Genomic DNA, 57,671 nt, shown 5'->3' with positions numbered 1-57,671 from the left:
CCGGAACGGCCACCAGTGGTGTGGATTACCAGGTCTTTGGAACCCAAACTGTGACATTCGCAATTGGTACCACAAATGGCAACACCCAAATCACCACTTTAACGCCGTTGGATGATCCGACCAACAAAGGCGATGAAACCGTCGATCTGATGGTGCAAAACCTGGCAGGTCCACCTGCCGCTTCACTGGGCGCTCAGACCACCCACATCGTGACCATCACCGATGACGAGGCTTCTGTGGCATTCCAAAGTGCCAACAGCGCAACCACCGATGAAGGAACCGCTCTGAATGTGGCCGTGGTCTTAACCACCCCCATTCCCTTAACCGCACCCTTGTCAGTGGACGTGGTTGATGCCACTGGAGGCACTGCTACCAGCGGTGCTGATTACACTGCCGTAGGCACCCAAACCCTGACCTTCCCCCTGGGCTCTACCAATGGCACGGTACAGAATGCCGTATTGACACCCGTGAATGACAACAATGTCGAAAACGATGAATCCGTCAATCTGGCCTTGCAGAATCTGGTGGGTACCGGTTCCATCGGTGCACAGGCTTCTCATGCAGTAACCATCACTGAAGATGACACCGCCACAGTGGCTTTTCAGGCGGCCAGCAGTGCCTCGGTGAATGAGTCAACCGCATTGACCGTCAATGTCTTGCTCACCATTCCATCTGGCGGCCAGCTGGATGTGGCGGTGACAGCTGATGCCGTTGATGCAGGTGGCGGATCAGCCACCAGTGGTGTGGACTACACCGCTTTTGGTACACAACTGATCTCCTTCCCGATTGGCACCACCAGCGGCACCATCCAGGGCACCACCCTGACGCCACTGGATGATCCCAACTCAGAAGGTGATGAAACCGTTAATCTGGCCCTGCAAAACCTTTCCGGACCGGCAGCCGTTTCACTGGCGGCACCAACCACACACACCGCCACCATCACTGATGATGAGGCTTCCGTGGTGTTCCAGGCAGCCGCCTCTGCCACTACTGAAGCGACTCCATTGAATGTGGCTGTGGTCTTATCCACCCCCATTCCTCTGACCGCACCTTTGTCGGTAGATGTGGTTGATGCAGGTGGTGGTTCAGCCACCAACGCGACTGACTATGCGGCCATAGGCACCCAAACCCTGACCTTTCCGATGGGTTCAACCAATGGCGCCACCCAAAATGCCGTATTGACGCCAGTGGATGACAACAATGTGGAAAACAATGAAACCGTGAATCTGGCGCTACAAAATGTGGTTGGTACCGGCTCGATTGGTGCACAATCTACCCACACCACCACCATCAATGAAAATGACACTGCCACAGTCGAATTTCAATTGGCCGCCAGTGCCAGCGCTGATGAAAGTACAGCCCTTGGCATCAACGTACTTCTGAATATTCCCAGCGGCGGTCAACTGGATGTGGCAATCACTGCAGATGCAGTCGATGCCGGTGGCGGAACGGCCACTTCTGCCACTGATTACACGGCCTTTGGCACCCAAATGGTGACTTTTGCCGTGGGATCGGTCAATGGCAATACACAAAGTACCACACTGACCCCATTGGACGATGTGGCTACCGAAGGTGATGAAACCGTTAATCTGCAGTTACAGAATCTGGCCGGTCCGGTATTGGCATCACTGGGTGCACAAACCACCCACACAGCGACCATCACTGATGACGACAACACCGCACCAACTGGTGTAGCCGACAGTTATGAAACCATTGGCAACACGGGCTTGCACGCCACAGCCGGTGTCGCCACAACGCCCATCAGACACCCCAACAATGTACTGGCCAACGACACCGATCCGGAATTGGATCCATTGGTGGTCTCAGAGGCCTTTGGTGACCTCACAGCACCGTTCAACGGCACGTCAACCCTGGGCGGTGACGTGGTGATGCAAACCAATGGTGATTTCACCTATTACCCACCTGTTGGCATGACCAGCATGGTTGATACGTTTAATTACACCCTGTCAGATGGCAGCCTGACATCAACAGCAACCGTGTCCATCACCATCACCGCAGATCTGGTGTATTACGTGGACAGCAATGCTGTCGCAGGCGGTTCAGGGCGTGATAACTCACGATTTGACGCTTTGTCCGATGTACCCTCTACTGCCGGGTCGACGATTTATGTCTTCACTGGCACCGGTAGCACCACCGGTGACATCACCCTGGCCAACAATCAGGTCTTGCTGGGTAACGGTGTGAACCTCGAGTTCAATGTCAACAACACCCTGCCCAACCCCGACGTGCTGTTTACCAGCACGACACGACCCACCCTGACCGGCACCACCACCCTGGGTACCGGCAACACCATCAGAGGACTGAACATTGGTAATACTGGCGCCAATACCGGCATCGTGGGCAATATGTTTGGGACAGCCACCATTAACACCGTGGCCATTTCAGGTACCGGCAAAGCCGTTGATCTGGACACCGGCACTGCAGCCATGACCTTTGATTCCATTGCCTCTGCCAACAGCGCCTCTGAAGCCATTGATCTGGCCAACGTTTCGGGTAATTTCACAGTAACCGGCCTGACCAATATCGACAATGCCTCTGGCATCGGTTTGTTCATTCAAAATTCCAACCTGACCTATACCTTTGCCGATGTCACCGTCAACAACCGCAACAGTTCGGGTGTCTTCATCAATGCCATCACTGGTGGTGTTCAGACTGGTACCTTTGGCAATGTCACCATCAACAACCAGAACGGCTCAGGCACCACAGCTTTCGGTATCGACAACACCGTCACAGCAGGCAGCACCATCACCGTCACCAGCGTTGCCATCAACAACAATGGCAGCAACAGCTCAGCCATTGCCCTGTCCAATAACGATGGTGCAGTGATTAACATCAACGGTGGTAATGTACAAAACGCCGCAGGCGCTGCAGTCAGCATATCCAACAGTAGCGGATTGGCAACCTATGCCGGCACCATCTCCAACACAAGTGGACGTTCTCTGCAGGTATTGACCAATGGAGGCGGTGGTACCACCACCCTCTCAGGCAACATCACAGACACAGGTACCGGTATTTTCCTTAACAACAACACCGGAGCGGCAATCAACTTTTCAGGAATCCTGAACCTGAACACGGGTGGTAATGCTGCATTTACAGCCACAGGCGGTGGTACCGTTTCTGCTGTTAATGGTGGCAGCACCATCACCACAACCACAGGTACTGCCCTGGATGTACAAAACACCACCATTGGTGCAGGAAACCTGGTCTACCGCAGGATTTCAGCTGGTACCGGTGCAGGTTCGCCCGGCGTGGGTATCAACCTGATTAACACCGGGAATTCAGGGGGCTTGGTTGTTACTGGTACAGCCTCTCTCGCAGGATCTGGTGGCGTCATTCAAAACAAGACTGGTGCTGATGCAGCATCGCCCACCGCTGGTGTGGGTTTGTTGATGAATAATACCCGCGGTGTGCAACTGAGTAACATGCAGTTCAATGATTTTAGCAACTATGCCATCTTTGGTCAGACAGTGACCAATTTCACCCTGACTGATTCCATCATCAATGGCATCAACGGCACCAACGGAGGCTTTGATGAAGGCGCGGTAAGGTTCATCAATCTGCTGGGCACATCGGTGTTTACCGGCAACAACATCTCAGGTGGCCTTGAAGACCAGGTGAAAATCATGAACAACACCGGCACAGGGACCATCACCTTCAATGACAGCGCCAATGACGCGGCATTGATTGGCCTGGATGCCAACCCGGGAGGCAGCTTAGGCAATGACGGCATTCAGGTAGAGTCTCAGAATGCAGCCATCATCAACCTCACCGTAGATGGGGTGGCTTTCCTCGGCGCCCGTGGCGACATGATCCAGACCAATGTATTGAATACATCCAACTTCACTGCGCTGATGCAAAACAACACCTTCAACAACAGCCACCCCAACATCGTATCAGGCGGTGGTGGCATCACCTTGTCAGGAGGCAATGGAGGTGGCAACATCACTCAGGGCTATGACGTGCTGTCCAGTTTACACACCAATGCAGAGGGTAACGCCATCACCGTTAACTATGTGTCAGGCGCTGGGACCATCAGTGGCGAAGTCACCGGCACCACAGTGGGCACCAACGGGGTAGCCTCTTCTGGTTCAACGACTGCCAATGGGATTGCCGTGGGTGCTTCACAAAACATCCAGCATAACACCACAATTGACAATAACGTGGTCAGAGGTGTTGATGGGCAGGCAGGTATTGAGACCATTGCCAATACCGATGTTGATTTCAATGCCACCATCATCAATAACCGCGTGGACCAAATGGGTGGAACCTTTTCGCTCTCCGCGATGTACAACCTGGTAGGTGGTGCTGGGACAGAGACTGGAACCGCTTGCCTGGATGTCAGAAACAACATCTTTGATGCCAGTGGTGGAGCCTTCTCATCCAATGCAGTTTACAAAGACCAGATCAGTACACTGGCCAACTTTAATTTACCGGGCTACTCAGGTTCAGCCAATGGTGAATTCGCACTTTGTGGAGCAGGAACTGCAAGTGTAGATAAAAACACCCACCATGTCGGTAACGGCAACGTGATGACCAACGGGCCGTTCCCATTCTTTGCTGGAGGTGTTGACGCCAGCACGGTCTGTGGCGTCACCGGAACGGGCACCTCATGTCCGCAATAACCACAACATCAATATGAATTATGTTAATTTTTTGTTGTATAATAATGTAAACAATTAATAGAGGGGATTTAATATGTCAGAACCATTCTTGGCCGAAATCAGGATGATGGGCTTTAATTTTGCACCCAGGGGTTGGGCGTTCTGTGATGGGCAAATTCTGCCGATCAATCAGAATCAATCACTGTACTCACTGTTGGGCACCACCTATGGCGGTGATGGTCGCACCTCATTTGCTTTACCGGAAATGCGTGGCCGTACACCGATCCATGTCGGTCAGGGTGATGGCAGCACATACACCGAGGGACAAAAAAGTGGTGAGGAAACCCACACCCTGGCAGCCAATGAAATGCCACAACACAACCATGGTGTCAACGCATCCAACAAGGACGGAGACGCTCCGATTCCAAATGACAACACATTGGCCGGATTCAACAACGGTTATAACAGTGGGGGAAACCTGATCGGGTTGACCACAGAAGTGACCAACGCCGGGGGTGGACAAGCGCATAACAACATGCAGCCTACCCTGGCAGTCAATTTTTGTATCGCCCTTCGCGGCTTGTTCCCATCACGTAACTAGGAGTCCATTATGTCAGAACCATTTGTAGGCGAAATCAGAATGTTCGCCGGAAATTTTGCCCCAAGGGGCTGGGCGTTTTGTGATGGTCAGTTGTTGGCAGTGTCACAGAATGATGCGTTGTTCTCCCTGTTGGGAACCATTTATGGAGGAGACGGAAGAACCACGTTCGGTTTGCCCGATATGAGAGGAAGAATACCTAATCATGCAGGTAGCGGCCCTGGATTGTCACCTCGCAGACTGGGAGCTAAACTGGGTACAGAAAATGAAACCCTGACCACCAATCAATTGCCATCACACAGTCATGTGTTTCAGGCATCAACCGCAGCAGGTACTCAAAGCAGTAACAATGGCCAATACCTGGCTTCATCTGCCAATGTAAGGGTGTTCAGACCAGCTGGAGCCAACAGCACATTGTTAAACACATCAGTGAATAACACCGGTGGTAGCCGGTCACACAGCAACCTGATGCCCTTTTTGTGTGTCAACTTCATCATTGCATTGTTTGGTATTTATCCAAGCCGTAACTAACAGGAGCTCACCATGTCAGAACCATTTATCGCAGAAATACGCATATTCGCTGGTAACTTTGCTCCCCGCAGTTGGGCTTTTTGTAATGGCCAATTGTTACCCATTTCACAAAACACCGCCTTGTTTTCATTGATCGGCACGACTTATGGTGGTGATGGTCGTTCCACAACTGCTTTACCCAACCTGCAAGGGCGTGCACCCATGCACCCGGGTCGTGGACCCGGCCTGACTTCGCGTCGATTGGGTCAAAGGGGCGGTGTTGAAGAGGTCACTTTGACTGAAGCACAAATGCCCAGTCACAATCACTCAATACAGTCATCGACTTCACCTGGAACGATTTTCAGTCCTGCGGCCACATCTGTGTTATCCCGCAGCGCAGGTGGAGCAGCTTATGACAGCACCGATAATTTAAGCAACACGTTGAATGATGGCACATTGCCTAACACCGGTGGCAGCCAGCCGCATAACAACATGCAGCCATTCCTGGCCATTAATTTCATCATTGCCCTGCAGGGCTTGTATCCATCGAGAGGTTGATCATGAACAGAAGATTATTTGCAAAATCAATCCTGGGAGGCCTGGGTTTTTCACTGGTCGCTGGACCGACTGCACACGCAGCCAGTATTCAGCCTCCTGTCAAGCAATTTGAAGCCGGACATCAAATGAAAACGGCAGACGGTATGAAGATGACCTTATCTGGTCACAGTATGCCAACCGCCAATCAGGATCGGCAACAGTTTATCCTGACTTTTGATGTTCACAATGGCAGTGAACGACTGGCTGAGAAAATCTATCAACTGACCGATCACAATGGTCAGCGGCATGAGATTTTTATGACACCTGTGTCTCAAAACCAGTTACAAGCTGTATACAACTGGAGAACCCATGCCTGAAGCCTGGCTGGCATTTCGTGATAAACCGAAAAAGCTGCCTTCAGACATTCACTTTAAAGCCATGTCAGATGATGACATGGCTTTTTTGTCTGAGTTGTACCGAACCACAAGGTGGGAAGAAGTACAGCAAGCTCCATGGAATGATGAACAAAGAACTGCATTTTTGCATCAGCAGTTCACCGCTCAACATGAGCATTACCTGACCCACTATCCACATGCCGAAAAGTTACTGATTCTGAGACATGATGAATGTATTGGACGTATCTACATTGATCGTGACGAGGTATCTATTTGTCTGATTGATGTGGCTTTACTCCCTGATTATAAGCACCGTGGCATAGGCACAGCCCTGCTTTTGGAATTACTGGCTGAAGCCCGTGAGCAAGCAAAGAAAGTCGTTATTCATGTGGAGAATTTCAATCCCGCATATGCCTGGTATGTTAAGCATGGCTTCCAGCAAGTCGAAGACAAAGGAGTCTATCAATACATGGAATGGTATCCGGAATCTGAGGATCAGGTGAAAACTGCCTCATAGTGTACTTCAGAGTCATCTCCGTATATTGGCACCAGAAACAAATCGAAGTCACCCAGTTCGGGATGACTGACCGGATACACGCCTTGTTCATACACCTTAGGATCTGCTGATGAAAACACCACTGAAAACTGTTGCTCACCCTGAGCATTGACCGGTGCATTGGCTATGGTGATTTCTTTTACCAGACACTGACCAGGTTCTGCGTCATTAAAATGGATTGAAAAGGCTTCTTTTTGATGGGTTTCAAATTGCGGTAATTTGGGAATACTCATTGATCTGAATCAGTTGTCTAAAACCATGATTATACATGGTATCACAGACAATTCGTACCCCGGCAACTCAACTCAAAATGGATTCAGCGAGTAACCTTCTTGCTGCAATAAAGCATGGGCTGTCATGGCCGATAAGGACATGTTGATGCCTCGCAGAAGGTCAGTGGACCGGACCTGATAATAGGCAGCGCTTTGACCACAAACGTAGAATCGAACGCCATGTCTGACCAATTGCTGTATCATTGTCGACTGTAACGTCGGTGACTGTCCCTCACCGGGTTTAACCAGGTCTTGCACTGCCTGACCATGCACAACCACGGCCAATTCAATGTTTTTGACATCAACGCCAGCAGCCACCTGCATGTTGATGAATCTGGCTGCGCTTTCCATAGATCGGTTGCGCTGACTCTCAGGGGCTTTCTTGGCCACATCAAATGCGATTTTGAAGCGGCTGTCTTTGCTGAGCGGAGCCGTTTGTTGAACAGGTGCATGAGCACCAAAATCATCAAACACCGGACCGGTATTAAACGAAGGGTTTTGAGCCAATAGCTGGTTGTTGAAAATCAGTAAAGTAAGGCTTATCAATATTCGCTTCATAATTATTCTCCCACCGATGGTGGCGGTGGTGCGAGCACCTCCCTGGCGCCATTGTGCGCAGGCGCTGAGACCACGCCGTTGTCTTGCAATTGTTCAACAATCGTGGCCGCCCGGTTATATCCCACCCGCAGACGGCGTTGCACGTAGGAAATTGAAGCCTTGCGGCTTTCGGTCACCACGAATACCGCTTTATCATACAGTTCGTCGACATCTGATTCTGCTTTTTCAGGCAACCCGGTTTCACTGAGCATTTGTCCATCATCTGTCAGTTGTACATTATCCAGAATACCTTCCTGGTACTCAGCTTCATAATGATTGGTCAGGTAATTAACCACCGAATGTACTTCATGATCATCTACGAATGCGCCATGTACTCGATCTGGTTGTGCCCTGCCAGGTGGCAAATACAGCATGTCACCATGGCCCAACAGTTGTTCTGCCCCACCCTGATCGAGGATGGTTCTGGAATCAATCCGCGATGAAACCTGGAAGGCCATGCGGGTGGGAATATTGGCTTTGATCAGGCCGGTAATGACATCCACCGAAGGTCTTTGCGTGGCCAAGACAAGGTGAACTCCGGCAGCCCGGGCTTTCTGTGCCAGCCGGGCGATCAGTTCTTCTACCTTTTTGCCGACAATCATCATCATGTCTGCAAATTCATCAATGATGACCACAATGTATGGGAACGGTTTCAGGGCTTCCTGAGCAGCTCCTGGAGGCGCTGTGGCCTCATCCCAGAAAGGGTCCATCACCGGTTCACCAGCCTCGTTGGCGGCTTTGACTTTTTTGTTGTAACCAGCCAGGTTTCTGACACCCAAGGCAGCCATTAACTTATAACGTCGTTCCATTTCAGCCACACACCAACGCAGTGCATTGGCCGCCTCTTTCATATCTGTTACCACTGGTGCCAACAAGTGCGGAATGCCCTCATAAATAGACAACTCCAGCATCTTCGGATCCACCATGATCATCTTGACTTCTTCAGGACTGGCTTTGTACAACAATGAAATGATCATCGAGTTGACCGCCACAGACTTACCTGAACCAGTCGTACCTGCCACCAGCAAATGAGGCATTTTGGCAATGTCAGCGATCACCGGATTGCCACCAATGCTTTTGCCCAGTGCCAAAGTCAGGGGCGAACGTGACTGATCAAACTTCACTGAACGAAGGATTTCACTGAGAAAAACAATTTCGCGGCTGGCATTGGGAATTTCGATGCCGATATACGGTTTGCCTGGAATCACATCAACGATCCGTACACTGGTGATCGATAAGCCGCGTGCCAGATCTTTGGCCAAACCCATTATTTTGCTGGCTTTGATACCAGCTGATGGGTTCACCTCAAAACGGGTAATGACAGGACCTGGATAAACCCCAACCACTTCGGCTTTGACTTTGTAATCAGCCAGTTTCAGTTCGAGTTGTTTAGACAACACCTCCAGTTCTTCATTTGAATAACCATACTGCTGTTCTTTGGGTGAGTCCAGCAAAGACAGCGGTGGCAATTTTCCAGCTGGTAAGGAGTGAAATAAATTCATTTGTTTTTCACTGCTGGAACGTTTGCTTTCTTTGACTTTAGGTTCGAACTGTTCGATGACAATCGGCTCACGTTTTTCCTGATGCTCGGCATCAATCTTGCGCACCACCTCTCGTTCAGTTCTGGCTTTTTTACCTGCCCGCCAGTCAGCAAATTGTTCCCATTTCTGGCCCAGCCAATGCCCCAGTTGAATAGCGAGCTGACCAGTCCGGTCAGCCAGTTTAATCCAGGACAGTCCGGTAAACAACGTAACCCCGGCCAGAAAGGTCGCCGACAGGATCAATGTGGCACCGATGCCACCAAACCCTGACAACACAGAACTACCTACCACATCACCGACAATACCTCCACCTGAAAAAGGCAGACCACCGGTATCAGCATGCAGGTGTGACAGGCCACAGCCAGTCAGCAACGTGGCCACAAACCCCATGACTTTGATGCTGGTATCAAGCCAGCTGTCCTCGGTTTCCGATTTGTCCTGAAATAAACGCCAGGCAATGTACAACAGTCCCAAAGGGATAAAGTAGGCAAAATAGCCCAGAAAATGCAGCAGAAAATCAGCCAGATATGCCCCGGTTACGCCACCCAGATTATTGATTTTCTGGACATCAGAGGTGGCAAATGAACCCGGATCCTGGGGATGATAGGTAAGCAGAGAAAGGAGAAAGTAGGCCGCAACAGGAACCAGAATAAAGACCAGACTTTCCTTCACCCGATTCCGGATTTGTTTTGATATTTGACTCAAATAACGCCCTCTAGTAATTCCAGCAATGAAGCATTAAGGATAAGCCTTAATGCTTCATTAATCAATGATCAATCCAACAAGGCTGAATGAACTATCTGACCACCCTGAACATTGATGCCTTTATGCAGTGAAGGCACAGATGCCCAATCAGCCTGTGCCAGGCGTTGAACATAAGGCAGGATTGCCGCTGAAATGGCGTGGGTCGAAGTTCGGGGCACCGCACCTGGCATATTGGTGACCGAAAAGTGCACCACGCCGTGTTCAACAAAAGTCGGATCAGCCCAGGTGGTGGGTCTTGTGGTTGCAATACAACCGCCCTGATCCACTGAAATGTCTGCAATCACTGATCCTGGCTCCATTCCCTTAACCATTTCTTCTGAAATGACATGCGGGGCCTTGGCACCGGTTACCAGAACCGCACCAATCACCAGATCGGCATTGGAAATTTCTTCAGCAACCAACTCCTGATAAGGGTATAAGGCGGTGACATTGGAACCCATGGCCATCATTTGTGCCAAACGGTCCTGACGTTTATCAAAAACCACCACGTTGGCACCACTGGCAGCAGCCAGGGCTGCTGAGTTACCACCAGCTGCACCGCCACCAAGAACGACCACTTTGCCGCGCTCAGTTGAGGGCAGACCGCCCAGCAAGAGGCCCTTACCACCCAGCGGATGGTGTAAAGTATGGGTGCCTACCTGAGTGGCAATTTTGCCCGCAATGATACTCATGGGAGCCAGCAAAGGCAATGAGCCATCAGCCTCTTCTACGGTTTCAAATGCCACGCCAGTCAGGCCTATATCCAGCAACGACTGAGTCAAAGCAGGTTCAGCTGCAAGATGCAAATAACAAAACAGTAAATGATCTTCCCTGAGGTATTTAAGGTCTCCGGCAATTGGCTCTTTGACCTTTACAATCATTTCAGAAACCCCATACAGGCTTTCTGCATCCGGCTCGATGTTCACCCCAGCGCGAATGTAGTCTTCATCTGAGAAGCCACTCATTAAACCCGCACCTGACTGAATATAAACATCGTTGTCAGCCCGCACCAGATCAGCGGCCGCTGCTGGTACCAAAGCCACCCGGCCTTCGAGTGTTTTGGTTTCTTTTGGTATACCTATTTTCATCGTTCTGCGTCCCCACAAAAGGTCTTAAAAGATGCCTGGTTTTCGGCATGAAAAACCAAACAAAATCAGCACCCAAACCATCTCCGGGGCACTGGCTCATATGGTCGCACATTTTAGCTCAATCAAAGCGGAGACAACAAACGATTTATCCAATGTTGTTGCGGTCTGAGGGCCACCCCACATTCATCGATAAAACCAATTATGATGAATGATTTAATCTAATTTACAATCATCTGGCTTCGGTATAAGATTTCAGCATTTTAAAATTGAGAATAAAGGATGAAACAAGAACACCATAAACTCATCATTGTGGGTTCAGGACCAGCAGGCTATTCAGCAGCGGTCTACGCGGCCCGGGCCAACCTGAATCCGGTGATCATCACAGGACTGGAACAAGGCGGTCAACTGATGACCACCACAGAAGTAGAAAACTGGCCGGGTGATCCTGGTGATTTGCAAGGCCCGGAGCTGATGGCTCGTATGTTGCAACACGCAGAGAAGTTTGATACCCAGGTGGTTTTCGACTTCATCAATGAAGTGGATCTGGAAAACAGGCCATTCACCCTCAAAGGGGACCAGGCGACCTATACCTGCGATTCACTGATTATTGCCACCGGCGCCAGTGCCAAATACCTTGGTTTAGCATCAGAAGAAGCCTTCAAGGGCAAAGGGGTTTCTGCCTGTGCCACTTGTGATGGATTTTTCTACCGCGATCAGCCAGTGGCTGTCGTTGGTGGTGGCAACACCGCTGTCGAAGAGGCGTTATACCTTTCCAACATCGCCTCCAAAGTGTACCTGGTTCATCGCCGTGATTCACTGCGCTCTGAAAAAATTCTGCAAGACCGTTTATTCGAAAAAGCCAAAAATGGAAATGTTGAACTGGTTTGGGACCATGTGGTTGATGAAGTGGTTGGAGATGACAGGGGCGTCAAAGGTTTACGGGTGAAAAGCGTCAAAGATGACAGCACCCTCACCCTTGATGTACAAGGCGTGTTCATCGCCATCGGGCATTCACCCAATACCCAGATTTTTGCCGGGCAACTGGACATGCAACATGGTTATATCACCGTAGAATCCGGTCAACAAGGTAATGCCACCCAAACATCTGTGGAAGGGGTGTTTGCAGCGGGTGATGTCATGGATCACATCTATCGCCAGGCCATTACCTCAGCCGGTTCAGGGTGTATGGCTGCTCTGGATGCAGAGCGCTACCTGGATGCCCAGGAATAAGCCCTCCCCTGACATTCTGTTCAGGCGCCTGCCACCTGGCAGGCGCTGCTTTCAGCTGTTGTTCTCATGATCCTGCCTTGTGTCGATGGGTGCACAGAATTTCCGGACGCCAAACAAGCCTTGCAAGACCCGGATGGCTTACTTTGCTTTGGTGGAGACCTGTCCGTTGAGCGACTGAAAAACGCTTATGCTCATGGTATTTTTCCCTGGTATTCGGTCGGAGAACCCATACTTTGGTGGAGTCCTTCTGAGCGAATGGTGTTACCACCAGCTGAGTTACGCATCAACCGCAGCTTCAAAAAAACCCTGAACCGCCTGCAACCGGTTTACCACCTTAACCGCCATTTCGACCGGGTTATCGAATGTTGTGCACGGATTCCCAGAAAAGATCAAGGCACCTGGATTCATCCGGAAATGATCAAGGCGTATCAGGACATGTTTGCTGCCGGTCATGCTTTTTGTCTGGAGGTTGAAGTTGATGGTCAACTGGCAGGTGGTATCTATGGTGTTAAAACACCAAGGGTCTGGTGCGGTGAATCGATGTTTTCACTGCAATCTGACGGTTCTAAACTGGCCATGCATGGTCTTTGCCAGCACCTACTGGCAGCTGGCATTGAGTTATTAGACTGTCAACTACACAATCCACACCTGGAATCCATGGGCGCCAGACTCATCAGTCGAACTGAGTTCATGACATTCCTGAAATGATTCACTCAGGTTTGATGCGAACCGGAACAGGGACACCACAGGCGTCCATATAATCATGTTGGTGAACAAACCAGGAGCCCGTGCGGTTTTTTCTGGTGTTCAATAATTCAGCAAAAGACTCACTGGCAGAATCCAGCACCTGTATCTCAAGCTTATCGTGATCAGGCAGATCCGCAGCCACCACCACCTTTCGAATGGTGTTCGCCGATTCCAGTTCAACTGACCCTGATAAATCTGCAGTACGCTTTAAACCCTGAATATGAGCCATGCCATCAACCACCCGACCAAACACTGTGGTGTTACGGTCCAGATAGCGTTGCGCCGGACCATTAACCACATACAACGCCACACCACCACTGTTAAGGTCATCAGTCCGCCCCATCCCCAGTGCTCCATAACAATGTAACAACCAGCTTTCACCTGTATTTAGGTCTCGTCCAATCGCGGCACTGTCAAGAAAGCCAGTTTCACTGGCGTAGCCATCTGACTGGTCAAAAGCCAAATACCTGTCCGGCAAAGGCTGCCGGCGGGTCAATTCAGCTTCAATCTGGTAACTTCCCTGTTGAAGTTCAGGCACTTCATCCTCTGACTCATACAACAAACCACCCTGGGCAACAAAACCATCCAGTACCCGGTAAAACTGAGTGTCATCAAAAACCCCTGCCCTGATCAGGTGTCTGGTATTGATCACATGACCCGGGGCCATTTCAGGAAACAGTTCAATGATAACCTGACCAGAATCCAACGTCAGTACCACCATATTTTCCGGATCCAGGGAGCGCCAATCATCGGCAGTTGCTGCAGCCATGACATCTGCAGGGGTGAGCGATGAGGCAGGCTTGTTGTCAAAATCAGGCTTACCGGGCCCAGGTTGACAGGCAGACAACAGTAACAGCGCGATGAGAAATAAAACAATATTCATACAGATTCCGGTGATTGAATCCCTACACTATAAACCACTGAACTGTGCTGAATCAATCTCTGTACTTAGCTGTTTCATGACGCATTTCATCACGCATTTTTCTGATCCAGCGCGCTGTACTCAAAGTGACTGATTTTCACTCCCTGAAAACTCAGGTAACGAAATAAGGTGGGTTTATAATGGGTGTATTTCCGGTGTTTGCGGTGCACTTTCTTTAAGCACACCCGCTGTTGATTCACTAAACAGGCATACAAGGCATATTTATACCCAATCAATTGATGCAACTCAATTTTTTCTCGCCGACTCACTTGATGGAATCCAGCTTTGAACAGCTGTGCCATGTGCCGGAATCTGGCATTGTGGCCCTGCTCAAGTCCCACACACAGATGGGCCAATTCATGCCTGATGGTAGCTTCAAGAAGCTGTTCAGCTGAAGAGCCCACAAAAGCCTGATTGATGTGTACCCGACCATGTACATCTGCCATACCGTATTTGGTTTTGTGCCGGGTAGGAATCACCTCCTGAGGTTGGACGACCCATTGCGGCAAGGCAATCAGTTGAGTGGTTTCGGTCAGGCAGGCGGCATGGCGCTGCTGTATGTAATTCCAATCGATCATGTTCTTAAAAAAAAAACGATCCGACAGTATACACCATCGGATCGTTGAGCAGGCAGGCCGGTCAAAGCCCTGCCTCATGTAGGTAAGTAAAACCGTTGATTACAGTTTGTCTGATTCTGAGGACAAGTATTCTGCAACTCCGTCTGGAGTGGCGTTCATACCTTTGTCGCCATCTTTCCAACCAGCAGGACACACCTCTCCGTGTTCTTCATGGAAAGTCAATGCATCTACCATACGCAGCATTTCATCAACGTTACGTCCCAGTGGCAGGTCATTAACCACCTGATGGCGAACCACGTTGTTCTGGTCAATCAAAAATGAACCACGAAAAGCCACGGCACCGTCAGGAGTTTCAACGTCATATTTTTTACAGGCGTTGTGAGTCACGTCTGCGAACATGGTGTATCTGACAGGGCCAATACCGCCTTTTTCCACCGGGGTATTACGCCAGGCATTGTGGGTGAATTGAGAATCAATGGAAACCGCCACCACTTCTACACCACGTTTCTCAAACTCGTCCATCCTGTGATCAAATGCAATCAACTCAGAAGGACACACGAAAGTGAAATCAAGTGGGTAAAAGAAAACCACTTTGATTTTGCCTTCAGTGGCTTTTTTGAAGTTGTAATCTTCAACAATTTCACCATTGCCCAATACGGCAGCACCTTTCAGATTAGGTGCTTTTTTACCGACTAATACGCCCATATTTCATACTCCATAAAATAAAAATAACAATACCCACTATTTTATCAACAGTGACTTCAGCTTACATTACGAAAATCAGATTGATGTTTTCGATTTTTTCAATAGTCTGGTAATCTTTTGGTGCTGGGCTGGTTTTTCAAGGGCTATTTGCATCAGCTTGAGATTTGAGCTGTTCATCAGCTGCAACTTTTTCAGGCCACAGCACCGCCATTTGTTGATGCTGTCCATGCAGTTTATACCAGTAATACATCAGGTGGTTGAGCCGATGTTTAAACCAACCACTCAAGTCATCCAACCAGCAATACAAACAGGGAAGTAACAACAGGCTGATGATGGTGGAAAATGTCAAACCACCGATGATGGCACGGGCCATGGGGAAATAAGACGGGCCTTCTGTTCCACCCACCGAAGACATACTGACGCTCAACGGCAACAAGCCCACCACCGTGGTTGAGACAGTCATCAGTATCGGCCTGAGCCGGTCTTTTCCACCCTGTATCACTGCATCATAGCGGTTCATCCCCCTCAATCTGAGCTGATTGATGTGATCAATCAAGACGATGCCATTGTTGACAATCACCCCTATCAGGATCAACATACCGATACCGGCCATGATATTAAAAGTGGTCCCTGTGATGGCAAAGAACAAAAACGTACCGATGTAAGAAAACAGGATTGAAGTGATGACACACAATGGAAAGAATATGGATTCAAACATGGCTGCCATGATCATAAAAATCAAAATGATGGCGATATACAGATTTCTTTGCAGGTCATCCAAACTGAGGTTTAATCCCCTGCCCATTTGATCAAATGTCCAACTGTACCCAGCTGGAAAGGGTACGTTTTTCATTGCAGCTGTGATGGCTTCTTTGATTTCTTTGACATTGCCTTCATCCACAATATCCAGATCAACCTGAATTGAATTGGCCCGGTTCAGACGGAATAATCGCTGTGGCGACTGTGTCGAAGTGATGTCAGCCACATTTTCCAGTGGTATGGTGACTCCCAGGTTATTTTTGATCGGCAGGTTGCGTAACTGCTCCATTTCAAACTCGCCTTTTTGATAAAAACGCATTTTGACCGGAATCTCGCCACCTGCAGAGACAAACTCCTGTAAATTCATACCACGCATGGCGATGTTGACTGATTGAGCCACTTCTGTCGGGTTCAGTCCCAGGTTCAATGCCCGGTCACGATCCACCACCACCTGCAACTCTTCCCGGCTGTTCCGTTGCTCGACCTGAACATTGCTTACGCCTTCAACATTTTGCAATAAAAACAACACATCACCCAACAATTCCTCTCTCATCAAGGACGATGAATCGCCTTGTAAGTACAGTTTTAATCCTTGCGAACCTGTACTGCTACGCCAACGGAATGCGGGTGTTCCAATGGTGATTTTTGGCAAATTCTCGATGATTTCTTCTTTGACCTGTTTAACGGACTTGGTGGCCTTTTCTTCATCAATCAAGGTGATCAGTGTGCCGACGAAACCATTTTCTTCGTAGTATGTGTATACCGAATCAATTTCGAACTGTTGTTGATGAGCAAACAGGTAGTCTTCTATTCTGTCGACATCCTTTTTGATGCGATCCAGGGTGAAAGAACCATCCATGTGATATGGTAACCAAAAGTCCCGGTCCACTGACTGTCCGGTACCATCATCTTCCGAAGTCATGGCAGCGGCAATCGCACCAATAACCAACAGTACCACCAACAACAATAAGGTCAGATATCGATGATGAAGGAAAAAATTCAACAAACCGGCATAGTGACGTTTCAGAAAGAAACTGAACAAAAAGAAAAAACCAACGAATGACATCACCACAAAATTTTCAGCTGGGACGTCCATCACTCCGGCAAGTAACCATGTGCTCAAATACACGGCTACAATCAGCATCAGTTTCTGCCACCTGTTCAAGCCATTTAAATAATGACCAACAAAGGCGAAACGCCCCTGACGTTCGGTTTTCAGTCGAGGCCTGGTGAATTGGCTGATGGCCATTGGAACGGCTGAAATTGACAATGCCAGGGAAATTAACAAGGCTGCAATGATGGCCACTGCGACATGAGTTAAGAAAATTGCCAACAGATTGTCTTCACCAACAACAATGGGCAAGAACACACAAATGGTGGTCAGTGTACCTGCGATCACTGGAGTCATCACCGCACGCACGCCATCTACCACAGCCCTTTGAGGTTGTTCCGGAGTTTTTTGCTGCTCAGTAAAAACACTTTCAGTGATCACCACTGAATTATCCACCAACATCCCCACGGCCAACATCAACCCCATCAACGAAAGTGTATTCAGAGAGATCCCGGCAAAATACAAGACCCCTAAAGTGATGATAATGGAGACCGGAATCGATAGCGAAATAATCAATGTCATTGACACATTTCGCAGGAACACAAACAACACCACCAATGACAATACCGAGCCCATCAGACCTGCAGAAATGACATCACTGAGTGATTTCTTCACCCCTTCGGCCTGGTTATCAAGGAATATCAGCTTGATTCCTGTCAGTTGTGGGGTTTCTCCGATTTCTTCGATTTCATTCAAAACGTCTTCAGCGACCTGAACCAGATTGGCGGTTGATTCTTTATAAATTTCGATGCCAATGGAATATTTTTTATTCAGATGCCGGGCATAATTACGTTCACCATTGACCAAAGAAATGGTTGCCACATCTTTGAGTCTGATGTTTTTGTCATTAAGCAACAGATTTTTATAATCATCAATGTCATCTGATTTTGACTGCGGGGTTATCCTGATCACCTGATCATCGGTCAGGAAATTGCCTGAATTGATATTGAAATTAATGTCCCTGAGTTTTTCCTGCAACTCATTAAAGCCAATGCCATATCGTTTCATTCGCTCATTGTCCAACTTAATGCTAATCTCCAGCGGTTCAATCCCCTGCAAATCAACCCTGGCGACACCAGGTACACGTTGCAACGGTTTGATCAAATACTGGTTCAACAAATCATAGGCACCTTCCAGATTTCGATCACCGGTGATTCTGAGCCTCATGATGGAATCCTCTCCGGCTTCCGCTTTGTTTACCCTGATGTACCTGACATCATCCGGCAAATCTTTTCTGACCAAATCAATTTGTTCTTTAATCAACATGGCTTTCTCATCCACATCAACCCCTGAAGCGAATTGAATGTTGACGTTGGCGCCATTGGTACCGGAATTGGAATTCAAACGCTCTATGTCACCAATGGTGGCAATGGCCTCCTCCAAAGGCCGGGTAATCGATCGCTCAACTTCTGCCGGAGTACCTGCCTCATAAGGCACAAACACATTGAAAAATGGAAACTTGATATCCGGCATGCTTTCCAGTGGCAACAACCTGGATGAAATCATACCTATGGTCACCAAGGTCAAAAACATCATGGTAATGGTCACTGGGCGACGCAATGAAAATGCCGCCAATCGAGTCAAACCGGTGATTGGTCTTGCTTCAGTTGCTTGCTTTTGTTCGCTCATCAGAATCTCTGGTTAACAGGGAAAACATCACCGGGATCACCACCAGGGTGAGCATGGTAGATACCAACAGACCACCGATGACAGTAATCGCCATGGGGGCCCTGATTTCGCTGCCCGCGGATGAATCTCCCCAGGTCATGACCATAGGCAATAAGCCCAATACTGTGGTCAAGGTGGTCATGATTATGGGTCGCAGCCTGGCCTGACCCGACTCAATAATGGCAACAGTCAGTGGCACGCCCTTATTGATCATTTGTTTGATCAGATCAATCAAAACAATGGCATTGTTCACCACGATCCCAGCCAACATTATCAACCCAATGAACACCACCACTGAAACCGTGGTTCCCGTCAGGTATAAGCCCCAAATGGCACCAATGAATGCCAGCGGGACAGAGAAAATAATCACAAACGGATGGATGAATGATTCAAACTGTGATGCCAAAATCATATAAACCAAAAACACTGCCAGCGTAAGAGCGAAAATCATCGATTTGTTCGATGATTCCAGATCTTCATTCTGACCTGTGACTTTGGCATACACCAGGGGATGAATTTCCAGTTCGGTGATTTCCTGTTTTAACCAACTGACCGCTTCACCCAGCGAAACGCCCTGAATGTCAGCAGAAACCACAACGGCACGATCCTGGTTTCTGCGATTAATCTGCCCAGGTCCCTCTGACAACCTGACCTCAGCCACATCACTCAAGCGAACAGGTGATTCACTGGCAGGATTGATGATCAGATTTCGAATGTCCTCAACTGAGTTCCTTTGATCCTCAATGGTTCTGACCCTTAACTCTACTTTCTGGTCCTGCCAATGAACTGTGGTCTCAACTTTACCCAATACATTGTTGACGACATTATTGGCTACCTGAGCCACATTCATCCCCAGAGAAGCCACTTTTTCCTGATCAAAATACAATTGAACTTCTGGATTGCCACGCTCTACGCCGTCGTCAACATTGATAAAACGACCGTCAGCATTCAACAACTCAGCCACCAAAACAGCTCCTTCTTCAAGCAGAGCCAGGTCGTAACCAACCAATTCCACTTCAATCGGTGTAGCAAGATCAAAAAACTGGCCCGTTTCAAGTTCACTTTGTACGCCGGGCTGTGCCGCGAAGGCTTCTGTTAACCGTTGCTGAATCTGCTGTTTGTCTGCATTGGCTTTTAAATTCAGCACAATTTGACCTGAATTTTCACCACCGGTCAAAGGCGAAGTATCCAGCTGATTGCCTTCACCGCTGTAACCATAAACCAACGCCACATCAGCCAGATCAGCGAACTCCTGACTCATTGTCTGAAACAATTGATCGGTTCGTTCAATGGTTTCACCCTCCGCCAATTGAAAGTTCAACTTAATCTTATTGGCATCCAGATCAGGAATTAATTCCAGACCCAGTTTTGGAACCAGAGACAAGGAACCGGCAAAAGTCATCCCGGCGACCAGCATAACCACCAATCGGTTGCGCAAGGCCCAAGGCAATACCCTGGAGTAGATCGACAACAGTGTTTCATACAATTGAATGACAATGGCTGACGGGATGGCCAGCAGCCATCTTAACAGTTGTGCCACCCAGGAAATAATCCAGGTAAATAACCGCAAAACCGCATCAATCAGATCGTTGAAAATAAACTTGCGGGTTCTCCTGACCTTTTGCCCCATCTTGGTTTTAACCTGATATGACTGTTGACCAACGTCAACCGTGGTCTTCATATTTTTGTGTGTCAGGCTTGATAACATAGGAATCAGAATCAAAGCAAACACCAATGAAACGATCAGTGTAAATGTCACTGTCAAAGCCTGGTCTTTGAACAATTGTCCTGCAATACCTTCGACAAATACCAAAGGTAAAAACACAGCAATGGTGGTAAGTGTTGATGCCGTGATGGCACCACCCACTTCTCTGGCGCCGTCTTTCACTGCATCCAAATGGGATGTTTTGCGCTTGAACTTTGCAGCGATGTTTTCCAACACCACAATTCCATTATCCACCAGCAGTCCAACAGCCAGTGCGATTCCACCCAATGACATGATGTTAAAACTCACACCAGCCTGATACATGAAGAAAAAACCGGATATGACAGATACCGGGATCAAAAGACCAATGATGGCAGTGGCCATCACATCGCGCAAAAAAAGGTAAATCATCAGTACCGCCAATAACCCACCAATGATGGCCGCGCTGATGACATTATCAATGGCATCTTTGATGAACAATGACTGGTCATCGATGATACTCAACCGGGTGTTTTCCGGAAGTTCATCTTTAATTTCTTCGAGTTTTTCCTTCACCGCTTCTGCCACAGCGACTGTGTTGCTATCGCCTTCTTTATAAATGGCAATTTCAATGGCCTCTTTGCCATTTAACCGGTTTATGGATTTACGGTCCTTATGGCCCAATACAACATCTGCAACATCATTGATGCGGATGATTCTGCCATCTTTTTTAGTGATGATCAGATCTTTGATCGCATTGAGGTTGCGAAACTGGTTAACCGTGCGAACCAAAAACATCTTACTGCCTTGTTTGATTGATCCACCTGATAGATTGATGTTTTCCTGTCTTAAGCGTGATGAAATATCACTGATACTTAAGCCAAGTTGAGACAATTTAAACTGATCTGGTAAGATCTCTATTTCTTTTTCATAGCCTCCACTGATTTTAACAGCAGCAACACCAGACAATGGGTCCAGCTTTTTTTTCAAACTGAAATCAGCATAAGATCGCAATTGTTTCAATTGATTGATGTCATCAACGCCCTCCAAACTGAATGACAACTGCATGATCGGATCTGTGGATGGATTGAAGCGCAGCAGAATCGGAGTTTCTGCGTCCAATGGGAGTTGTACTGCATCCATCCTGTCACGGACATCGTAAGCCGCTCTTTTGATGTCAGCATCCCAATTAAATTGTAGTTTGACATCCGATCGACCCGTCGTAGAAACTGAATATATTTTCGCGATACCCTTGACCACACCTACACTTTCTTCAATCGGTTTGGTGATCAACAACTCGATTTCCTCAGGTCCGGCATTTTCAAACTCTGTCCTGATCGTAAAAGTTGGGTATTCCAGGGAAGGCAATAAAGTCACAGGCATTTCTTTCATGGCAATGTAGCCAAACAAGATGAAGCCAATGGCCAGCATACATACGGTAACCCGCCTGTTTATGGCAAATTCTGTGATACCTTTGATCATAAGGACGCGTCGTAGTTAACGATGTTGATGTGTGAATCAGGTGTGAGGTTATTTTTTCCAGTCGTAATCACAACTTCACCTGCATCCAGGCCAGCAGTGATTTCAAACGTATCATCCATCTCATATCCCAGGCTAACTGATTTTTTGATGACTTTGTCATCACCATCAGCCACAAACACAAATACGTTATCATCTTCCCTGATAACCGCATCTTTATTTACCAAAACAGCCTCAGAACGTTGATCATAAATGATGTATGCTTTGGCAAACAAACCAGGTCGGAGTAATTGAGTTTGGTTATCTACTGAAACTGTGACTTCAAAAGTTCCTGTTGACGAATCAACCATTGGACTTACTCTGATGACTTTGCCAAACTCAATCTGCTCATTCAATGCATCAAACTCATATTTAACTTCAAGCCCGGCTTTCATGATGCTCCAATGATGTTCCGGGACATCTATTTTGGCTTGCAAAGAGCCAAAATCAACCACATCAAAAACAGCCGTTGCATTTTGAATTAAATTGCCAATCTTGACGTGTCGTTTGACCACCACACCATCAAATGGAGCCCTGACTTTGGTGAATGACAGGTTCATTTTTGCCTGGTCCAATGAGGCTTTAAGGGCTTCTGTTTCAAATCTCAGGTTGTCCAGTTGTTCCTGGTTAGTTAAACCCTTATCAACCAATTGTTTGGCTCGCTCGTAATTACTCAAACTTTTTTTATAATTTGCCTGAGCACTTTGTAACGACAATTGTTGTTCATCTGATTCAAGAACCAATAAAACATCTCCTTGTTTAACCAGGTCACCTTCTTCCACTACGACATCAAGAATGATACCACTGGTTTTGGTGGTGACTGTGGCAGCCCGATCAGCTTCAAGAACTGCGGTTGATCGGAATGTAGCTTGCGAATCACCCAAGAAAGACTGATCAGCTTCTACGTTGATGATGATTTTATCTTCCTCTTTATCCTTGTCTTTTTGACTGTCCTCAGCCGGTGGTCTTTGACATGCCAAAAGCAGCATGCATGTAATTGAAGTCCAGAAAATTCTCATAACGCCATTAATTTTTGTAATCATCATATTGTATTGATATATCAGTCAAGTTCATGTGTATTTAGTCACCAAAAAAAAACCCACCAAATGGTGGGTTTTTTTTATTCAATGAATGAATCTTAAGGTCCACATCCCGGAGGCAATGGTGAAGTGTTCAAGGTACATAAGTCAATACCATTGAATGTCACTGTTGCCGTAGGACTGCCTTCACCAGTGGTGAAGTCACAAGTACCAGAGAATGACTCATTGATGCCATCAAGTGCGGCAAAAATATTGGATGTAGTCATACCATTTTCATCTGTGGCGCCTGGCTCTACCTGCACACGCAATTCACCACCGCTGGATTGACAACTCACAAACAATGGTACATTGGGAATGCCCTGGCCATTTCCGCCGAACAGGAACAGGTCAATGATCTTCACACCACTGTTGTTATGGAAGGCTGGTGTGGCAGACAAATAGATCGCACCTGGATCAGCTACTTGAATACAAACATTATCATTATCAGTTTGACAAGTGATGTTCCCAACATTAAATACGTAACCAGTATCGGTTCCTGATGTAATGATTCCAGTAGGATTAGCGATACCAGTGGCACAACCATCGGCACCTGATCTGTTATCCATGATACCTGATCCCAGAACACCATCGATGAATCCATTTCCAGTACCCAGGAAAGCCCATTGAATGTTGGCTCCCTGAATAGGATGTTGTGCTGCGTCATACACACAAACAGTTACTGCTGTTTCCATGTTAGCTGGAATGACACTGGGCGCTACGGTGATGAATGCATTCAGCCCAGCAGATGGGATTGACGCAATACCTGGATACAAAATCAATTCAGAATCAGTAACGGAGCGTGTGACATTATTGACAGTTACACCCTGTCCTTTGGCATAAATACCCGCAATTTTGCCTAACTTGGATACCGGATAGTTGATTTCTGTGGAAGCCACACCATTGTCATCAATGTTGGCTGTAGCCAAAATGTTGCCATCAACAGCTCGACCAACTATGTAAGGGAAGATACCTAAATCATTCACAATGGTTCCTGTCAGGTCATTGCGGTTAAAGTCTTCCGCAATGGTTATTGACGTTTGTGAATTTACAGACTGAACTGTCACGGCACTTTCAAGGTCTTCATTACCAAGGATTTCTTCACCGAATACCAACAAAGTATCACCTGGTTGAGCACCACCACCGGCAGTTTGAAATTCTCCGCCAACTGATGTGAACAGTGAACCACCTTCTTGCGGATCACCATCAGTTCCTGAAATCACAAATGTGCCAGGACCATCCTGTGGAAAACCTACGATTGGGCTATCAATCAAACCAAATTGAATTTGTTGCGGTAATGCAGGGTTGCCACCTTTGTCTGTTCCAATGGCACTGATGGTCATGGTGTAGGTACCATCAAGGTTACCAAGTCCGGTTTCGGTTGATACCTGATCAGATACGTTATTGATGAACAGATTATTGAGGTTAGGAATGGTGATATCCAGGCCAAATAATATACCATCACTGATGGCAAAACTTCGTTGAGCAGTGATAGGATCCTGCAGCCCATTATCTACGTTGTTATCAGCTCGGTCTGTGGTAGTGGTCATGATCACAGTATTGGCTGAATTACCACTCAGCAGCTGCAAGCTGGCCACACCATTGTTGGTTGGGATATTGATTGAACTACCCTGAACATTTTGACCCTGAGCATTCACACCAGAAATTTTTTCGCCACTGTTTGGCCCATCCGTATTGATGTCAACCATCACGTTATTGAAACCATTAGGATTGCCAACCGGAACATCAGAGGCATCAACAAACACCTGAACAACCTGAGATTGTGCCCCACCAGATCCATTGATGTAGTTGGCACCAGAACCAACTAAGCGGATGCTGGTTGGCAGATCTGTACTGCCACCTGATACCACTTCAATGTCATATTGAGTGGCAATTGTTTCACCCGTGAATTGATCAAATGCATTGACTGTTATGGTGGCAATGCCCGGATCGCGGGGCCAAATAAATATCTTACCTTTACCTGCTACCATATCAACCGGTGCGGAACCCAGGGTAACAAAAATTTCATTAATTTCTTCAGTGGTTGGATCATCCAATGTAGAAAATGCAGCCACACTGAGTGGGTTGATAGAAACTTCAACGGTAGATTGATCACCAGTTGCACCCGGGCTGACAAAATTGCCCAGTGGGTCTCTGAAACTGATCTCAGCTTCGGTGTTGTAAACCGTTCTGAATGCTTGCTGTGGGGTTAAATCAAACACATTGGCTGGTAAGCTTTGTTGTACTGCTTCAACTTCTAAACGCTCAAAAGGTTCCGGACCTTGTGTGATGGTGTAGTTGAAAGTTGCTCTGGAAGTACGACCGGTTTGTGGATCGACTGCAGAGGCTGTCAAAGTCACCGTACCAGGAGCAACGGCATGAATAAAAAATGTTCCTGTACCACCTGCTGAATCTGATCCGACAGAGCCAAACAAGGTTGTGAACTCATTTATGTCAGTTGTTTCAGGATCATCCAAGCGCGAAATGGGAGCAACCTGTACATCAGAAGTACTCAATTGGATGTTTGTATCATCGGTAATGGGGGTGCCATTATCGAATGTAACAGTCACGGTTAACTGAGTGAAAAAAGGTGAGTCCAGTGTAATGGGAAAGTTATTGGTATTAGCTGGTAAAGACGGCGATGCTGCACTGAACGAAATGCGCAAATTTGAAACCGAAGGACCAGGCGAAGTTCCCCCACTGTCACTACTTCCACCGCAGGCTGCTAACATCATAGCGGCCACAGAACAGACAATGATTTGTTTTGTAAATTTAAACATAGTTAACCTTTTAATCTCTTATAAACTTTCTTTAATTATTGTAGGAGTTACGAATATCAACAACTCCGCTTTATCGTCCTGTACAGTTTTGTTTCTGAACAGATTACCCAATCCCGGGATGTCACCCAGTACGGGAACTTTGGATCTGGTGGTTCTTCTTACTTGTTCATATATACCACCCAATACCACTGTTTGGCCATTATTAACCAGCACCCTGGTTTCAACGGATCGGGTGTCAATGGAAGGTACACTACCACCCAATGAAGTTGATACTTCTTCACCAATGGCATCCTGATCAACTTTTAATGTCAGGTCTATACGCTCATCCGGAGTGATTAAAGGAACGACATTCAATGACAACACAGCATCTTTAAATTCAATTGACGTTGCACCACTTGAGGTGGCTTGTTCATAAGGTATTTGCACACCTTGTTTGATGATGGCTTGAGTCTGATTCGCTGTGATAACCCTTGGTGATGAAATCACTTCACCACGGTCTTCTGTCTCAAGTGCACTTAATTCAAGATCAAGCAGAAAATCAGCAGCCAGGATACTGGCAGCCCATCTTCCGGCCGTACTGGCGGCAGATGGCAGGTTAACATTCAAACGTTCGCCCAATGGTGGTCCTGGAATGGGATCAGATAATTCAGTCGATGGTGTCACAGTAGGCAATCCTGAACCACTAGGTGACACATATCTTCTGTTCAGTGCAGCATTGTTCAATCGATCAACTGCTGATGCACTACCACCGGTACTGATGATGTTGCCATATTTGTCTTCATGAGAACCAGTCACGCCAAATCGAACACCCAGTTCATCACCGAATTTCTCTGAAGCAACCACAATTCTGGACTCAATTTGTACTTGTTGTACAGAACGATCCAAGGTATTTACCAATTCTTGAATGACTTTTAACCGATCAGGAACGTCTGATATCAGCAGGGTATTGGTTCGCTCATCGAAAGCCACATTTCCCCGATCAGAAAGCATGGATGTCCCAGAAGCTTCACCTTCAACTGTTCCACTGATCAAACTGGCCAAATCTGAAGCTTTGGCATAATTAACCTGAATGAACACATTGTCCAAAGGCTCAAGTTCTTCTTTTTTACTCAGTGCTTCAAGTTTTTCCTGCTCACGTTGAGCAATTTCTGCCGCAGGAGCAACCCAAATCACATCACCGGCTCTTCTTTGATCTAATTGTTTGCTTTGTAAGACAATATCAAGCGCCTGGTCCCAGGGAACATTGTTCAGACGCAATGTCACATTACCCTGTACGTTATCTGCCACCACAATGTTTAATTGTGAAGCATCTGCAATCAACTGAATCACAGACCTGACCGGAATATCCTGAAAGTTAAATGACACCAGGTTTCCAACATAGACAATTTCATCATCAAGTAATTTTGATTTATCGCCATCATCCAGATTTCGTTCTTTGACTTCAACGGTGTATCGGTTACCGGTTTGGTAAGCCATTTTATCCACAATACCATTGGACTCAATTTCTATTTTTACATCAGTACCACTTTGACGGGCATCAACGAATGTCACTGGAGTTGCAAAATCGATCACATCCAACTTTCGATCCATGGCTTCAGTTAAATTTGAATTATTGATTTCAACAATGATTTTTCCATTGATTTCAGATAAATTAATCCCGGTATCAGGCCTGCTTAATTCAACACTGATGACCCCCTGGCCTTCATCACCTCTTCTGAAATCAATGAAATCAACAGAGCTTTGTGTGGCCGATACAGTCCGGTTAAAACTCCTTCTGGAATCAGTCAATGACAATTCAATGACGTTTCCTTTGATGTCCAGGCTGTGTTGCGCTTCATTCATCAAATCAACCACGACCCGGGTTTTGTTATTGGCTGAAACCAACCTCAAACCTTTGGCGCTACCTGTACCAATATTGATGTTTCTTTGATTGGTGTTATTGCTGGTACCAGCGAAATCCAGAGCCAGTCTTGGAGGCAAGTTTGTTGAAAAAACTTCTGGCAATGTGGGCGCACCATCAAACTCAAATTCAATGATGACTGCACCATTCTCACCTGTCTTAACGTCTATGTTATTGATGGCATTTTGCGCATAAACATGGCCAAAAGACATGAGTAAAATAATCAATATACACTTGTATTTTGTCATGTTATTTTCTGATGTTAAAAATTGCTTATTCATACATATACTCACTGTTATTCTTCTTTTAAAGCCATGGCTGCTTCACGTTCCCGCCAAGCTCCTAAGCCATCATTCAACCATTCGGTTAATTGAATTTCATTTTCATATATGGCAGTCACCTGACCATAATTATGACCCAGAAAATGACCATTCGATACCCGGTGAATGGTACCTTCAGGATCAACCACCAATGCCCAGTAATTATCATCTTGCTGATAAGTACCAACCATCAATAAACTGTCAAGTGGAAATGTTTCAAGGAACTCTTTCCGTCTAGTCAGATCAGGACCTCTGCCATCTTCTGCCATTGCCAGGTTTTCAGCTTGCTCATCCTCATCGACCTCCAGGTCATTTGAAAATGGATCTCTTAAACCAGTAGCACTGTACTCAAACACTTCATGCGGCGTCAGTTGTGGCAATGGATCAATGGCTGGAACAGGAACATTTTTCTGCCTGGCCATGAATTCATTCAAATCAGTCATGTCATTAGCACATCCGGCCATCAACAAAACAAACATCAGCAAAACACCTCTTTTCATTTTCGACCTCCTGATGCCTGAGTATCTGCAGGTGCGACTTCGTCTTCATCAAGGTAACGGTAGGTTTTCGCAGTACCTTCCAACAGCAACTGCCCACCCAGCAACGAATCTCCAACAGGTTTCAATGAAATGTCATGCATGGTCAGGATCACAACCCTGGGCAGCGATGCCACCCCACTGACAAAATTACCAAACTCATGGTAATTACCTTTCATCCGTAAGGAAATTGGTTTTTCAGCATAAAAGTCTTTCAGAGCTTCAGCACCTGGTTCGAACAATTCATTCTCGATGCCACTGGCCAATGCGGTTTGCGACACATCAACAATTAAATCAGACATTTCATTTTTGCTGGGCAACTGCCTCAGCATGGATTGCAGAATAATTTCCATTTCTTCCAATTGATCCCGATAGTCGTCCAGTTGTGCAGCTTTAAGGTGCTTAGATGCATAGCTGTTCTTCAATGTGACTTCTTTCTTTTGCAATCCATCCAGTGAGGCCATCATGTCTTTAACTTTCAGAAAATAACCCAACACCAAAATCACAATCAGCAACATCACTGCTGCGCCAACTTTAATTGGCGTGGACCACCCACCAGGATTGCTGGTGTCTAAACTTTGAATTTCGTCAATAATGCTCATGAAACGCCCTCATCGGTGTCTTTTTTACGATTTGGATTGATCAGCTTTACACTGAGTTTGAACTTTTGTTCATGCGAAACAAGGGTGGTATCTGCTTTGATATAATCCAATTCAATTTTTTCAAACCAGGAAGAGCTGTCCAACCTGCGCATGTAATCAGAAACCCTGGAGTGAGATTGCGAATAGCCTTCCATTGACAGGGTGGTTCCTTTCTGCGTGATTTTCTCAAGAAAAACCCCGTTGGGTATGGTTTTAACCAACTCATCAAACAGGTGAACCATTTGCGTCCTGCTGGACTGCAGTTCTTCAATGACAGTTTGCCTGGCAATCAAATTAGCCTTTTGTTTTTCCAGTTTTTTGATTTCTTCAATTTGCTGATCAAGCTTGGTGATTTCTCTGTCCAGAAACGTGTTACGCTGCTTTTGGTACTGAATACTTTGATCAAAATAGTAAAAAGTCAAACCAAACAAAAGCACCGCTACTGCAGCAGCGACACCGAGCAACATGTAAAACTCTTTGGTTAATTGCTGACGCCTCTCTTCACGCCAAGGTAGTAAATTAATCTTTGCCATAATCAGTCAAAATTCCTCAACGCCAAACCGACAACAGACATCATTGCCGGAGAATCTGCTTCCAGAGCTTCTCTGCTCACCTTGGAAGACAGTTTAAAATTATTAACAGGGTTGATGATTTCCGTAGGCACACCCACCTGATCTTCTACCAAAGCATCAATCTCAGGGATGGATGCACATCCTCCACCTAGCAAAATGCGATCCACATTGCCAAACTCAGTGGCTGAAAAGAAGAACTGTAACGCCCTGCTGACTTGTTGAACCAACGTATCCTTGAATGATTGCAACACTTCTGTTTCATAACTGTCCGGTAAACCGCCCTGACGTTTTGCCAGTCCAGCCTCGTCATATGACAAGCCATACCGCTGCATGATTTCCTCAGTTAATTGACGACCGCCGAATGATTGTTCGCGACTGTATATGCCGGTTTTCTTATGCATGGCGTGCATGGTGGTGGTGTTGGCGCCAATATCAAACAGAGCAACCACTTCATTGTCATCAATGCCATAGTCATCTTTCACCATATTAAAACAGCGCTCGATGGCAAATGCTTCCACATCCACCACTTTCAAATCCAGCCCAGCACCCACAAATGCTTCAATAAACACATCAACATTTTCGGAACGGGAACTGGCAATCAGTATGTTATTCACATCCGGATTGTTTTCAACCGGGCCCAGCACACAAAAGTCCAGACTAACTTCATCAATCGGATACGGAATATATTGTGTGGCATCGAGTTCAAGCTGTACTTCCAACTCGTCTTCAGTCAACTCACTGGGCATTTGTATGATTTTAGTGATCACAGAAGAACCGGACACTGCCGTGGCAGCGTTTTTAACTTTAATACCGGCCTTATTAAATGCTTTACTGATGGCTGCTGATACCAGATCAACTTCTGCAATACTGTTATCAACCACTGCATTGACCGCCAGAGGTTCGACGGCATACCTTTCAACTTTTATGTTGTCCAGACTGCCTGACAGCTGCAGTATCTTGACTGCGGAAGAACTGACGTCAACGCCAACCAACTGGATTTTTTTACGACCTAACAACTGCAAAACATTCTCTCTCTTAAGTAGTTATCAATAACACATGGATTTCAGGATCATTGTCCCACATGAATGATTCTTTTCTGTGTGACTAATCACATTTTCCATATATACTTTACTTTTTTTAAGAAGCCATTGCAAGAATAACCTTTAAAGTATTGAATAATCAAGACATATTTAATATTTATATGGGTTTTTTTACTGTCTTGAGGTGACCAGCTCACAGCAGTCAATGACCAAGGATTTAATGACATCGGCTTAAGCTATAAAAGGAATGGTGGGCCTGGTAGGACTCGAACCTACGACCAATGGATTATGAGTCCACTGCTCTAACCAACTGAGCTACAGGCCCTCAAAGGGGTTGCGGAATTATAACTGAAGGTTTTTTTCAATGCATCAATTAAATGATCACCGCTGAATGCTTTTCAAAGCCAAATAAACAGGCAACAACAACTTCAACTTTGATTTCAATGACGCAATGGAATCATGATTAACCAACACATCATCAGCCAGTGCCAGTTTAGTCAACCTGTCCGGCTGTGAATCAATGATTTTATGCGCCATCTCCTGACCAACCTGATCCCGCGACATCACTCGTTTTAGTTGTACTTGCTGGCTCACATCGATCATCAATACACGATCAATTGCATAAGCGTTCACAACCTGACTGGTCAGCAAAGGAATGACTATCACAGCCAGCTGGCGATCAATGCTCCTGAGATGACTGCCAACCCCTTGTTGAATCAGTGGATGTAAAATGGCATTGAGTTTCTTCAGCTTATCGACATCATTGAAAACCAACTGTTTAAGCGCGCTCCGGTCCAGACCACCTTCCTTGTTCATCACCCGCCCACCAAATTCTTCACGAATAAGAGAAAGACCCTGACTCCCGGGCTGCACCACTTCACGTGCCACCACATCGGTATCTATGACCGGCAATCCGAGATCAGCCAAATAATCAGAAGCAATGGTTTTACCCGATGCAATCCCACCGGTCAGTGCAATCAGCATCACTGACATACTTCAACACACATTCAGAGCAGCAAGAGATCCAACAGACTGCCATCAGTAAAATAAGCCACCAATATCCCGACTGAGAGATAGGGACCAAATGGAATTTTCTTTTGCCCAAGACCGAATGCAGCCAACAGCAAAGTCAGCAGCAGCCCAGTCACAGATGCAACCATCAACACACCAATCAGCGCTTCTGCACCGATCCAGGCGCCGCCTGCTGCAAGCAATTTAAAGTCACCATAGCCCATACCTTCTTTGCCGGTCAGCAATTTGAACAACTGGAATACCAGCCACAATGACAAGTACCCCACCAGGGCTCCGGTGATGGCTTGCGCCGGGGAAATGGTTAAGTCAAATAAACTACAGAACAACCCCAGCCACAACAAAGACAAACTCAATTGATCAGGAATCAAATATGTATCGATGTCAATCCAGGTGATGACCAACAAAAACCAAATCAACATCAACACAGACAAAAGCTGCCAGCTGAAACCATAATAAAAAGCCGCCAGCGCCGCCAGCAATCCACTGAATAATTCAATCAATGGGTAACGGATCGAAATCCTGTTCTGACAAAAGTGACATCGCCCCCTGAGTATCAGGTAGCTGATCACTGGAATGTTGTGCCATGCTGACAGTTGCTCCTTACACTTGGGACAGTGCGATCTGGCGAACACCAGACCAGGTGGTTTACTCTGATCAAATGGGGTTTCGGTGAATTCAGCGTAATCTTTCTTCCAGTCATATTCTAGCACCGGTGGGTAACGCAGTATGACCACATTCAAAAAACTACCCACGATCAAACCAACCACAAACAAAACAACCACCAAAAGCAATGGTGATTGTTGGAACAAACTGATTAAGTCCATATTAAAAGACAGACGCCATTTTGAAGATCGGCAGGTACATGGCAACCACCATCACACCCACTAAACCACCAACCAATACCATAATAATGGGCTCAAGCAAACTACTCAATGCATCCACGGCATTGGAAACCTCTTGCTCATAATAGTCTGCAACTTTCGCCAACATGGCGTCCAGATTACCAGACTCCTCACCAATGGAAGCCATTTGCACCACCATATGAGGAAACAATCCAGTCTGGCTCATGGACAATTGCAATTGATGACCGGTACTGACATCTTCTTTGATTTTCAGCACCGCATCTCTGAACACCACATTACCCACAGCTCCGGATACCGTGTCCAGACCTTCAACCAGCGGTACACCGGCAGCGAATGTAGTGGACAATGTCCTGGAAAAACGCGCCACTGCGGCATTGAATAGAATGCCACCAACAATCGGTATTTTCAGCGATAAGCGATCAAGCGCATGGGCAAACTTAAGCGACCTCTTTTTAAAATACACGAAAGCCCATACCCCACCGATCAAACCCCCAAGTACCATCCACCAATACTTCTGCATGGCTTTGGATGCATCCACCACCATCAGGGTCAAGCCTGGCAGGTCTGCACCAAAACTGGTGAACATGTTCTGAAACTCTGGAACCACTTTGACCAGCAACAAAATCGTCACACCAATGGCAACGAATAAAACAGCCGCCGGGTAAAACAATGCCTTTTTAATTTTTCCTTTGATCTCTTCTGTGCGTTCTTTATAAGATGCAATGGTGTCCAGCAACTCATCGAGCACACCGGCTTTCTCACCCGCATTAACAAGGTTGCAATACAATTCGTCGAAGTGAACCGGGTGCTTACCCAAAGATTCGGCCAATGTCGAGCCCGATTGTATCTCGGTTTTCACTTCATTCAGCATCTTGGCCATTCTGGGGTTGGATTGACCACTTTCGATGATTTCAAAGGCTTGCACCATCGGCACGCCTGATTCCATCATGGTCGCCAACTGCCGGCTGAACAATGAGATATCCTGTGCAGTGATGGCTTTGCCACCGGAAAACAGAGATTTGCGCTTTTTGTAGATCTTTTTGACCTGAATACCTTGCCTGCGCAGCTCGTTTTTGGCCAGTGTTGAAGACTTGGCCTGCTGCTCACCCTTCATTTTTTTGCCGACCTTATCGATGCCGACCCATTCAAAAGTTTGTAGTTCGTCGATTCTTTGCACTTTTGCCATAATATTAATCCACAGTGACCCGATTGGCTTCAACCAACCCGGTGATGCCATTCTTGACTTTCAGTAAAGCTGATTTACGAAGATTGGAAATGCCGTCTTTTTCAGCTTGTTCAGCAATCTCCAGGGAGTTGCCACCATTTAATATGATTTTCTTGATGTTTTCTGTGATGGGCATCACTTCATATATACCCACCCTGCCTTTGTATCCTTCATTACACTTGGAACAACCCACCGGGTCAAAGATTGAACCCTCTTCAATGTCTTCGTCAGTAAATCCCGCCTCGAGCAAAACATCCCGCTCAAGTTCAGTGGGCTTTTTACAATCACACAGTCGCCTGGCCAGTCGTTGTGCAATGATCAAAGACACCGCTGAAACGATGTTGAAAGGTGCCACGCCCATGTTCATCATCCTGCTGACGGTTTCAGGCGCGTTATTGGTGTGCAACGTTGACAATACCATGTGGCCTGTTTGCGCTGCTTTGATGGCGATTTCCGCGGTTTCCAGATCCCGGATCTCACCCACCATGATCACGTCAGGATCCTGCCGCAGGAAGGACCGCAATGCAGCCGAAAAGGTCATGCCTTGTTTGGCGTTTTGTTGTACCTGATTGATGCCATTAACCCTGATTTCCACCGGATCCTCTACCGTTGATATGTTTCGACCTTCGGTGTTGAGAATGTTGAGCGCCGTGTACAAAGAAACGGTTTTACCGGAACCTGTCGGCCCGGTGACCAGCACCATGCCGTATGGCTTGACGATGGCATCCATAAACAGTTGTTTTTGCTCATCCTCATAACCCAGTTTATCAATGCCCATTTTCGCTGCCGAGGCATCCAGAACACGCATCACGATTTTTTCACCAAACAATGTCGGGCAAGTACTCAGCCTGAAGTCGATGGCTTTGGTTTTCGACAAATTCAGCTTAACCCTGCCATCCTGAGGTACGCGCTTTTCTGCAATGTCCAGCTTAGACATGACTTTCAGTCGGGAAGCAATTTTATTGGTCATGTTTTTCGGTGGTTTGACCACTGTTTTTAACATCCCATCGATGCGATACCTCACCCGGTAAGTCTTTTCATAGGGTTCAAAGTGAATATCAGAAGCACCGCGCTTGATGGCATCCAGCAAGACTTTATTGACCAGTTTAACCGCCGGAGAGTCAGCCACATCATCAACCGAATCGCTGACTTCTTCTTGTTCTTCATCATCGTACTCAAGGTTCTCCAACCCTTCATCGCCCAGATCGTCGAGAACTGAAGAAGACTCCTTCAACGCCTCTTCTATGGCCTCACCCAAATGATCCTGCCTGACCAAAATGGGCTCTACGGTGTGATTGGTATTGAAGCGCACTTCCTCTAACGCCCTGACATTGGTCGGATCTGAAATACCAATGAACACTTTCTTGGAACGCAGGAACAATGGCAGCACCTGGTGCTTTTCAATCAAAGATTCAGAAACCAGCTCCTTGGGAGTGGCAGCAAAATCCAGGGCTTTGACATCAAATATGGGCACCCCATATTCCTTGGAAGCGGCCTCGCAAAGCACGCCAGGATCAACAATCTTGTTGTCTATCAGATAGGTGAATAACGGGATTTTTTGCTTTCTGGAGGTCTCATTGGCTTCGGTAGCCACATCCATGTCAACCACACCTTCCTGGACCAGGCGACGCAATGCACCGCTCACCATTGTTTTTGTACCAGCTACATTCATTCGGTTTTCGCTTAATCAGTATTTGTGGCCATAATTACTCAATACTTTACATGAAAATATCAATTGTTTACAACTATTTAGCGGATTCATTTTAAGGAAAGTGCAAAACCTGCCCCTGCACCAAGTCACTGACTTGATTTGCCGCACCTTCCTGATCACTTTTTTGGCGCCACAAACCAACACCTGCATGCCTGAACAGTCCTTAAGACACTGACCATCCAGGCGACCAGTCTTTGTCCTTCCAGTGCCCAAAATAACAGTCCGGCATGCCCAGGCATGCCCAAGCCGATACCTCCGTAGCGGCAATCACCAGAGAAGCTGATCTAATTACAACTTTCACCCCAAAAACACCTGACTTTCAGCTAAAATACCCCGCGGTATAAATATTTGAATCAATCAGGAATTATCTAATATGAATTTTCATGAATATCAGGCAAAAGACTTATTTGCCCAGTACAACATACCCATCCCCAGGGGACAAGTGGCCCGCACTCCTGAAGAGGCCGTTGCAGCGGCTGAATCACTCGAGTGTGACATGTGGGTTGTCAAAGCTCAGGTTCATGCTGGTGGCCGGGGTAAAGCAGGTGGTGTAAAACTGGCAAAAACACTGGCAGAGGTCAAACAGTATGCCACTGACATGCTTGGCATGAAAATTCAGACTTATCAGACTGGCGGCCTGGCCTTGCCGGTCAATGAAGTGTTGATCACAGAAGCAGCTGACATCGAGCAGGAAATCTACCTGAGTCTGCTGGTAGACCGGGCCAGCAAATGCCTGTCGTTCGTGGCTTCAGCCGAGGGCGGTGTGGAAATTGAGGAAGTGGCCAGAACCAACCCTGAAAAAATTCACACCATCAAAATAGACAACACTGAAGGACTTTTCCCCTATGCTTGCCGTAAAGCCGGCTTCGCCATGGGACTGAATGGCAAACAAGTCCGGCAATTGACCCACATCATGATGCAAATGTATCAGATGTTCATCGATCTTGACCTGTCACTCATTGAAGTGAATCCATTGATCATTGATGATCAGAAGAACGTCGTTGCCCTGGATGCCAAAATCAATTCTGATGACAACGCCGATTTCAGACATCCTCAATTGGCTGATTTAAGAGACATCACTCAGGAAGACCCGGCAGAAGCCAAAGCCCATGAGCACGACCTGAACTACATCAAACTGGAAGGCAATATTGCATGTATGGTCAATGGCGCCGGCCTGGCCATGGCCACCATGGATGTGATCAAACTCAAAGGTGGTGATCCGGCCAATTTCCTGGACGTAGGTGGCGGAGCCACCGCTGAACGCGTAGCCATAGCCTTTAAGATCATCTTATCTGATCCCAATGTTGAATCGATTCTGGTCAACATCTTTGGCGGTATTGTACGTTGCGACCTGATTGCCGACGGCATCATCTCGGCCATCAAAGAAGTTGGTGTAAAAGTACCCATTGTGGTCAGACTGGAAGGCACCAATGTTGAAGCCGGCAAAAAAATTCTGGATGAAAGCGGACTGGCTGTCATTGCAGCCGATAATTTGGATGATGCAGCCAACAAAGCAGTGGCTGCTGTAGGAGCACAATCATGAGCGTATTAGTCAATAAAGACACCAGATTGCTGGTTCAGGGTTTCACTGGCTCACAAGGCACCTTTCACAGTGAACAAGCCATTGCCTATGGTACCAACCTGGTCGGTGGCGTCACCCCCGGCAAAGGCGGAACCAGCCACCTTGACCGACCGGTATTTAACACCGTTGCTGACGGCGTGAATGAGACTGGTGCCAATGCATCAGTGATTTTTGTACCACCACCATTTGCTGCCGATGCGATTCTGGAAGCAGTAGATGCCGGCATCAAACTGATTGTGACCATTACCGAAGGCATTCCTGTGCTGGACATGATGAAAGTCAGAACTGTATTGGACGCCAACCCAGAAGTGGTCATGATTGGTCCTAATTGTCCGGGAGTCATCACGCCGGGCGAATGCAAAATTGGTATCATGCCAGCGGCCATTCACCAACCCGGCAGAATTGGCATTGTTTCCAGATCAGGCACCCTGACTTATGAAGCGGTCCACCAAACCACTTCTGTGGGACTTGGCCAGTCCACCTGTATCGGCATCGGCGGTGACCCGATTCAGGGCACTAACTTCATTGATTGTCTGAAATGGTTTCAGGCTGATGACCAGACTGATGGTATCATCATGGTCGGTGAAATTGGTGGATCGGCAGAAGAAGAAGCCGCTGAATACATCAAAGAGCATGTCACCAAACCTGTGGTGTCTTATATTGCCGGTGTGACCGCACCTCCTGGCAAACGCATGGGACACGCTGGTGCCATCGTGGCAGGCGGCAAAGGCACCGCACAAGCCAAATACGAGGCCCTTGAGGCGGCCGGTGTCAAAACAGTTAAGTCACCCACTTTTCTGGGTGAAACCATCAAAGACCTGCTGGCTTGATATAACCATTCCAGCAACCAGGCCGGCAATTCAACTGCCGGCCTTTTTTTTATCCGTTCTGTTATTCAGAGCTGGCTGAACGCCTTAAACACAACCTTATTCAGGGATAATGCAGGCGATGGAATTTAACGTGAGCTGCACGGTTGATTGTGTTATATTGATTACGGTGGCGAGGATTGACTGACGGTTCAATCTAAACCCTGACATCAGAAGTAAACCCATTGCCCGCAAGCGCTGGCTACAACTTCTGTCCAAGCACACAAACCGGAGACAGACATGAAAACACTGACCACAACCATCATGACCTGCCTGCTGATGTTCGCCCAGACTGGCTGGGCAGAACAAAAAGTCAAAGCAGGACATTATGAACTCCACTACAACACGTTCCCATCAACATTTTTGGCCAAAGAAATCGCCAACACCTATCAAATTGTGCGATCCAAAAACCGCGGCATCATCAGTGTTTCGGTCTTGAATACCCGCAACACACCAGCAACTGCAGTTGAAGCCAATGTCGACATCCAGGCCAATAACCTGCTGAATCAAAACAAAGAAATCAAACTGTTCAAGATCGTTGAAGAAAATGAAGCTGTGTACTACCTGGGCACCTTCGCACTGAACAATCAGGAAGATGTAAATTTCAACATCACTGCCAAACCCATTGCAGACGAAGATATTGAATTGAACGTCAAATTTTCCAGAGAGTTTTTCACTGACTGAACATGAAAAAGGCAATTCTTTTAACCGCAATGATGGCCGCTGGCATGAGCAAAGCAAACAACCAAATCACCATTTATTCAGGTAATCACCAGGGTGCTCTGAATACCAGTCAACTGACAAATGCCCACAACATCCCGGGATTCGCTGTGGTCAATGAACACCGGCAGGCTGAATTCACTGAAGGGCGTTTTACGCTGTCTATCAACGATGTGGCCGAACACATTGACCCAACCACTGTAACCCTGAAACTGGACAAAAATCCCGATGACATACAAATCCTTGATCAGGATTTTCAATTTGATCTGGTCAGCACAGAAAAATTGCTGCTCAAATACATAGACCAGAGCATCACCGTCAATCACAATCAGGGTGATGAAAGCATCCAAACAACTGGCATTTTGCTGAGCACTGAGGGTGGATTGACGCTGCGAACCGAGGCACAGAAAATCACCACCATTAAAGACTGGAATCAGATCGAATTTCCAGAATTACCTGGTGGACTGCTGACCAGACCTACTCTGGTTTGGCTGATGGAATCTCAAGTCAGGGGCAATCAATCCTTCGCCCTGAGTTATCAAACCAAAGGCATGACCTGGTGGGTGGATTACAACATCTTGTTATCCAATCAAAAAAAACAGTGTCGCATGGACCTTTCCACATGGGTCACGCTGGTCAATAAATCCGGTACCGGCTTTACTGAAACCCAATTAAAATTGATTGCCGGCGATGTCAACCGAGTACAAAGAAACCAGCCCAGAGCCATCAGAAAAGAAGCTTTTGCCATGACAGCAGACAGTCAGTTTTCTGAGGAATCATTGTTTGAATATCACTTGTATCAGTTACCCAGGCGGGTGGATTTACCGAACAATGCAACCAAACAAATTCCATTCCTGCCTGCCATCTACGACATTGAATGCAGGCATGTGCTCGAATACAATGGCAGTCAAATGCAGCGCATCAACTACCATCGACCAGTGACCGATCGCAACTACCTGCAAACCGGCAATACCAAAATTGATGCATTCCTGTTATTTGACAATGACAGCGAAAACCAATTGGGTCACCCTTTGCCAGCCGGCCGCATGCGGGTCAACATGATGGACAGTCAAGGAGACAACCCTCAATTTATTGGTGAGGACTACATTGACCACACGGCAGACAACAAAACCATCTCACTCAAACTCGGACAGTCATTTGATGTCACCGGTTCCCGAACGCAAATTGATTTTCAGAGCGAGAAGCACAGCATGACAGAGCAATTCAGGATTGTCCTTGATAACCAAAAAAACCATCCTCAATTGGTTGAAGTCATCGAACCACTTTATCGCTGGTCTCAATGGCAAATCATCGCGCAATCGGATGACCATGAAAAACTGAATGCCAGCACCATTAAATTCACTGTGGAAGTGCCGGCAAAATCCAGTAAAACCGTCACCTATCAGGTCAGGTATGACTGGCAACCTGGCCAGTGAAAGCGGGGCAAGGAGAACAAACAGCACAGCATCTGTGAGGAAAGTCACAAATAGTCCTGGTTAATTTTGATACAGTGGAATTCTGCTCAACCCACTTTGCAACATGACAGCGAAAGACCCCAACAACATTGTCAATATTTCACCTGAACTGAAAGAAAAACTCAGCCAGGGAAAAATCCTCCCTGAGATACACAAAATATATATTCGGGGGCTCAAACCAGCCATCAGGGATTATTACGACAAACTGGATGACAGCCTGTTTGACCTGGCTGAAAAAGCCGAAAGCAATCAACTGCAAAATGAATACTTCACAGCCATGCGTGAAGTTCGCAAGAAGAAAGACCTCATGGTGCGCAAATTCTCAGAACACATTCAACAGGTATTCAAAAAATTCAAAGCGGCCAAATACAATTACTTTAACAAAAAATCTGCTCCGGGAGTCGACACAGGAGATGCGCTGTCACTGGTCGATGAAAGCGAACTGGATCAGGAACTGGCTGTTTCCAACATCATCGAAAAAGCCAATACATTTTTACATCAGCAGTTGTTCGCGTTTGAAAAACGATTCACCCTGCTGGCTGCCGGCCATGAGTTGAAAACCCATGAAATACCGGTTTCACCAGAAGTCACAGTTAAATCATTCACTGAAACATTCAGTCATTTGAATGTCAGTGTCACTGTTGAACTGATCATGCTTAAACTTTTTGAGCGCAGCCTGATTCCAAATCTCACCTCACCCTATCAGGAAATCAATGATTTCCTGATCAAGGAAGGCATTTATCCCAATCTCAAATTCAGGGTTGGCCGGGGTGGCAGCGCCCCCCAAAGGATGGCCAGTCAACCTCCTCAGGACAGGGATGCCGATCATCCTCAACCTGATTTGCCGGATTATGCTGGCAATGACATGACTTCTGCCAATCCTTCAGGCGCTTATGTGACAGACAGCCATTATGAAATGATCAACCAATTCATGAACCGTCGTCACATTCCTCAAAACATGAACATTCCGGTTTTTGAAGGCAATGTGGTTGATAACGTACTTGGAGTTTTGCAAATGGAAGAATTGCAAAACCTCAATTCCAGACAACATTCTATCAGCCCCACAGAAGTCAAAAATGAACTGTTAAACCGTTTGAAAAGTTTTGACCAGAATGGTGAGCAAAAACAAATCAAGCAACAGGATGAAGACACCATAGATTTGGTTGGTATGCTGTTTCAGTTTTTGGTTGAAGACCGGAATCTGCCACACCGCATACAGGCCTTGCTTGGCAAACTACAGATTCCATACCTGCACCTGGCTCTGCACGACAGAAAAGTGTTGTCAAACAAAGATAATCCGGCCAGAAAGTTATTGGATAATATCGCCAAGGCCTCAGTAGGCTGGACTGAAGAAGATGATAAAAAAGGCAAATTCATCAATAAAATCGAGTCCATGGTACAAACCATTCTTGAATCCGAATACACCGAGATTGATTTCAGCGGATTGATTGAAGATTTCAGTTCTTTTTCAGAGAAAAATTCCAAGCGCATGCAGGTCATTGAAAAAAGGACATCTGAAAAAGCCCTGGGTCAGGAACGCATTATGCGGGCCAAAGAAAAAACCGCACATGTGTTACAAAAGAAAATGAAAAATCACTCCTTACCTGAGCTGGTGACGGAGTTGTTATTAACCCCCTGGGCCAACGTATTGATCCTCGCTCACCTGAGACATCAGAACGAACCCGAAAAAATAGATTACTATGAAAAGTTCGTCGATAAGCTGATTTATGTTTCAGTCAAAGAAAAAAAACAAATGGCAACCAATGCACAAATCAGCCATGTGGTTGATCACCTCAGCAAAGGCCTGAGATTGGTTGCATTTGATGAGCACTCCATCAAGGAAAAAAGCAAGCAACTGTATCAATTGCTTTTAGAAATCAACCAAATAGAAGAAAGCAAAGACGAAACTGAGCACAAATTCGTACTCCCTCAGGAAGCGTTTAATGTTGCACAGGATGCCGAAGAAAAACCTGAAATCGTTCACTTCATAGCCAACAGGTCCATCAATGATCCCGATCAGCAAGTAGAACACCTGGAAGATGAGCACTATGAAAAAGCAAAAGCCATGCAAACCGGAGAATGGATTGAGTTTGTGACAGAAGAGGATACCGAAAACATCAGGGCCAAATTATCCTGGATCAGCCCCATCAGCAATAAATTACTTTTTGTTAATTCCCGCGGCGTCAAAGTCACTGATAAAAGTCTGGACGAGCTGGCCAATGATTTCCGGTGCGGAAAAGCCAATGTGTTGCAGCAAATCCCTATTTTTGACCGGGCCATGAAAGCCATTGCCACCAAAATGGCTGACAAAGAAGAGCAGGAAGCAGCCAAGCCAACTGATTCAGCTGGCTGATCTGCGTTCCTTCCCGGAGGACTTTACAAACTGGCTTCGTACGTGTTTTGCATCAATGTGGCTACAGTCATTGGACCAATACCGCCTGGCACCGGAGTGATCCAGCTGGCTTGTTCAGCAGCCACTTCAAAATCCACATCCCCAACCAGACGACCATCGGTCAGGCGATTGATCCCAATATCAATGACGATGGCTCCTTTTTTGATCCATGTGGCATCCACAATATTGGGATTACCCACAGCCACACATAACACATCCGCCTGACTGACATGATCATCCAGATTGCGGGTGAACCGGTGACAACAAGTCACCGTTGCACCCGCAAACAACATCTCCAGCATCAGAGGCCGTCCAACAATATTGGACGCGCCAACCACAACGCAATGCTTGCCTTTAGGATCGATACCGTAATGATTTAGCAGGGTCATCACACCACGTGGCGTACAAGGCCTGAGGCCGGGTTGCCGCAGCGCCAAATGACCCACGTTTCTCGCATGAAATCCATCGACATCTTTGTCTGGATCTATCCGATTGGTGACTTCAGTTTCGTCGATGTGTTCAGGTAACGGCAGTTGTACCAGAATACCATGCACTTCAGGATCTTCATTGAGTTCATCAATCAACGCATACAACGCTTTTGCAGAAGTCTGACGGGGTAAAAAATGAGCTGCTGAACGGATTCCAGTTCGCTCACAAGCCCTGATCTTGTTGTTGACATAGACTTTGGACGCTTCGTCATTACCCACCAGCACCACAGCCAGTCCAGGCGGTTGAAAACCACCCTCAAGCCGTTTACTGATTTTTCTTGCAATGTCCGTCTGTAATTCCTGGGATACCAGTTTACCGTCTAAAATTTGATGTGCTGTCATTGTCTATCGGTGCGTGCAACGTTGATTGGGCGGGTATTTTAACACTTTTGCCTGATGGTTCAGTAGATTATAAGACAACATGCCATGTCGCAGGTTTTGTGGCAGCCCGATCAGGTATTTGATCGCTTCGGTAACTTGAATCATAGCAGCCATCCCAGGCACCGGCCCCAACACCCCTTCCCGGCTACAGTTGGGTGCATCATCATCAGCCAATTGTTCAAATAAACACCGATAACACAGGTTTCCAGCCTCATGGGTAAAGACTGCCACCTGCAATTCGAAGCCAGACACCGCTGCATATATCCAAGGCGTCTTTGAAACCAGGCAATGGTCGTTGATCAAATACCGGGTTCGAATGTTGTCTGTTCCATCAATCACCAGATCAGCCGCAGCAATCAAGTCTGCTGCGTTCTCTTGAGTGAGTTTAGCCTCCTCAGCTGTGATGCGGATATGGGGGTTCATCGCCAACAACTGATTGCGGGCCTGAATGACTTTGGACTGCCCCACATCGGCCGCGGTATAAATCACCTGACGATGTAAATTACTTTCGCTGACTTCATCATCATCAACCAAAGTCAGGTGACCAACCCCTGCACCAGCCAGGTACATCATGGCAGGCGCTCCCAACCCTCCGGCACCCACCAATAGAATGTTTGCCTGACTGAGCTTTTGCTGCCCCTGCAGACCAAACCCGGGTAATTTTATCTGTTGTTGATAACGCAGTTTGAGGGGATCAGATTTCGGTTTTTCCGTTGGCAACCCCGCTTTTTGCCAGGCAGCAAAACCACCTTCTGCAGAGACAAAACCATGGCCCAATTGCTGACACAGGGATTGTGAAGTCATACCCTGATAACACATCAACACAATCTGTTGGTAGTTGGCCAGTAGCTGATCTCTTTGATCGAGCACTTCTTCAGCTGAACAGCAAACCGCACCTGCACTGATGCCAGATAATTGGTCTTCAGGAGAACGCAGATCAATCACGACAAGCTTGCGGGCTTTGAGCAATTGATGAATGTCCTGAACGTTCAAAAAAGTCACCCGGCAGGTATTTGAATGAATGGATGAATCATGACCTGACTGCCTTCTTTCAGGTCCTGCTGAGATTCATTGATCACCAGTAAACAGTTGGCCTCTGCCAGTGAGCCAATGCGGCTTGAAGCCTGTGATCCACACACCGTCACTTCCAATTGGCCTGAAGCACCAAGTGTATACCGGCCACGCATGAATTCACGGCGCATGTGTGACTTATGAATTTCCTGAGTAGTCAGTGCCGGCCAGGACATCAGGTTCCCTGTTGAATGACCATTGAGTATTTTCAGTGCTGGATAAACCAACTCCAGTAAACAACTGAAAGCAGAAACAGGGTTACCAGGCAGGCCGTAAAAAATCGCGCTGTGCAATTGTCCAAACAAGACAGGGAAACCAGGCTTGATGTTGGCTTTATGGAATACAATGCTACCCAGGTTTTGCAATGCTTCAGGCAAAAAATCACGGTCGCCCATGGATACCCCACCCACAGTAATGATCAAATCATATTCAGCTGTTTCCAGCTCACTTAGCTGTTTATTGACTGCTGCTGAATCATCTTTCAGACACGGCAACAGGGTCACACTACAACCCATTTCTTCCAGCAATGCTTTCAACATAGGTGTATTGGCATCATAAGCCATACCTGGTGACAAAGATTGACCCGGCTGCAACAGCTCATCACCAGACATCATCAATGCCACCTGAGGTCTGGCTCTGACCAGCACTTCATGATGACCAGCTGATGCCAGCAAACCCAGGTCAGCAGGGGTCAGGCGTCTGGGAGCCTGAATGATTCTTTTTCCAGTCCGCAAGTCAGAACCCTGCTTTCTCAGGTGGTCACCTTTGTTGACCGGGTGATCAATGGTGATGGTGGCACCCTGTACCAGGCAGTGCTCTTTCATGACCACAGTATCGGTACCAGGTGGCAATAATGCCCCGGTCATAACCGGTATAGCCAGTTGGCTGCAATCCTGATCCGGGGATTTGTCTCCGGCATGAATGGCTGTTCCCAACGCCATGGACGCCCCTTGCTGACTGCGGTAAAACTGATGATTGATGGCATAACCATCCATGCGGCTGCAATCAGTTGCCGGCACATCAACCAGGGCCTTCACATCTGAAACCAAATATCTGCCTGTCGCACAGCTGAGGCTGACGGTTTCTTCATTCAGGGAATGAGCAGCAGCCACTGTTGTGACGGACTTAATGGCCTGGCTAAAACTGACAGATTTCAAGAACGAACCGGACATCACTGATCAGTGGCTGCGTTTGCGGTTATGAGGCTGCTTTCTTCTGGAGGGAAATTCTTTGGCTGACTTACCGGCTTTGTCCTGATAGGGGTTTTTACCATCTTTGAATTGCATGATGATGGGCACTCCTTTGAGCTGGAAGGCTTTGCGGAAACTGTTCTCCAGGTATCGCTTGTATGATTCAGGTAGCTTGGTGGTTCGTTTGCCATGTATGATGATTTTCATTGGATGATTTCCACCTGAATGGGCAAACTTCAATTGTGAACTCAAACCTTGAACCAATGGCGGCTGATGAGCTTTATAAGCTTCAATCAATACGTTGGTCAACTGATTGGCCGTCAGCTCTGCATCGGCTTTTTCCATCAACAGGTCAATGCGTTCCATTAAAACCCGCAATCCTGAGCCATGCAATGCCGATGTATACAACAACGGCACCCACTCGAAGGCCTTCATCTTCAGGTTGATTTTTTCTTTCACATAATCGCGATGTTCATCACTCAAATGATCCCACTTATTAACCGCCAGAATCACTGGCTTGGCATGATAAACCGCCAATCCCAATAAATGCAAATCCTGGTCAGTGATGCCTTCCTGGGCATCAATCATAACCACACAGATTTGTGCCAGTTTGATGGACTCAATGGTTTTCAGGATGCTGAATTTTTCAATACCTTCATCAACCCGTGAACGACGTCTGACACCGGCGGTGTCGATCAGGGTGTATGGCATGTCATCCCAGATCATCGGCAGACTGATGCTGTCGCGGGTTGTACCGGGCATGTCAAACGCCAGGACCCGTTCTTCACGGAGCAGGCGATTAACCAATGTGGATTTACCGACATTGGGACGGCCAATGATGGCAATTTTGGGACCATGATCAATGACTTCCTGATCTTCGTAACCGGAAGCCTGGTCTTTGAAATGTTGATTGATCGATTGCTTCAGTTCAGCCAGCCCTTTGCGGTGTGCCGCACTGACAGCCATCAAATGTTCAATGCCCAATTGATAGAATTCTGCCAGGGCCATTTCATCGACCCGACCTTCGGACTTGTTGACCAGTAACCAAATGGTTTTACTGACCTGCCGTATGCGCTTGAGGATGCGTTCATCATCACCAACCAGGCCATCACGTGCACTGACCACAAACAACACCAGATCAGCTTCTTCAACGGCCTTCATGATCTGTTCGTCCATCATTCCAGTCAGTTGACCTTCATCACCCAACATTCCACCGGTGTCCACCAATGTGGCCTGGAAGTCAGCCAGTTCAACCTCACCATACTGACGGTCTCTGGTCAATCCAGGCAGGTCGGCAACCAAAGCGTCCCGGGTATTGGTCAGGGCATTAAAAAGCGTCGATTTACCAACATTTGGACGTCCAACTACAGCGATTACCGGTGTCATGATCTGCCATCACCCTTATTGCGTGTATTTCATGGCCATCACCCGGCCGTCATGGTTGTATGTATAGATCACATCTCCCACGACTAATGGGGCATCGAACAAAGGTCCGTCACCGGTTTTCTTGCGGTTCAGTATTGCGCCACTGGTTCCATCAAGAACATGTAAGTAACCAGCAAAATCAGCCACCAGCAAATCACCCAGATAGAAGCCTGGACGAGTCAGTCCGCGATTCAACAAGTCTCCTTGTGTCCAACCTCTGGAACCATCCATGCGGTTTAACTGATGTACAGTTGATTCATTATCAGTGAGATACAAAGACCTTCTTGACACGGTCACACCAGTGACAGAACCCACATTTTGACTCCACAAAACCCGGCCTGATTCTGTCGCTACAGAAAGGGTTTTATCAGCGGCACTTGACAGATACAGGTCCGTGGCCACCACAGCAATGTCGCCATCGATGTCAGCAATCCGGTCGATTTCAGTTTTGCCCTGACTGTTGATGACATTTTGTTGCCATAAAACCGAACCATCATTGATGTTCAGTGCGGCCACTTTGCCATTATCAAAACCAATATAAATTCGCCCACCTTTGGCCACCGGGGTACTGTTACCCCTGAGTGTTAAATTGGGTATGTTGGTATCAAAGACCCAATCCCGCTCACCATTTTGAATGGCAAATCCATATATACGACCATCCTGGGTACGAATCACCACTTTATTGCGATCTATCACCGGAGGACTCAGGACTTCAGAGGTCACTCGGGATTGCCATAATTGTGAACCGGTATCAATGTCCAGCGCAGTGACCTGACCTTCAGGGCCGCCCAACACCAAAATGGTGGTACCAATGCCAGGACCTGCACTGATTTCTGTTTCCAGTTCAACCTGCCAATTAATGGCACCGGTAGCGGCATTGTAACTGACCACTTCACCGGATTGACTGGCGACATACAATTGGCCATCTTTTTCAGCCGGGATCAATTTGTAACCAAATGCCTTGTCTGAACTTTCAAGCTTGCGCTCCCACAACACTTCAAACCGTCCGGTTTCAGCAGTGTCAGTCAGTTCATTGGGCTTGACCTCATCTTTTTTGTTGCAAGATGCCAGCAAAGCAATCATCAATAATACCGGAATTCTTTTCATTGGAGCCTCGATCACTCTGCTGTCTTGATGTCAGCAATTTTCATTTCAATTATTTGTCTGCCTGAATAACCTTCGCCTTCATTAAGTGCCAATTGATAGGCATCTCTGGCCTTCTCAATGGCACCCTGAGCCAGGTGTATATCCCCAACAATTTCTTCGACCACAGTTTGATAAGCCTTGGATTGAACCAGGTTTAATTCAGCAGAAGCCTGAGTGAATTCACCTTCAGACACCAATAACCTGGCCAGCCTGATGCGGGTCATTTCTGCAATGGCCTTATCTGGCTTAGCCGCAATGATGGCCTGATATTCTGTTTTAGCAGCGGCCAGATCACCAGCAGCAACCAGTTTCTCAGCAGCCGACAATCGGGCTTTAATGGAGTAAATATTGACACCATAATTGGCTTCATAATCATTGATCATGGACTGTGCCTCGGTCAGCTCATCCATTGCCAGAACCTGTTCAATTTGTCCAAACTCTGTGGCAGCTGCCTGATTCTTTTGGGTGTTGGAATTCTGCCATTGACCGTATCCCCAAAGTCCGCCAATACCAAGCGCAATACCTGCCACTATGGTCAGCCAATTGTTATTCAGCCATTCCTTGACCAGCTGTTCTTGTTCGTAATCATCGTATTCTTCAAATGCCATAATAATAGTCCATGGTGATTGTGTTACACAAAGCAGGCTATTTTACATGATGACTTGTAAAATTTCATCAAGGCAATGAAGGGTGTTACACAAAGAAAACTCAAGTTCATTTGCCAGCCGGTCAGGCTTGATCAAAACAGCCGTGCATAAACCAAAAAAAGCCGCTTTTTAAAGCGGCTTTTTTATGAATTTGGCTCCCCGGGACGGGCTTGAACCGCCGACCTAGTGATTAACAGTCACCCGCTCTACCAACTGAGCTACCGGGGAAAATTGGTTAGTCTTGCTTAGCAAGAGTTGGGCATTTTACAGCTCACAGAAAAACTGTCAAGCAATTATCGATCATTTTTTTATGTTCTTGTTCACCGCACTGAGAAATCCGCGCAAAATATCCATTTCATGTTTTTCAATGCGCAATCGATTGAACATCATACGGAGCTTTTCAGCCAATGACGCCTGATTCTCCGCCTGCATAAAATCCACCTCATGCATCACTTGAAATAAATGCTCATAAAAACCCTGCATTTTTGCGGCTGTGGCAAATGGAACCTCCTCTGATCGTTCTTCAGCCACCTGTTGAGCAACTGCCAACCAATTCATCCGTAATTCATAAGCCGCCACCTGTACAGCAGCTGCGAGGTTCAATGATGCATACTCAGGATTGGCCGGCATCCGCACCAGATAATGACAACGTTGCATCTCTTCATTGGTCAGGCCAAACCGCTCCTGACCAAACAACAGTGCCACCTGCTCACTACTTGCTGCAGCCACCATCATTTTCGCTGCCTGTTGTAACTCAATAACCTCAATATCCATACCACGGTTTCTGGCACTTGTGCCCATCACCAGGGTACACGGGGCAATCGCCTGATCCAAATCATCATGAATACCTGCATGGTACAACACATCATCTGCACCTGATGCCCTGGCTGTGGCCTCGGAACTGGGATGATCGGTTGGGTTGATGAGGTGCAGTTTCGTCAATCCCATGACCTTCATGGCACGGGCTGAACCACCTATGTTGCCTGCGTGAGAGGTATTGGAAAGCACGAAGCGAATGTTTTCTAATCTGTTCATCAATGTGTCATTATGCCGGGAGTTTTGGTATCATACGCGGTTCCTATACCAACATCAATACCATGTCTCCTGAACTGAATATTGCCAAAAAGGCGGCGCTGAAAGCGGCCAATTCGATTGAACAACTGATCTTTAAGAATGAGTTGCTATCAGTCAATAAAAAACTCAACAATGGATTTGTTGACCAGGCCATTCAGGTCAGCATGAATGATGTCTTTTACACCCTTAAACGCGCATATCCTGACGATGAGATCCAAAGTGACTCAACCACCCTGTCAGAGAACACCAACCCTGATCGGGTTTGGCTGATCAATCCGTTGAGTGGAATCACCAATTTCCTACATGGGATTCCGCATTGCGCACTGACCATCACTTTGCTGGAAAACCGCAAGGTTAAAGAAGCCCTGGTCTACAATCCACTCACCGATGATGAATACACAGCCACCAAAGGCAAAGGCGCCTTTCTCAACCAACACCGACTGCGCATCAGTAACCTGAATGAACCCCAGGAGTCATTTGTCGCCACCAACTACAGTGATGACAAAAGCAAACAGGCTGCCCAATCCTTGTCGCTCCGCTCTATCGCCAAAAAAGTCGCTGAAACCCGTGTCATGGGCTGCCCGGCACTGGATTTGGCTATGGTAGCTGCCGGCCAATTCAATGCCTACTGGCAGGACGGAATGAATCCATCAGAAATGTTACCAGGTATTTTGTTGACTGAAGAAGCGGGTGGACAGTGCATGGATTTCAGTGCCAAAAGGGAATTTGAGAAAAATCGCCAGGTGATTGCCGGCAGTCTGAAAGTCAGCGCCTGGTTGTCCGGTCAGCTGGGTAAAATATACCAATCCTGAAACCACCAGCACTAACCGCTTAAAAAAAACGCCGGTTGAAACCAACCGGCGTTTTGCTTTGTGAAGCCAGAGAAATTCGTTAAACAGCTTCAGCTCACAAATTCAGTGCCAATCCATTCAGATCGACATCAAAGTTACCGGTTAAATCCTTGAGGTTTGCCACATCGATGTCACCATCCATGTTGATAAAGACAAATTCGTCACCGGCCTCATAAACCATGATGGATAAATCGCTCAAAGTGGTGCCATTGACCCTGGCCATGATGTGAACCCGCTCATCATCTTCAGTCACCCGAACAATTTCTTCGACACCATTTTTTGCCAACTTACGTACAGTGTCCGCCATCCAGTCACTGATGTCATCCACATCCACTGCCTCATCCAGTCGATATACCTTGATCGAAAGGTCTTTCAAGCCGGACAACACTGCCTGTGCTTCAGGTTCATCTTTGGTCAGTACGCTGGCCAATCCCAGCATACCTGGACCCAAAGTGATCTTGACATCAGCTTCCACCCCCAGGATGGCCTCCAGGTCATCAAAATCATCAGCCCACACAGCCAGAGAACTTACACTCATTACCAACATCAATAAAAACTTATTCATCATCTGTTTACCTCAATTAAAAAGATCCGCCATGGATTTATGTGCATATAACGAGGACCATTGGTATTTGTTACAAATTTTATCCTGACCCACAAAAAAGCCTGGTAAAAACCAGGCTTTGGAAGGTCAGGTTAAGGTGCTATCAGGGAATGTGGTCCAGATCTGCACCCTCTTTTTCGACGGGTATTAAATCTTCACGACTGATCCCCAGTGCCAATGTCGTTGTACTGGCCACAAATATGGAAGAATAAGTACCAACGATCACACCAACAATCAGCGCAAATGCAAACCCATGGATCAGTGCCCCACCAAAATAGAACAAGGCGATCAGTACAAGCATGGTGGTAAACGAAGTGATGACTGTTCTGGACAGGGTTTGCCCAATTGACGTATTGATGACTTCTTCTGTGGACTTTTTACGGCCCTTTCTGAAGTTTTCCCGAATCCGGTCGAATACCACGATGGTGTCATTCAAAGAATATCCGATCACCGCGAGCAAGGCCGCCAGCACCGTCAAGTCAAACTCCACTTGCCAGATAGAGAAGACCCCTGCAGTGATGATCACATCATGCACCAATGCGGCAATTGATCCCAGAGAGAACCGCCATTCAAAGCGGATGGTCACATAGATCAGAATTCCAATGATGGCATATAACAAGGCCAGTGAGCCCTGCTCTACCAACTCATCACCCACCTGAGAACCGACAAAATCGGCCTTGGTGATGCGTGCCGAACTGTCCAGCTCCTGTAACACTTCCAGCATTTCATTGCTGAGTTTGGCCTCATCATTACCTGACAGGTTGTCTTCAGACTGTTCTTCGTGCTGTGGAGGTACGGTGATCTCGACGTCTTTACTGCCACCAAAGTTTTTCACCACTATATTGTTCAAACCACTGGCTTCAAGGCGATTACGGACTTCAGCCACCTCAGCCGGGTTAGCAAAATTCACCACCACCACAGTGCCACCAGTGAAATCCAGACCAAAATTCAGGCCCCTGGTAAACAACGATGCCAATGAGATGATGATCAGTATTGTAGAGATCACCAACGCAATTTTGCGCTTACCCATGAAGTCGTATTTAATGTTTTGTAAAATTTCCATGAGTCGCTCCTTAAATGGCAATCGATTTGAGTTTCTTCTTACCACCATAGATCAGATTTACCACTGATCGTGACAGCATGATTGCAGTGAACATCGAAGTCATGATGCCGATACTCAGGGTCACCGCAAAGCCCTTGATTGGGCCGGTACCAAAGGCAAACAGCACCACCGCAGCGATGAAGGTGGTCACATTGGCATCAGCAATGGTGGAAAAGGCCTTTTCATAACCCGATTTGATGCTGCCTTGTATGGTGTTACCGAGCCGCATTTCTTCTTTGATACGCTCAAAAATCAATACATTGGCATCCACCGCCATGCCCACAGTGAGCACAATTCCAGCGATGCCAGGTAAGGTCAGAGTGGCTCCGAACAGTGACAGACATGCCACCATCAACACCACATTAACCGTCAACGCAATGTTGGCAATCAGACCAAACATGCGGTAATAGATGATCATGAACACCAGCACCAGGGCCAGGCCAATTTGCACCGACAACACCCCTTTGTCAATGTTATCCTGCCCCAGAGAAGGACCGATTGTTCGCTCTTCGACAATTTGCACCGGAGCCGCCAGAGCACCTGCCCTTAACAGCAGTGCCAATTCATTGGCTTCTGCCTGGGAATCCAGTCCTGTGGTCTGGAACTGATTTGAAAACACACCGTTGATGCGGGCGTTACTGATGACTTCTTCTTTACTGCGGTATTGCATCACACCATCATCATTCTTGCCGATGGGGATGCGCTCCTTGAAAACCACACCCATGAAGTTACCCACATTGGATTTGGTGAACTCCAGCATGCGACCAGCACCAATGCTGTTCAACTTCACAGAAACCGCTGGCGATCCTGATTGCTGATCAAATGTAGCCTGGGCATCAATCAGTTGATTACCCGTGGCAATCACGCGATCTTTCAACAAGACCGGTCGACCCTGGCGGTCATAATACAATGAAGAACCAATCGGTGAACGACCGGTTCTGGCCGCCAATTCAGCATTGTTTTCCATGTCAGTGGCCCGGTATTCAAGGGTCGCTGTGGCATCCAGGATGTTCTTGGCAGCAGTGGTGTCCTGCACGCCTGGCAACTGCACTACAATCCGTTCCAGGCCCTGTCTTTGCACTATGGGTTCTGCCACACCGATCTCATTGACCCGGTCACGCAGGGTTGTGAGGTTTTGGTTCAATGCATTTTCTTTGATCTTATTCAATGATTCTTCAGTCAATAACCCTTGAATTTCAAACAAATCGCCATCAACCACTTCATTCAATCTCAATTCAGTGAAGTCTGTGCTGATCAGTTCCATGGCCGCATTCATATCGGCCTCATTGCGAAAAGTGACTGACAATTCATTGGCTTCCCACTTGATCAGTTTTTTGCGGATTTTTTCTTTGATCAAAGCAGCGGTGATGTCAGAGCGGATTTGTTTTTTCTTGTTTTCAGTGGCTTCCTGCATGTCAACTTCAAGCAGAAAATGCACACCTCCCCTTAAATCCAGGCCCAGATTCATGGCACTGCCACCGAGGTCTTCAAGCCACTCGGGCACATTAGGGCGTAAATTCATTGCGGTGTCGTAACCGCTCAAACCTTCTTTCAAGGCATCCTGACCCAATCGCTGGTCATCCAGGTTGGCAAATTTAACGATGGCGGTGTCACCATCAATGATGATGTCATCATAGCCTATCTGGCTGTCAGTAAGTACCTGACCAATTCGCTCCAGTGTACTTTGCTCTACCGGAGTGTCCTGCTGAGATTTGACCTGTACCACCTGACTCTGACCATACAGATTGGGCAGCGCATACAAGCCCCCCATGGTCACAATCAGCAGAATCAAAACGTATTTCCATAGGGGATATCGATTCATGATCAGTTTCCTGCTTTAATTGTTATGTGTGTTCACTTATTTCAGTGACTTGATGGTGCCTTTAGGCAACACTTTGGCCACTGCGCTGCGTTGCACATGGATCTCAGTGTCTTTGGCAACCTCGATCTTAATGAATGCTTCGTCAACCGCGACAATGGCACCCAAAGTGCCACCGTTGGTGATCACTTCATCGCCAACCGCCAAAGCACCAACCATTTCGTTGTGAGCTTTCATGCGTTTTTGCTGCGGTCTAATTAACATGAAATACATGATCACAAAAAACACACCGATAAAGATAAAAGACCCCATTGGGCTGGCTGGTTCACCTGACTGAGCCATGGCATCAGAAATAAAAAAATTCATCATCAATCCTGTTTGTCGTTATACAAAAGCGCGCTATTATAGCACCACAGATTCAACGATATAGGACTGGTATGGCAAAAAATCAAGACCCACATATAAACAACACCAAACAAATGACAATCGTCCATGGCGGCTGCCATTGTGGTGGTGTCAGATTCACCGCCCAGGTCCCAATTGGCAGTACACTGCTGCACTGTAATTGTTCAATTTGTGCCATGACTGGTTTCATTCATTTAATTGCCACACATCAACAGTTTGAATTGAAGTCCGGCGAATCATTACTCAGCAGCTACCGTTTTAACACTGGCCAAGCCAATCATTTATTCTGTAGCCAATGTGGTGTAAAATCTTTTTATCAGCCACGTTCACATCCAGACAGCTGGAGCATCAATGCCCATTGCCTGGATGATTACGACGCAGCTCGGTGGCAGCACCAGGATTTTGATGGTAAGCACTGGGAACAGGCCAAAGACAAACTTGAAAGCAACTACGAAAACACATGATCAGCATCAACACCGACCGACTGTCCATCCTCCCAACCCACAAAAATTGCTGGTCGATTCATGACCGCAGCGACGAACAGTTGATTGGTAAACTGTTTTTTCGCGATCAATGGTTCAACATCCTGCTCAAACCCCAGTCGCTGCGGCTGGGAGTCGCTACCGAAGCCAGTTACGGATTAATGAAAGCCATCAACAGCGAACACTACAAAGCCAGAACCGCTGTTCCTCATGCACAACAGTTTCTGACCAGTATGGGTTTCAGTCCAACAGGTGACCATTATGAAGTCACCATTGAACACCTCAAACAGCCTGACCCTTACCACACATTGAATCATCAACTGGACATTGACATCACCAAATTGAAAACGCCTGTTCAATGGACGGCAGCTCAATTGATTGATACCGACAATGATTGTTTTGGCCGACCGGCCAAACTGCATCCCAGGTGCGCTGCTGCCTGGCAGGCGATGAAGTCTGCGGCGGCTGAAAATGGCATTGAGCTTCAATTGGCTTCTGCTTACCGATCAATGAAATATCAGGCACACCTCATTGCACAAAAACAACGAAACAAGCAAGCCATTGAAGACATACTGATCACCAACGCCGCTCCGGGACACAGCGAGCACCACACCGGTTGTGCGATCGACATCACCACGCCTGGCTTCACCCCGCTGGAAGAAGCATTTGAAAACAGTGCTGCTTTTCAGTGGTTGAACGCGCATGGCGCAGATCACGGTTTCAGCATGAGCTATCCGAGAGAAAACCCGCATGGCATTATCTACGAACCCTGGCATTGGCGTCACCAAAGCTGAATACCACCTATATGGAGAATAACACATGGAAGACAAACAAACTTTTCATATAAAACAGAATAGAATCACTCAATTGCTGTTGTTGCTGGTGCTGTTTGAGTGCAGTGCCTTACTGAGTTTGCTGTTGACTGAAGATGATCATCAACTGGCAGCAATCAAAGCTCAGGTTACGAACTCACTGGGTACAGAGGCGCCCACAAAAGAACTGGAACGCTTTGAATCCTGGCGAATTGGCCCCTATCAGAAAACAAAATTGATGTTTGCCAGACAAGGCGACCAACAATTATCTGTCCAAACCAGCCACTGGTGGGGCTTTGAGCCAAACATACACTGCCTCTCAGTTGACAGGGAAAAGCCCTGTCAGTAGTTCTGCACCACAAATTCATCCAGTATATCGATGAATTGCTGTGCGATGTTGTCACCTTTCAGGGTGTGGGTTTTTTGACCGCGAATAAAAATTGGGGCCGAAGGGGTTTCACCGGTACCAGGCAGGGAAATACCAATGTCAGCGTGCTTCGACTCACCAGGGCCATTGACAATACAGCCCATCACTGCGACATTCATTTCTTTGACACCAGGGTGCGACAGTCGCCATTGTGGCATTTTGGCATCCATGTGCTCTGTGACTTGCTTGGCCAGCACCTGAAAAAACTCACTGGTTGTGCGACCACAACCCGGACAGGCAGTGACCTCGGGTTTGAATGATTGCAATTCCAGACTTTGCAGGATTTGCTGGGCCACTTTAACCTCTTCGGTACGAGCCTGATTGGGCTCAGGTGTCAGTGATACCCGAATGGTGTCACCAATTCCCTGCTGTAACAAAACCGACAACGCCGCAGTAGATGCAACAATGCCCTTGTTTCCCATTCCGGCCTCAGTGAGTCCCAAATGCAAAGCATAGTCACATTGTTGGTGTAATGATTGATAGATTCTGATCAGCGATTGCACCCCACTGACTTTACAACTAACGATGATCTTTTCAGCCGGCAATCCAAATGATTCGGCCTGCCTGGCACTGGTTAAAACAGATTCTATCAAGGCCTTTTCAATCAGCGCTTCACTTGATAATGGTTCAATTA

General features: G+C 47.0%; 49 protein-coding genes and 2 tRNA genes (2 of these 51 cut by a window edge). 17 read left to right on the top strand and 34 right to left on the bottom strand.

Annotation, left to right across the window (positions count from 1 at the left end; all coding sequences use genetic code 11):
* The 6 genes from B0475_RS08530 to B0475_RS08505 all read left to right on the top strand — a co-directional run.
* Positions 1-4,643 carry the 3' portion of a beta strand repeat-containing protein gene (locus B0475_RS08530; RefSeq protein ID WP_198538175.1) on the top strand. Its footprint begins 1,585 nt before the window's first position, so 4,643 of the gene's 6,228 nt are visible here — the last part of the coding sequence; its start codon lies off the left edge, out of view; the stop codon is at positions 4,641-4,643.
* Positions 4,644-4,716: 73 nt separating this feature from the next.
* Positions 4,717-5,223, top strand: a complete 507-nt coding sequence (locus B0475_RS08525; protein ID WP_077411390.1) for a phage tail protein — start codon at positions 4,717-4,719, stop codon at positions 5,221-5,223.
* A 9-nt stretch (positions 5,224-5,232) separates the two neighbouring features.
* A complete protein-coding gene (locus B0475_RS08520) occupies positions 5,233-5,751 on the top strand; it encodes a phage tail protein (protein WP_077411389.1) in 519 nt (172 codons plus the stop codon).
* 12 nt (positions 5,752-5,763) lie between these two features.
* Complete coding sequence (locus tag B0475_RS08515) at positions 5,764-6,288, top strand: phage tail protein (RefSeq protein ID WP_077411388.1); 525 nt, start codon at positions 5,764-5,766, stop codon at positions 6,286-6,288.
* 2 nt (positions 6,289-6,290) lie between these two features.
* Positions 6,291-6,644 carry a DUF6916 family protein gene (locus tag B0475_RS08510; RefSeq protein ID WP_077411387.1) on the top strand — a complete coding sequence of 118 codons (354 nt, stop codon included), beginning with the start codon at positions 6,291-6,293 and terminating at the stop codon, positions 6,642-6,644.
* A complete protein-coding gene (locus B0475_RS08505; RefSeq protein ID WP_198538174.1) occupies positions 6,637-7,179 on the top strand; it encodes a GNAT family N-acetyltransferase in 543 nt (180 codons plus the stop codon). The genes B0475_RS08510 and B0475_RS08505 overlap by 8 nt, the downstream gene beginning before the upstream one ends.
* Here the strand turns inward: B0475_RS08505 and B0475_RS08500 are convergent.
* The 4 genes from B0475_RS08500 to ald all read right to left on the bottom strand — a co-directional run bounded on the left by B0475_RS08500 (position 7,158) and on the right by ald (position 11,460).
* Positions 7,158-7,451, bottom strand: a complete 294-nt coding sequence (locus B0475_RS08500) for a DUF6916 family protein (RefSeq protein WP_077411386.1) — start codon at positions 7,449-7,451, stop codon at positions 7,158-7,160. The two genes, B0475_RS08505 and B0475_RS08500, sit on opposite strands and share 22 nt — an antisense overlap.
* Before the next feature lie 72 nt (positions 7,452-7,523).
* Positions 7,524-8,048, bottom strand: a complete 525-nt coding sequence (locus tag B0475_RS08495) for a DsrE family protein (protein WP_077411385.1) — start codon at positions 8,046-8,048, stop codon at positions 7,524-7,526.
* A 2-nt stretch (positions 8,049-8,050) separates the two neighbouring features.
* A complete protein-coding gene (locus tag B0475_RS08490; RefSeq protein WP_232781862.1) occupies positions 8,051-10,300 on the bottom strand; it encodes a DNA translocase FtsK in 2,250 nt (749 codons plus the stop codon).
* Between the two features lie 101 nt (positions 10,301-10,401).
* Complete coding sequence (gene ald, locus B0475_RS08485; RefSeq protein ID WP_077411384.1) at positions 10,402-11,460, bottom strand: alanine dehydrogenase; 1,059 nt, start codon at positions 11,458-11,460, stop codon at positions 10,402-10,404.
* 279 nt (positions 11,461-11,739) lie between these two features.
* Between ald and trxB the strand changes: the two genes are divergently transcribed.
* The gene (gene trxB, locus B0475_RS08480; RefSeq protein ID WP_077411383.1) at positions 11,740-12,690 is read left to right on the top strand and encodes a thioredoxin-disulfide reductase; all 951 of its coding nucleotides are present in this window, start codon (positions 11,740-11,742) and stop codon (positions 12,688-12,690) included.
* Positions 12,691-12,756: 66 nt separating this feature from the next.
* Positions 12,757-13,398, top strand: coding sequence for a leucyl/phenylalanyl-tRNA--protein transferase (aat, locus tag B0475_RS08475; RefSeq protein WP_077411382.1), 642 nt, complete (start codon positions 12,757-12,759; stop codon positions 13,396-13,398).
* A 1-nt stretch (position 13,399) separates the two neighbouring features.
* On the opposite strand, the gene B0475_RS08470 is transcribed toward aat, so the two are convergent.
* The 17 genes from B0475_RS08470 to pilB all read right to left on the bottom strand — a co-directional run bounded on the left by B0475_RS08470 (position 13,400) and on the right by pilB (position 36,039).
* Positions 13,400-14,320, bottom strand: a complete 921-nt coding sequence (locus B0475_RS08470; RefSeq protein ID WP_077411381.1) for a peptidylprolyl isomerase — start codon at positions 14,318-14,320, stop codon at positions 13,400-13,402.
* 89 nt (positions 14,321-14,409) lie between these two features.
* On the bottom strand, positions 14,410-14,937 hold the full coding sequence (locus B0475_RS08465) for a hypothetical protein (protein ID WP_077411380.1): 528 nt from the start codon (positions 14,935-14,937) through the stop codon (positions 14,410-14,412).
* Positions 14,938-15,036: 99 nt separating this feature from the next.
* On the bottom strand, positions 15,037-15,642 hold the full coding sequence (locus B0475_RS08460) for a peroxiredoxin C (RefSeq protein ID WP_077411379.1): 606 nt from the start codon (positions 15,640-15,642) through the stop codon (positions 15,037-15,039).
* Positions 15,643-15,778: 136 nt separating this feature from the next.
* Positions 15,779-19,141 (bottom strand): efflux RND transporter permease subunit, encoded by a 3,363-nt coding sequence (locus B0475_RS08455; RefSeq protein ID WP_077411378.1) that lies wholly within the window; start codon positions 19,139-19,141, stop codon positions 15,779-15,781.
* On the bottom strand, positions 19,116-22,346 hold the full coding sequence (locus B0475_RS08450) for an efflux RND transporter permease subunit (protein WP_077411377.1): 3,231 nt from the start codon (positions 22,344-22,346) through the stop codon (positions 19,116-19,118). The genes B0475_RS08455 and B0475_RS08450 overlap by 26 nt, the downstream gene beginning before the upstream one ends.
* Positions 22,343-23,371 (bottom strand): efflux RND transporter periplasmic adaptor subunit, encoded by a 1,029-nt coding sequence (locus B0475_RS08445; protein ID WP_157892810.1) that lies wholly within the window; start codon positions 23,369-23,371, stop codon positions 22,343-22,345. The genes B0475_RS08450 and B0475_RS08445 overlap by 4 nt, the downstream gene beginning before the upstream one ends.
* Before the next feature lie 149 nt (positions 23,372-23,520).
* Positions 23,521-26,028, bottom strand: coding sequence for a hypothetical protein (locus tag B0475_RS08440; RefSeq protein ID WP_157892809.1), 2,508 nt, complete (start codon positions 26,026-26,028; stop codon positions 23,521-23,523).
* Between the two features lie 228 nt (positions 26,029-26,256).
* Positions 26,257-28,386 (bottom strand): type IV pilus secretin PilQ, encoded by a 2,130-nt coding sequence (gene pilQ / locus B0475_RS08435; RefSeq protein ID WP_198538173.1) that lies wholly within the window; start codon positions 28,384-28,386, stop codon positions 26,257-26,259.
* Between the two features lie 47 nt (positions 28,387-28,433).
* The gene (locus B0475_RS08430) at positions 28,434-28,958 is read right to left on the bottom strand and encodes a pilus assembly protein PilP (protein ID WP_077411373.1); all 525 of its coding nucleotides are present in this window, start codon (positions 28,956-28,958) and stop codon (positions 28,434-28,436) included.
* Positions 28,955-29,596 (bottom strand): type IV pilus inner membrane component PilO, encoded by a 642-nt coding sequence (locus B0475_RS08425; RefSeq protein ID WP_077411372.1) that lies wholly within the window; start codon positions 29,594-29,596, stop codon positions 28,955-28,957. Before B0475_RS08425 ends, B0475_RS08430 begins: the two co-directional genes overlap by 4 nt.
* Positions 29,593-30,168 carry a PilN domain-containing protein gene (locus tag B0475_RS08420; RefSeq protein WP_077411371.1) on the bottom strand — a complete coding sequence of 192 codons (576 nt, stop codon included), beginning with the start codon at positions 30,166-30,168 and terminating at the stop codon, positions 29,593-29,595. The genes B0475_RS08425 and B0475_RS08420 overlap by 4 nt, the downstream gene beginning before the upstream one ends.
* A 2-nt stretch (positions 30,169-30,170) precedes the next feature.
* A complete protein-coding gene (locus B0475_RS08415) occupies positions 30,171-31,229 on the bottom strand; it encodes a pilus assembly protein PilM (protein ID WP_077411370.1) in 1,059 nt (352 codons plus the stop codon).
* A 266-nt stretch (positions 31,230-31,495) separates the two neighbouring features.
* Positions 31,496-31,572 (bottom strand) — tRNA-Ile (locus B0475_RS08410).
* Positions 31,573-31,628: 56 nt separating this feature from the next.
* Positions 31,629-32,231, bottom strand: coding sequence for a dephospho-CoA kinase (gene coaE, locus B0475_RS08405; RefSeq protein WP_198538172.1), 603 nt, complete (start codon positions 32,229-32,231; stop codon positions 31,629-31,631).
* Positions 32,232-32,254: 23 nt separating this feature from the next.
* Positions 32,255-33,103, bottom strand: coding sequence for a prepilin peptidase (locus tag B0475_RS08400; RefSeq protein WP_077411368.1), 849 nt, complete (start codon positions 33,101-33,103; stop codon positions 32,255-32,257).
* A 1-nt stretch (position 33,104) separates the two neighbouring features.
* Positions 33,105-34,328, bottom strand: coding sequence for a type II secretion system F family protein (locus tag B0475_RS08395; protein WP_109862366.1), 1,224 nt, complete (start codon positions 34,326-34,328; stop codon positions 33,105-33,107).
* 4 nt (positions 34,329-34,332) lie between these two features.
* The gene (pilB, locus tag B0475_RS08390) at positions 34,333-36,039 is read right to left on the bottom strand and encodes a type IV-A pilus assembly ATPase PilB (protein WP_077411366.1); all 1,707 of its coding nucleotides are present in this window, start codon (positions 36,037-36,039) and stop codon (positions 34,333-34,335) included.
* 412 nt (positions 36,040-36,451) lie between these two features.
* On the opposite strand from pilB, the gene sucC reads away from it, so the two are divergent.
* The 5 genes from sucC (at position 36,452) to B0475_RS08365 (ending at position 43,074) form a co-directional block, all read left to right on the top strand.
* A complete protein-coding gene (sucC, locus tag B0475_RS08385) occupies positions 36,452-37,621 on the top strand; it encodes an ADP-forming succinate--CoA ligase subunit beta (RefSeq protein ID WP_077411365.1) in 1,170 nt (389 codons plus the stop codon).
* Entirely contained in the window at positions 37,618-38,490 is an 873-nt protein-coding gene (gene sucD, locus B0475_RS08380) for a succinate--CoA ligase subunit alpha (RefSeq protein ID WP_077411364.1), read from the top strand. Before sucC ends, sucD begins: the two co-directional genes overlap by 4 nt.
* A gap of 276 nt (positions 38,491-38,766) precedes the next feature.
* Positions 38,767-39,210 (top strand): DUF4426 domain-containing protein, encoded by a 444-nt coding sequence (locus B0475_RS08375; RefSeq protein ID WP_077411363.1) that lies wholly within the window; start codon positions 38,767-38,769, stop codon positions 39,208-39,210.
* Positions 39,211-39,212: 2 nt separating this feature from the next.
* Positions 39,213-40,682 (top strand): DUF4139 domain-containing protein, encoded by a 1,470-nt coding sequence (locus B0475_RS08370; RefSeq protein ID WP_157892808.1) that lies wholly within the window; start codon positions 39,213-39,215, stop codon positions 40,680-40,682.
* A 103-nt stretch (positions 40,683-40,785) separates the two neighbouring features.
* On the top strand, positions 40,786-43,074 hold the full coding sequence (locus B0475_RS08365; RefSeq protein ID WP_077411361.1) for a DUF1631 domain-containing protein: 2,289 nt from the start codon (positions 40,786-40,788) through the stop codon (positions 43,072-43,074).
* Between the two features lie 23 nt (positions 43,075-43,097).
* Here the strand turns inward: B0475_RS08365 and folD are convergent, their stop codons facing one another.
* The 8 genes from folD to B0475_RS08325 form a co-directional block, all read right to left on the bottom strand.
* Entirely contained in the window at positions 43,098-43,943 is an 846-nt protein-coding gene (folD, locus tag B0475_RS08360) for a bifunctional methylenetetrahydrofolate dehydrogenase/methenyltetrahydrofolate cyclohydrolase FolD (protein WP_077411360.1), read from the bottom strand.
* Positions 43,944-43,946: 3 nt separating this feature from the next.
* Positions 43,947-44,975, bottom strand: coding sequence for a ThiF family adenylyltransferase (locus B0475_RS08355; protein ID WP_198538171.1), 1,029 nt, complete (start codon positions 44,973-44,975; stop codon positions 43,947-43,949).
* Positions 44,976-44,980: 5 nt separating this feature from the next.
* Positions 44,981-46,210, bottom strand: a complete 1,230-nt coding sequence (locus tag B0475_RS08350) for a molybdopterin molybdotransferase MoeA (RefSeq protein WP_198538170.1) — start codon at positions 46,208-46,210, stop codon at positions 44,981-44,983.
* Positions 46,211-46,231: 21 nt separating this feature from the next.
* On the bottom strand, positions 46,232-47,629 hold the full coding sequence (gene der, locus B0475_RS08345) for a ribosome biogenesis GTPase Der (RefSeq protein WP_077411357.1): 1,398 nt from the start codon (positions 47,627-47,629) through the stop codon (positions 46,232-46,234).
* A 15-nt stretch (positions 47,630-47,644) separates the two neighbouring features.
* Entirely contained in the window at positions 47,645-48,775 is a 1,131-nt protein-coding gene (bamB, locus tag B0475_RS08340; protein ID WP_077411356.1) for an outer membrane protein assembly factor BamB, read from the bottom strand.
* A gap of 11 nt (positions 48,776-48,786) precedes the next feature.
* On the bottom strand, positions 48,787-49,422 hold the full coding sequence (locus tag B0475_RS08335) for a YfgM family protein (RefSeq protein WP_077411355.1): 636 nt from the start codon (positions 49,420-49,422) through the stop codon (positions 48,787-48,789).
* A gap of 191 nt (positions 49,423-49,613) precedes the next feature.
* Positions 49,614-49,689: transfer RNA gene (locus B0475_RS08330), tRNA-Asn, on the bottom strand.
* 72 nt (positions 49,690-49,761) lie between these two features.
* The gene (locus B0475_RS08325) at positions 49,762-50,496 is read right to left on the bottom strand and encodes an RNA methyltransferase (RefSeq protein ID WP_077411354.1); all 735 of its coding nucleotides are present in this window, start codon (positions 50,494-50,496) and stop codon (positions 49,762-49,764) included.
* 2 nt (positions 50,497-50,498) lie between these two features.
* Here B0475_RS08325 and B0475_RS08320 point away from each other — a divergent pair, with 2 nt between their 5' ends.
* A complete protein-coding gene (locus B0475_RS08320) occupies positions 50,499-51,347 on the top strand; it encodes an inositol monophosphatase family protein (protein ID WP_077411353.1) in 849 nt (282 codons plus the stop codon).
* 94 nt (positions 51,348-51,441) lie between these two features.
* Here the strand turns inward: B0475_RS08320 and B0475_RS08315 are convergent, their stop codons facing one another.
* From B0475_RS08315 to yajC, 4 genes are all read right to left on the bottom strand, one after another.
* Positions 51,442-51,924, bottom strand: a complete 483-nt coding sequence (locus B0475_RS08315; RefSeq protein ID WP_157892806.1) for a DUF4252 domain-containing protein — start codon at positions 51,922-51,924, stop codon at positions 51,442-51,444.
* A gap of 169 nt (positions 51,925-52,093) precedes the next feature.
* Positions 52,094-53,053, bottom strand: a complete 960-nt coding sequence (gene secF / locus B0475_RS08310) for a protein translocase subunit SecF (protein ID WP_077411351.1) — start codon at positions 53,051-53,053, stop codon at positions 52,094-52,096.
* Between the two features lie 10 nt (positions 53,054-53,063).
* Positions 53,064-54,914: a protein translocase subunit SecD gene (secD, locus tag B0475_RS08305; RefSeq protein ID WP_077411350.1), complete on the bottom strand. Its 1,851-nt coding sequence runs from the start codon at positions 54,912-54,914 to the stop codon at positions 53,064-53,066.
* A 36-nt stretch (positions 54,915-54,950) separates the two neighbouring features.
* Positions 54,951-55,280, bottom strand: coding sequence for a preprotein translocase subunit YajC (gene yajC / locus B0475_RS08300; RefSeq protein WP_379876254.1), 330 nt, complete (start codon positions 55,278-55,280; stop codon positions 54,951-54,953).
* Positions 55,281-55,348: 68 nt separating this feature from the next.
* Here yajC and B0475_RS08295 point away from each other — a divergent pair, with 68 nt between their 5' ends.
* The 3 genes from B0475_RS08295 to B0475_RS08285 are packed head-to-tail and all read left to right on the top strand — an operon-like array spanning position 55,349 to position 56,959.
* Positions 55,349-55,780, top strand: a complete 432-nt coding sequence (locus B0475_RS08295; RefSeq protein ID WP_198538169.1) for a GFA family protein — start codon at positions 55,349-55,351, stop codon at positions 55,778-55,780.
* Positions 55,777-56,592, top strand: a complete 816-nt coding sequence (locus tag B0475_RS08290; RefSeq protein WP_077411349.1) for a M15 family metallopeptidase — start codon at positions 55,777-55,779, stop codon at positions 56,590-56,592. The genes B0475_RS08295 and B0475_RS08290 overlap by 4 nt, the downstream gene beginning before the upstream one ends.
* 25 nt (positions 56,593-56,617) lie before the next feature.
* Positions 56,618-56,959, top strand: coding sequence for a hypothetical protein (locus tag B0475_RS08285; RefSeq protein WP_077411348.1), 342 nt, complete (start codon positions 56,618-56,620; stop codon positions 56,957-56,959).
* Here B0475_RS08285 and ispG read toward each other — a convergent pair.
* Positions 56,953-57,671, bottom strand: partial view of a flavodoxin-dependent (E)-4-hydroxy-3-methylbut-2-enyl-diphosphate synthase gene (gene ispG / locus B0475_RS08280; protein ID WP_077411347.1) — the 3' portion only. Its footprint extends 475 nt past the window's final position; only the last 719 of its 1,194 coding nucleotides appear in the window; its start codon lies off the right edge, out of view; it ends in the stop codon at positions 56,953-56,955. The genes B0475_RS08285 and ispG overlap by 7 nt on opposite strands.

Origin of the sequence: Marinicella sediminis, from assembly GCF_002000055.1 — a bacterium.
GTDB lineage: Bacteria > Pseudomonadota > Gammaproteobacteria > Xanthomonadales > Marinicellaceae > Marinicella > Marinicella sediminis.
Note: the sequence above shows the minus strand (reverse complement) of the source record. Positions and strands in the feature narration are given on the sequence as shown.

What these genes read in the sequence shown, in the direction of transcription:
- B0475_RS08515 (WP_077411388.1), top strand. Translation starts at nt 5,764, where the DNA reads ATGTCAGAACCATTTATCGCAGAAATACGCATATTCGCTGGTAACTTT.
- B0475_RS08395 (WP_109862366.1), bottom strand. Translation starts at nt 34,328, where the DNA reads ATGGCAAAAGTGCAAAGAATCGACGAACTACAAACTTTTGAATGGGTC.
- B0475_RS08320 (WP_077411353.1), top strand. Translation starts at nt 50,499, where the DNA reads ATGTGTCATTATGCCGGGAGTTTTGGTATCATACGCGGTTCCTATACC.
- B0475_RS08375 (WP_077411363.1), top strand. Translation starts at nt 38,767, where the DNA reads ATGAAAACACTGACCACAACCATCATGACCTGCCTGCTGATGTTCGCC.
- B0475_RS08425 (WP_077411372.1), bottom strand. Translation starts at nt 29,596, where the DNA reads ATGAGCATTATTGACGAAATTCAAAGTTTAGACACCAGCAATCCTGGT.
- B0475_RS08285 (WP_077411348.1), top strand. Translation starts at nt 56,618, where the DNA reads ATGGAAGACAAACAAACTTTTCATATAAAACAGAATAGAATCACTCAA.
- B0475_RS08500 (WP_077411386.1), bottom strand. Translation starts at nt 7,451, where the DNA reads ATGAGTATTCCCAAATTACCGCAATTTGAAACCCATCAAAAAGAAGCC.
- ald (WP_077411384.1), bottom strand. Translation starts at nt 11,460, where the DNA reads ATGAAAATAGGTATACCAAAAGAAACCAAAACACTCGAAGGCCGGGTG.
- B0475_RS08315 (WP_157892806.1), bottom strand. Translation starts at nt 51,924, where the DNA reads ATGAGTGTAAGTTCTCTGGCTGTGTGGGCTGATGATTTTGATGACCTG.
- B0475_RS08510 (WP_077411387.1), top strand. Translation starts at nt 6,291, where the DNA reads ATGAACAGAAGATTATTTGCAAAATCAATCCTGGGAGGCCTGGGTTTT.
- secD (WP_077411350.1), bottom strand. Translation starts at nt 54,914, where the DNA reads ATGAATCGATATCCCCTATGGAAATACGTTTTGATTCTGCTGATTGTG.
- B0475_RS08290 (WP_077411349.1), top strand. Translation starts at nt 55,777, where the DNA reads ATGATCAGCATCAACACCGACCGACTGTCCATCCTCCCAACCCACAAA.
- B0475_RS08465 (WP_077411380.1), bottom strand. Translation starts at nt 14,937, where the DNA reads ATGATCGATTGGAATTACATACAGCAGCGCCATGCCGCCTGCCTGACC.
- pilB (WP_077411366.1), bottom strand. Translation starts at nt 36,039, where the DNA reads ATGAATGTAGCTGGTACAAAAACAATGGTGAGCGGTGCATTGCGTCGC.
- B0475_RS08525 (WP_077411390.1), top strand. Translation starts at nt 4,717, where the DNA reads ATGTCAGAACCATTCTTGGCCGAAATCAGGATGATGGGCTTTAATTTT.
- B0475_RS08400 (WP_077411368.1), bottom strand. Translation starts at nt 33,103, where the DNA reads ATGGACTTAATCAGTTTGTTCCAACAATCACCATTGCTTTTGGTGGTT.
- B0475_RS08520 (WP_077411389.1), top strand. Translation starts at nt 5,233, where the DNA reads ATGTCAGAACCATTTGTAGGCGAAATCAGAATGTTCGCCGGAAATTTT.
- B0475_RS08455 (WP_077411378.1), bottom strand. Translation starts at nt 19,141, where the DNA reads ATGAGCGAACAAAAGCAAGCAACTGAAGCAAGACCAATCACCGGTTTG.
- B0475_RS08370 (WP_157892808.1), top strand. Translation starts at nt 39,213, where the DNA reads ATGAAAAAGGCAATTCTTTTAACCGCAATGATGGCCGCTGGCATGAGC.
- B0475_RS08450 (WP_077411377.1), bottom strand. Translation starts at nt 22,346, where the DNA reads ATGATCAAAGGTATCACAGAATTTGCCATAAACAGGCGGGTTACCGTA.
- aat (WP_077411382.1), top strand. Translation starts at nt 12,757, where the DNA reads ATGATCCTGCCTTGTGTCGATGGGTGCACAGAATTTCCGGACGCCAAA.
- B0475_RS08325 (WP_077411354.1), bottom strand. Translation starts at nt 50,496, where the DNA reads ATGAACAGATTAGAAAACATTCGCTTCGTGCTTTCCAATACCTCTCAC.
- B0475_RS08505 (WP_198538174.1), top strand. Translation starts at nt 6,637, where the DNA reads ATGCCTGAAGCCTGGCTGGCATTTCGTGATAAACCGAAAAAGCTGCCT.
- B0475_RS08295 (WP_198538169.1), top strand. Translation starts at nt 55,349, where the DNA reads ATGGCAAAAAATCAAGACCCACATATAAACAACACCAAACAAATGACA.
- folD (WP_077411360.1), bottom strand. Translation starts at nt 43,943, where the DNA reads ATGACAGCACATCAAATTTTAGACGGTAAACTGGTATCCCAGGAATTA.
- pilQ (WP_198538173.1), bottom strand. Translation starts at nt 28,386, where the DNA reads ATGACAAAATACAAGTGTATATTGATTATTTTACTCATGTCTTTTGGC.
- B0475_RS08430 (WP_077411373.1), bottom strand. Translation starts at nt 28,958, where the DNA reads ATGAAAAGAGGTGTTTTGCTGATGTTTGTTTTGTTGATGGCCGGATGT.
- yajC (WP_379876254.1), bottom strand. Translation starts at nt 55,280, where the DNA reads ATGATGAATTTTTTTATTTCTGATGCCATGGCTCAGTCAGGTGAACCA.
- secF (WP_077411351.1), bottom strand. Translation starts at nt 53,053, where the DNA reads ATGGAAATTTTACAAAACATTAAATACGACTTCATGGGTAAGCGCAAA.
- sucD (WP_077411364.1), top strand. Translation starts at nt 37,618, where the DNA reads ATGAGCGTATTAGTCAATAAAGACACCAGATTGCTGGTTCAGGGTTTC.
- B0475_RS08335 (WP_077411355.1), bottom strand. Translation starts at nt 49,422, where the DNA reads ATGGCATTTGAAGAATACGATGATTACGAACAAGAACAGCTGGTCAAG.
- B0475_RS08470 (WP_077411381.1), bottom strand. Translation starts at nt 14,320, where the DNA reads ATGAATATTGTTTTATTTCTCATCGCGCTGTTACTGTTGTCTGCCTGT.
- trxB (WP_077411383.1), top strand. Translation starts at nt 11,740, where the DNA reads ATGAAACAAGAACACCATAAACTCATCATTGTGGGTTCAGGACCAGCA.
- bamB (WP_077411356.1), bottom strand. Translation starts at nt 48,775, where the DNA reads ATGAAAAGAATTCCGGTATTATTGATGATTGCTTTGCTGGCATCTTGC.
- sucC (WP_077411365.1), top strand. Translation starts at nt 36,452, where the DNA reads ATGAATTTTCATGAATATCAGGCAAAAGACTTATTTGCCCAGTACAAC.
- B0475_RS08495 (WP_077411385.1), bottom strand. Translation starts at nt 8,048, where the DNA reads ATGAAGCGAATATTGATAAGCCTTACTTTACTGATTTTCAACAACCAG.
- coaE (WP_198538172.1), bottom strand. Translation starts at nt 32,231, where the DNA reads ATGCTGATTGCACTGACCGGTGGGATTGCATCGGGTAAAACCATTGCT.
- B0475_RS08460 (WP_077411379.1), bottom strand. Translation starts at nt 15,642, where the DNA reads ATGGGCGTATTAGTCGGTAAAAAAGCACCTAATCTGAAAGGTGCTGCC.
- B0475_RS08445 (WP_157892810.1), bottom strand. Translation starts at nt 23,371, where the DNA reads ATGCTGCTTTTGGCATGTCAAAGACCACCGGCTGAGGACAGTCAAAAA.
- der (WP_077411357.1), bottom strand. Translation starts at nt 47,629, where the DNA reads ATGACACCGGTAATCGCTGTAGTTGGACGTCCAAATGTTGGTAAATCG.
- B0475_RS08420 (WP_077411371.1), bottom strand. Translation starts at nt 30,168, where the DNA reads ATGGCAAAGATTAATTTACTACCTTGGCGTGAAGAGAGGCGTCAGCAA.
- B0475_RS08365 (WP_077411361.1), top strand. Translation starts at nt 40,786, where the DNA reads ATGACAGCGAAAGACCCCAACAACATTGTCAATATTTCACCTGAACTG.